Origin of the sequence: Aquibacillus saliphilus, from assembly GCF_020404745.1 — a bacterium.
Lineage (GTDB): Bacteria > Bacillota > Bacilli > Bacillales > Amphibacillaceae > Aquibacillus > Aquibacillus saliphilus.
This window is the reverse complement of record NZ_JAIZAP010000001.1, coordinates 346,029-403,699: the sequence shown is the minus strand read 5'-3', so window position 1 is coordinate 403,699 and position 57,671 is coordinate 346,029. Positions and strand designations below refer to the sequence as shown.

The following is a 57,671-nucleotide window of genomic DNA, read 5'->3' as shown; positions in this document are numbered from 1 at the left end:
ACGGGAGGACCTAGAGCGCTCCAGGGAGTGCTAACAAATCTACCTGAGAATTTTTCAGCACCAATTCTAGTTGTTCAGCATATGCCAGCTGGTTTTACAAAATCCTTAGCCAATAGACTCAATTCACTAGCTAAGATACATATAAAAGAAGCAGTTGACGGAGAATTTCTCTTAAAAGGAACTGCATACATAGCGCCTGGTGGTTATCATTTAAAAGCGAAGCAAGTCGGGAGATCATTAGTTGCACATGTTTCACAGGCCGAACCAGTAAATGGACACCAACCATCTGTAGATGTGCTTTTTGAGTCACTAGCAAATCAACAATTGTACCAAGTATGTGCAGTCATAATGACAGGTATGGGATCAGATGGTTCAAAAGCCTTAAAAACTTTAAAAAACATCAAACCTAATACCATGATTATCGCAGAAGCAGAGCAAACTGCCATTGTCTTTGGCATGCCAAATGCAGCTATTAAAACAAATTTAGTAGATTTTATAGAAGAACTAGAAAATATTGGGGACTTACTTGTTAGCAAAATAAAAACCCGGGAGAGATGAATCATGGAATTGAATGAATATCTTGAGGTATTTATCGAAGAAAGTAAAGAGCATATCCAATCCTTGAACGATCATCTGTTACTACTTGAAAAAAATCCATCCAATATGGATACAGTCAGTGAGATATTTAGGTCAGCACATACATTGAAGGGTATGTCTGCTACTATGGGATATCAAGATCTAGCTAATTTAACACATAAAATGGAAAATGTCCTGGATGAAGTTCGTAATAAAAACCTTGTAATTGATCCCAATATTTTAGATGTTGTTCTAGATGCTGTAGACCAATTAGAGGCAATGGTAATAGATATAGCAAATGGTGGGGATGGCACTCGGGATGTCCAATCGATAGTAAATAAACTAAATTCGATTGAAAAAAGAGAGGTAATTGTACAAGATGATTCTACAAAGAAAGTTGAATCTAATAACGGAGGTTCAACGGCTACTATTATAAATGGTCTAGATGAATTCGAAATTACATTACTTCAAGAATCAGAAGAAAAAAATCACTCCAACTTACAAATCGATATTAAACTCAGAGAGGATTGCTTATTAAAAGCGGCTCGAGTTTACATGGTATTCGACGTGTTAGAGAAAATTGGTGAAGTGATTAAGTCTTATCCACAAGTAACTGACCTTGAAGAAGAGAATTTTGAATTAGACTTTTCAGTTTTAGTGGTTACAACAGAACAATCTGACCAAATAAAGCAAAAGGTGATGAAAGTTTCAGAGATAGATAACGTTACAATTATTCCCTTCACTGTCGATGATATATTGCAACAGCAACCAATTAATTCAGAGGTAGAACAAACTGTGATTGAGGTGGCTTCTACTGTTGAAGAATCAAATAAAGTGAGTCAGAGTAATAGTAAAGCGGTAATCAGTAATAAAACAATACGAGTGAACATTGACCGTTTGGATGCCCTTATGAATCTATTTGAAGAACTCGTAATCGATCGAGGTAGGTTAGAACAAATCTCTGCAAACTTAAAAAATGCTGAATTAGTCGAAACAGTTGAACGCATGACCAGAATTTCTGGGGACTTACAGTCAATTATATTAAATATGCGAATGGTACCTATCGATCAAGTATTTAATAGATTCCCACGTATGGTCAGACAATTAGCTAGAGACTTAGGTAAACAGATACATTTAGAAGTAGATGGAGCTGATACAGAATTAGATCGAACCGTTATTGATGAGATTGGTGATCCGTTAGTTCATCTAATTAGAAATGCTATTGACCATGGTATTGAGTTACCGTCTGACAGGGTAGAGAAGGGTAAACCAGCAGAAGGTCTACTAAAGTTAAACGCTTATCATAGCGGTAATCATGTGTTTATAGAAATATCAGATAACGGCGCAGGTATTGACAGAGAAAAAGTAATTAGAAAAGCGATATCAAATCAGGTAATAACACACGAACAAGCGAAATCGCTAACTGATAGTCAAGTATATCAACTAGTTTTAGAAAGTGGGTTTTCTACTGCTGAAACTATTTCAGATGTTTCAGGACGTGGTGTGGGATTAGATGTAGTTAAAAATACAATTGAATCGTTGGGTGGAAATATATCGATAGAATCAGAACTAGGTAAGGGTTCCGTTTTTGCTATTCAATTGCCTTTAACACTATCGATAATTTCTGTTCTGTTAGTTGAAGTAGGAAAGGAAAAATATGCAATACCTTTATCGTCTATTATCGAAACAGCAATTGTCAGTAAGTCAGAGACCTTCAATGCCCATAATAAAACAGTTATTGATTTTAGAGGAAAAGTTGTACCTTTAGTCTCTCTAAAGGAAGTGTTTAATGTATCTAGTTCACTTGAAGAGGATGAATTACACTCAATTGTTATTATTAGAAAAGGCGAAAAAATGTCAGGGTTAATTGTTGATAGGTTTATTGGCCAACAAGAAGTCGTGCTTAAATCGCTTGGAGACTACCTATCAAATGTTTTTGCAATCTCGGGAGCAACTATTCTTGGCGATGGTCAAGTTGCACTAATTATCGATCCGAATTCTCTAATTAAATAATGGGGGGCATTACTATGTCAGAAGTGAATAAACAAGATATTAAGGCTATTGTTTTTGAATTGAATAATGAAGAATATGCTATTCCTGTACAACAAGTTGGTTCAATTGAACGAATGCAACACATTACTAGGGTTCCCCAAACAGAGGACTTTATAATAGGCGTAATTAATCTTAGGGGAGTGGTTACACCAATTATTGATCTGCGAAAACGATTCAGTATTGAAAAAACGGAATTTACAAATAGCACAAGGATTATTATTGTTTATATTAATAATATGGAAGTAGGCTTTGTCGTAGATGCCGCATATGATGTTATTGATATCCCTGAAAATGCGATTGAGCCTGCCCCAGAAGTTATCGGTACAGTAGATGTAGATTATATAGAGGGTGTTGCTAAAATTGATTCACGTCTACTAATGTTGTTGAATATCGAAAAAGTATTATCTAGTCAAGAAGTTGATCATTTACAGAGCGTAGAAGGGTAATCGTTATGTCTTTTATAGAAAAGCTAACTAGTTATCAATTAGATATATTAAAGGAAATTGGAAATATTGGGTCGGGTAATGCTGCAACATCCCTATCTAAACTATTAAAAAGAAAGATTGATATGAAAGTTCCGTCTGTCCGGGTGCTTAGCTTTGACGAAACGATGGAGATCGTTGGTGGGCCAGATGAAACAATCGTATCAGTATTTCTTAGAATTAACGGTGATGCACCAGGTAGTATGTTTTTTGTGTTATCGCCAGCTCAAGCTGAGCAATTCGTTCACCAAATTTCAGGAGATAAAGATTTCTCGTTTGATCAGCCTCTACTCACAGAAATGGGTTTGTCAATATTGCATGAAGTTGGAAATATATTAGCAGGAACCTACTTGTCATCATTATCTGACTTTACACAAATAAACATGCAGCCATCCGTACCAGAACTAAATATCGACATGGCAGGAGCAATCCTTTCCCAGGGTCTGATGGAGTTATCGCGTGAGAGTGATTACGCGATTATCATCGACACTACTTTTAACGATTATGAAGAGACGAGTAAGCAAATAGAAGGGCACTTTTTCCTATTACCTGATCCTGAATCATTTGATAAGATATTTGCATCCTTAGGTGCTTTTTGACTTATGAGCATAACAACTAAAATTGTAAAGGTAGGAATTGCTGACTTGAAGGTGGCCCGGTCTCCAGACACATTAAGAACTTCTGGTTTAGGTTCTTGTGTAGGTGTAGTTATTTATGATTTATCTCTAAAGGTTGCTGGGATGGCGCATGTAATGTTGCCGGATTCTACGTTATCGAAACGAGAAAATTTGAATGAATTGAAGTACGCAGATAGTGCAATTGAAATATTGGTAAAGACAATGATTGATAACGGTGCTAGAAAATTTGCTCTTAAAGCGAAAATTGCAGGAGGGGCACAAATGTTTTCATTTCCTTCCTCAACAAACATCCTAAGAGTAGGAAATAGAAATATTGAAGCGGTTGTTGAACACTTAGGTAACTATCATGTTCCAATTTTAGCCAGTGATGTTGGTGGTAATAATGGACGCACGATAGAATTTAACCCATCAACAGGTATGTTGAAAATTAAGAAGGTTAACCAGGGTGAAATAGAAATATAAACTTAAGATGATAAGGTAAGAGCAAGAATTACGAGGTGGTTAATATGTCCAAAAATAAAACTATTAATAATCAACACTTATGGGATAACTGGATAAAAAATAAAGATAATGAAACGGCAAACCAACTTATTACAAGCTATGTTCATTTGGTGACATACCATGTTCAACGTATTGCTATTCATTTACCTAGTAGCGTAAGTAAAGATGATATTACAAGTTTAGGTTTGTTTGGACTTTTCGATGCACTTAATAAATTTGATCAAAGTAGAGATTTAAAGTTTGATACTTATGCTTCATTTCGCATTCGTGGAGCTATTATGGATGGATTGCGTAAAGAGGATTGGCTTCCAAGGTCTGTACGTGATAAAGCGAAAACTATTGATCGTACTTCACAACATTTAGAACAAAAGTTGCAACGGCAACCTACTGCAGAGGAAATTGGGTTGGAAATTGGGTTAACTGCAAAAGATGTAGAAACAACTGTCAAAGATTCGCTATTTGTTAATGTATTGTCAATTGAAGAAAAAAACAAAAGTTCAAATGATGACTATAAAGAGGGAATTGGTTATATTATTCCGATGGAAGAAAAAAACAATCCTGAAAACAAAGTAGTTAATCAAGAGAACCTTCAAGACATGGAAATTGCAATCAAAGAATTAAATGAAAAAGAACAAATGGTAGTTAGTTTATTTTATAAAGAGGAGCTTACCTTAACGGAGATTGGACATGTACTAGATCTAACAACATCCAGAATCTCTCAAATACATAAACAAGCAATTTTTAAATTGAGAAAGTATTTATCTCATTCTAGGTAGTTCTCTTTTTAAGATGATACAAGTTAGGAGTCATTATTCTACTAGATAGACAGCCGAGAAACTACAATTCAGTCGCTTTAAAATCATAACTATTTTAAAAGGATGCGATTAACAGATGAGTTGGAAATCGGTCGAAATGCAAGTAGCATTACCAAGAATCCAAGATGCAGGGAAAATTCAAGAACAAATGCAACAAAGAGGACAGCATGTTCAAGATTCTATAACTAGTAGTCAGTTGTTGTCTGAACAAGAAAAACGAAAAAAAGTAAATGATTACAATCAAAAGGATAATGTTAAGAATAAGAAAAAAGAGGGTCAAGAGAGTGTTCTTAACCAAGATAAACAAAAAGACGATCTAGCTCAGGAGAAGGAAAATCGCTCCGATCATCCTTATTTAGGGAGTCAAATCGATTTCAATGGTTAAGGGGGATACTATGATTTATTTTTTACTATTAATAAGCTTTCTTCTCCATATAACTTTTTTTATTGTCTTAAAAAATTATAAAATGCGCTTAAACGACTATTTAGAATCTGAATCTGAAAAAAGACAACATGTAAAAGAAGTTGAAGACTTGCTAGCAGTTTATCTACTCGAAATAAAAGATGAAAATGATAAATTACTTTCTGCGATTAATCATTCTGATGAAGTGAAGTCAGAAGATAATGAGCCTATTAAAACGACAGAAGTAGTTAACAAAAAAAATAATACCAACAAACAAACAAATAGTAAGCTATATCAAGCTGAGGTACGTAATGAACCGGCGGAGTACACACCGCCATCAGTAGACGACGTGCAAGACACTGTTGAACAATCGATTACTGGAAAGGTTTATACTCTTTATGATCAAGGAGAGTCTGTCGAATCTATTGCAAGAAAACTTGACTGCGGGAAGACAGAGATTGAATTAATGTTAAAATTTCATCGTAAAAACTCATAAAAATGCTTGATTGCTCGAAATTGATATGGTATATTTACTTTTGGTGTTAATTACACACGCTTGTGGATTATGTAAGAGGTGCTATTCAATTAGTTCTTATGTAAAGATGAATCAGGCGGAGGATAAAAAAACCAAAAAAAGTAGGAGGAAATTATTCATGGCAGTTATTTCTATGAAACAATTACTTGAAGCTGGTGTACATTTCGGTCACCAGACTCGTCGTTGGAACCCAAAAATGAAGAAATATATCTTCACTGAGCGTAACGGCATTTACATCATTGACCTTCAAAAAACAGTTAAAAAGGTAGATGAGGCGTATAACTACGTAAAAGAGATTGCTTCAAATGGTGGTACTGTTCTTTTTGTTGGTACTAAGAAACAAGCTCAAGAATCAGTGAAAGATGAAGCAATTCGTTCTGGAATGTATTTTATTAACCAACGTTGGTTGGGTGGTACTTTAACAAACTTCGGAACAATCCGCAAACGTATCAATCGTTTGAAAGATATCGAGCGTATGGAAGAAGACGGTACATTTGAAGTACTTCCAAAGAAAGAAGTTGTAGGACTTCTTAAAGAAAAAGATCGTCTTGTTAAATTCTTAGGCGGAATTAAAGAAATGAAGAAATTGCCTGATGCATTATTCATTATTGATCCTCGCAAGGAACGTATCGCAGTAGCAGAAGCTCACAAATTAAACATTCCGATTGTAGGTATTGTAGACACTAACTGTGATCCTGATGAAATCGATTATGTTATCCCAGCTAATGATGATGCTATTCGTGCAGTCAAACTTCTTACTAGTAAAATGGCGGATGCTATTTTAGAAGCAAAGCAAGGGGAAGTTACCGAAGAAGCTGAAGTTCAAGCTGAAGAAGTAGCTGAAACTGCAAAAGATTAATCAAAAGGTTGAGGTGATAAGAGGGGAACCTTTTATCACCTTTTTTAAAGACAAATATAATGGATAGATCATCCATTCGCTTCATTTAGTATGTATGATTAGTTATGTAGTTGGTGAACATCTTAAGGTTAGCTACTCTTATATACTGTGACTTTTAAAATAATTAATAGTCAGCTTGTTTAAGCTTTATTCTAAAAAGGAATTATTTCTATAAGGAGGAATTTAAAATGGCTGTAACTGCTAAAATGGTTAAAGAATTACGTGAAAAAACTGGTGCTGGAATGATGGATTGTAAAAAGGCTCTACAAGAAACAGATGGTGATATTGATAAGGCTGCTGACTTTCTTCGTGAAAAAGGAATTTCTAAAGCTGCAAAAAAAGCTGATCGTATAGCTGCAGAAGGTTCTGCTCACGTTGAAGTGGCTGGTAACACTGCTGTATTACTAGAAGTTAATTGCGAAACGGATTTTGTTACTAAAAATGATCAATTTAAAAACTTACTTAGTGAAATTGGGAAACACCTGTTAAATCAAAAACCAGAGTCTGTAGAAGTTGCTCTACAGCAAAATCTTCATGGAGATGGAGAAAACTTGGAGCAATACATCAATTCAAATATCGCTAAAATTGGTGAAAAACTTTCATTACGCCGATTTACAATTTTTGAAAAAACAGATAGTGATTCATTTGGCGCATACATTCACATGGGTGGTAATATTGGCGCAATAACGCTTTTAGAGGGTTCTAATGATGAAGAAACAGCTAAGGATATTGCAATGCATGTTGCTGCTGTTAATCCTCGCTATGTGTCGCGTGATGCAGTATCAGAGGATGAGGTAGAAAAGGAACGCGAAATGTTAAAAACTCAAGCGTTAAATGAAGGAAAACCAGAAAAAATTGTTGAAAAAATGGTAGAAGGTCGACTTAGTAAATACTTTGAAGAAATTTGTTTGCTAGAACAAGGGTTTGTAAAAGATCCTGATCAAAAAGTTAAGCAAATACTTGAATCCAAGGGTGCAAGTCTAAAAGGATTTGTTCGTTACGAAGTAGGCGAAGGTATGGAAAAACGTGAAGATAACTTTGCAGAAGAAGTAATGAATCAAGTTAAAAAATAAGTATCATTGATAGGGGACACTTGGTGTTCCCTATTTTCAAGGAGAAAATAGAATACTAAAAAGTTATCAAAAAGCAATTTATTGGCGATATTATTACTACTTGTAAATTGAATAGACTAAAAAGAAAACAATTAAACGATAAACTTAAGTGCAAAGCAATGATAATTGTTGAAATTTAAGTTATTATAATAGAAAAAGTACATATCATGATGGAGGTAATTATGACAACTGCTCGCTATCGTAGAATTGTGTTAAAATTAAGTGGAGAAGCTTTAAGTGGTGAACAAGGGTATGGAATAGAACCAAAAGTGATCCAATCAATAGCCACCCAAGTAAAAGAAATTGCTGAGTTAGGTGTCGAAATTGCTGTAGTCGTCGGTGGAGGTAATATATGGCGAGGTAAGGTTGGAAGTGAAATGGGAATGGACCGTGCCAATGCAGACTATATGGGTATGTTGGCTACAGTTATGAATTCTTTAGCACTTCAAGATAGTCTTGAAAATTCCGGTATCCCAACACGGGTACAAACATCAATTGAGATGAGACAGGTAGCAGAGCCTTATATAAGAAGAAAGGCAATACGTCATCTAGAAAAAAAGCGTGTCGTTATTTTTGCTGCTGGTACAGGAAATCCTTACTTCTCAACTGATACAACAGCAGCTTTACGAGCGGCTGAGGTTGAGGCCGATGTAATTTTAATGGCGAAAAATAATGTTGATGGTGTCTATACTGCCGACCCTAAAACGAATAAAGACGCAAAAAAATATGAGGAATTATCATATTTAGAAGTGTTAAATGAAGGTTTGGGTGTAATGGATTCTACTGCATCTTCTTTGTGTATGGATAATCATATACCATTGCTCGTCTTCTCTATATCAGAAGAAGGAAATATTAAACGCGCCGTCTTAGGCGAAAAAATCGGAACAATTATAAGGGGGAAATAAAAATGTCCAAAGAAATAATTAGTGAAACAAAGTCAAAAATGTCCCAAGCTGTACAAGCATTTTCTAAACAATTAGCCACTGTAAGAGCTGGAAGAGCAAACCCTGCAATCCTAAATGGTATATTTGTAGATTATTATGGTGCGCCTACGCCCTTAAATCAATTATCTTCTATCTCTGTTCCAGAAGCACGACTTTTAGTAATTACACCGTTTGATAAATCTTCTACTGGTGATATCGAAAAAGCGATTCAGAAAGCTGATTTAGGTTTGTCTCCATCTAGTGATGGAAATGTAATTCGTCTTAACATTCCTGCTTTAACGGAAGAGAGGCGTAAAGAACTTGTGAAGGTCGTAGGGAAGTATGCTGAGGAAGCGAAAGTTCAGGTCAGAAATATCCGCAGAGAGTCTAACGATCAGCTAAAGAAGGCAGAAAAAAATGGTGATATAACAGAGGATGACCTACGTGGTTTTCAGGACGATGTTCAACAAGAAACAGATAAGCATATAATTGAAGTTGATAAACTTGTTGATGGAAAAGAAAAAGAAATAATGGAAGTTTAAGCTGATAACATGTATTATAAGATATGAATAACGACCCTCTTTAAAAAGGGGGTCTTTGCTTGTAATTAGGAATGTTTAAACAAAATTAAATAAAACGTTTTGAGCAACAGTCCAATCGCCGCGTTAAGGTTTCTTTAATTTATTTAAGAAAAGTTATATACTTGTATGATATTATATATGTTGCTAGGCATTTATGGAGGATTTATTATGCTACTAATTAAACTTCCGTTTCTTAATAAAAAAACAGCGGATCAAACAAACAAACAAAAACTAAAGCAAGATAATTTGCCAGAACATGTTGCTATTATAATGGATGGTAATGGTCGTTGGGCTAAAAGACGTGGACTACCTCGTTTTGCTGGTCATAAACAAGGTATGGATAACGTGAAAAATATAGTAAGGATTGCTAATAAAAATAAGGTCAAAATCCTTACACTGTATGCCTTCTCGACAGAAAATTGGAAACGTCCAAAGAGTGAAGTGGATTATTTAATGAAATTACCAATGGAGTTTCTAAATACATATTTACCAGAAATGATTAAAGAAAATGTAAGGATACAAACGATTGGTGATTGTAATGAATTACCAATACATACTCGAAAGTCAGTACAAGAAGCAAAAGAGAGAACTAGTTCAAATAATGGTTTGATTCTAAATATTGCATTAAATTATGGTAGTAGATATGAAATTATACAAGCAATTAAAGATGTCGCTACCGATATAAAATCCGATAATTTGTCAATTGATGAAATTGATGAAACTTTATTTAATGACTATCTTTATACAAAACATTTACGGGACCCTGATTTATTAATACGCACTAGTGGAGAGCAGCGTCTTAGTAATTTTCTGTTATGGCAATCTGCTTATACAGAATTTTGGTTTACCGATGCATATTGGCCTGATTTTGATGAAAGTTTATTTGAAAAAGCACTTAGCGATTATCAACAAAGAAAACGTCGCTATGGTGGGATATAAGGTGTGGATATAAATGAAAACAAGAATTATTACAGCGATAATCGCAATACTTTTATTTTTCCCTTTTGTATTTTATGGCGGTCTGCCATTTTATTTAATTATGTATCTTATTGGATCAATTGGCTTATTGGAACTGCTCAAAATGAGGAAAATGACAACTTATCCAATACCAACAATCATTACTTTGTTTTTATTATGGGGTCTCCTATTTCCTTATGAGGATTATACGCTAATTAAAGGTTTTCACTTGTCGAAATCCGAGATAACTTTATTCGTAGTTTTATTACTATTATCTTATACTGTTTTAGTGAAAAATAAATTCACGTTCGAAGATGCTGGTTTTCTAGTTTTATCCGCAATTTATGTAGGATTAGGTTTTTATTACTTTATGGAAACTCAGGCAGCAGGTTTAAGATATGTCTTTTATGCAATTGTTGTGATTTTAGCTACTGATACTGGTGCATACTTTTTTGGAAGAGCATTTGGCAAAAGAAAGTTATGGCCAGAAATCAGTCCTAACAAAACAATTGAAGGTGCGATAGGAGGTATAATTCTAGCGTGTCTAGTAGCTTTTATCTTCCATACATTTGTACCTGTTCATCCTTCTGCATTGATAGTTTTAGTTGTCACTGTCTTAGCATCTGCGTTTGGACAAGTAGGTGATCTTGTAGAATCGGCATTTAAAAGGCATTATAATGTGAAAGATTCAGGGAAAATTCTACCTGGTCATGGTGGGATTTTAGACCGGTTTGATAGTTGGATTTTTGTTTTTCCATTATTGCATTTTATCCATTTTATTTCATAGGATGAGACATAGGAGTGTGAAACATGAAAAAAATTGCACTATTAGGTGCTACTGGTTCAATTGGTATGCAAACATTGGATATATTACGTCAGCACCCAGATCAATTTGACCTATACGCCTTAGCATTTGGCAAAAATATAGACAAGGCTATTCCAATCATAAATGAATTTAAACCCAAAAAAATAGTTGTTCTTGATAATGATACAAAAAGAAAATTAGAAAATGTTGTTTATCATAATGATATCTTGGTAGGTAATCAGGGTATGATAGAGATAAGTGTCGATTCAAAAACAGATATTGTAATAAATGCGGTAATGGGAAGTGTTGGTCTTGAAGCAACCCTTAGTGCCATTAAAAATAAGAAACAAATTGCTATTGCGAACAAGGAAACACTAGTTACTGCTGGTCATTTAGTTATGGAAGAAGCGAAGAAAAATAATGTAAGCCTGCTTCCTGTCGATAGTGAGCACTCAGCAATCTTTCAATGCCTAAATGGAGAAAATCGTGGTGAAGTTAATAAGATTATACTGACAGCGTCTGGTGGCAGCTTCCGAGACAAGACAAGGGAAGAGATTGCTAAGGTAAATGTTCAAGATGCTTTAAATCATCCAAATTGGAGTATGGGTGCGAAGATTACAATAGATTCTGCAACGATGATGAATAAAGGCCTAGAAGTGATTGAAGCACATTGGTTGTTTGATATCCCTTATGACCAGATAGAAGTTATTCTTCATAAAGAGAGTGTTATCCACTCTATGGTTGAATTTAGTGATAATAGTGTTATTGCACAATTAGGTTCTCCTGATATGAGGGTGCCAATACAATATGCGTTAACATATCCCAAAAGGCTTGAATTACCTCAAGCTAAGAAGCTTGATTTAACTGAAATTAATCAACTTCATTTTAATAAGATGGATCTAAATCGATTTCCATGTCTTAGAATGGCTTTTGATGCAGGAAAAAAAGGTGGAACAATGCCTACAGTATTAAATGCAGCAAATGAAGTTGCAGTAGATTTATTTTTAAAAGGGAAAATTTCTTTCCTAACAATTGAGACTTTTATACAAAAAGCTTTGGATAATCACAGAGTTATTCAATCACCTGATTTACAAACGATATTGGAAGTTGACCAACAAACAAGAAGGCAAGTAACATCCTATTTAAATTAAAAGGAGAGTGCTACATTTGACCACCATCATCGCATTTGTGTTAATGTTCGGTCTACTTGTGTTCGTTCATGAGTTTGGCCATTTTATATTTGCAAAAAGAGCAGGAATGTTAGTTAGAGAATTTGCGATTGGATTCGGTCCAAAGGTTTTTTCTTTCAAAAACGATGAAACCCTTTATACAATTAGACTATTACCCCTTGGTGGTTATGTTCGTGTAGCAGGGGAAGATCCAGAAATAATTGACTTAAAAGCAGGTCAACACATCGGACTGGAATTTAACGACGATGGAAAAGTCAATAAGATTATAGTCAATAACAAATCAAAACATCCCAATGCACATGTCATCGAAATTGAAAAATCAGATCTTGATCATGCTTTAGTAATAGAAGGTTATGAAGTTGATGAAGAGGAAAAACTAACGTTTGAAGTGGATCCAAAAGCAGTGTTTATTATGGATGAAAGAGAAACGCAAATAGCTCCTTACGACCGACAATTCGCTTCCAAAACTGTTCCTCAACGAGCAATGCAACTATTTGCCGGACCAATGATGAATTTTCTATTAACAATTGTTATATTTATACTACTGGGATTCATGCAAGGTGTTCCTGCTGAGAATGCATTAATTGGTGAAGTTCAAGAGGATAGCCCAGCATCTGAAGCCGGTTTTACAGCTGGAGATGAAATCATCCAAATCGATGGTACTAATATCAGTACATGGACAGAATTTCAACAAATTGTACAAAATAATCCTGAGGAAGAATTAACGATGACCGTCAATCGAAACGATGAGATGGTAGAGTTAAACGTTGTTCCTAGAAGATTAGAAACACAAGACATGGTAGTTGGACAAATTGGAGTTCAAATATCATTAGAAAAATCAGTTATTAAAGCTGTACCATATAGTATAGAGCAAACATATATGTGGTCTAAACTAATTCTCGTTAACCTTGGTAAATTAGTAACTGGTCAATTTTCAATTGATATGTTATCAGGACCTGTAGGTATATATGATGCGACTGACCAAGTCGTTCAAACTGGTTTTATGAATTTCTTATCGTGGACTGCTGCACTAAGTGTTAACTTAGGAATTATTAATTTATTACCTCTACCTGCACTTGATGGAGGAAGACTACTATTTGTTGGACTAGAAGGAGTTCGTGGCAAGCCGATTGATCCGCAAAAAGAAGGTATTGTACATTTCATTGGTTTTGCATTATTAATGTTACTAATGCTTGTAGTGACATGGAATGATATACAACGATTGTTTCTGTAAAGTATAACTTAAAAATTAATAGGATACATGAGGTGAAATAGATGAAACAAAGTCAAACACTTATACCAACACTTAGAGAAATACCAACGGATGCAGATATAAAAAGTCATCAACTATTGCTTAGAGCAGGTTTCATCCGTCAGACCGCCTCTGGCGTTTATAGCTTTTTACCATTAGGTAAGAGAGTGCTTCGCAAAGTTGAAGAAATAGTCAGAGAAGAGATGGATAATGCTGGTGCCAATGAAATGTTGATGCCTGCACTGCAACCATCAGAACTTTGGATGGAAACTGGAAGGTGGAACACGTTTGGTCCAGAATTGATGCGTCTACATGATCGACATAATAGAGAATTTGCTCTTGGTGCAACACATGAAGAGGTAATAACTAGCTTGATTAGAGATGAAGTAAAAAGTTATAAAAAACTTCCTCTTATGTTATATCAAATACAAACAAAATTTAGAGATGAAAAGCGACCACGATTTGGGTTGTTGCGTGGCAGAGAATTTATTATGAAGGATGCTTATTCATTCCACGATTCATATGAAAGTCTTGACACAGGCTATAAGAAAATGTATCAGGCTTACACCAAAATTTTTAAGCGATGTGGTTTGAATTTCAGAGCTGTTATTGCAGACTCTGGTGCAATGGGTGGTAAGGATACCCATGAATTCATGGTTTTATCGGAAGTTGGCGAAGACACGATTGCATATTCTGATACATCGGATTATGCAGCAAACATTGAAATGGCACCTGTCGTATCAACTTATACAAAAGAGAATGAACCATTAAAAGAGTTAGAGAAAATAGCAACGCCTAACCAAAAAACAATGCAAGAAGTAGCTGATTATTTAAATCATTCCCTTTCAAAAGGATTAAAGGCACTAATGTTTAAAGTTGATGAACAGCTAGTTCTGGTTGTTACACGTGGAGATCATGAGGTAAACGATATTAAATTGAAGAATCTTTACGATGCTAGTGTAGTTGAACTAGCTACTGAGGAAGAAACGAGAACTGTAATCGGCGCTGGATTTGGATCACTTGGTCCAATCGGTGTAAATGAAGAAATAGAAGTTGTTGCTGATCATGCAGTCGAATTTGTGGCTAATGTATCTTGTGGTGCTAACGACAATGGATACCATTACGTGAATGTAAACCCGGAACGAGACTTTAAAATTAGCAAGTATGCTGATTTACGATTTATTCAAGAAGGTGATTCTTCTCCGGATGGTAATGGGACAATCCTGTTTGCTAAAGGTATTGAAGTCGGACATGTGTTTAAATTAGGAGATTTCTATGCAGATAAAATGGGTGCCAAATATTTAGATGATAATGGTAAAGCTAAAACGATGGTTATGGGTTCTTATGGAATAGGAGTCTCTAGAACTCTAGCAGCAATAGTGGAGCAATACCATGACGAAAATGGTATTACTTGGCCGTCAGATGTAGCACCTTTCCAGGTGCATCTTCTCGCTATCAATTCAAAAAAAGAGGAACAAAGACTATTAGCTGATGATATATATCAAACCTTAAAATCAGCTGGAATTGAAGTACTCTATGATGACAGAAAAGAACGAGCAGGAGTTAAGTTTACTGATAGTGATTTGATAGGAATTCCTTATCGAATAACAGTAGGTAAAAGAGCTGAAGAAGGCTATGTTGAATTTAAAACACGAGTAGGTGGAGAACAATCCGATCTTCATCAGTCGGATATATTGGAAAAAGTAAATAAGTTATTAGGAAAATAGCAACAAAAGCGCAGGCGCATTCGAAGCTGGACGTGGCAAAGCTTTGGAATTAATCATCCACAGTAGTCCATGGTATAATTTCCTAACTAGTTAAAAAAACCCTTGTCGAATTCTCTGATGACAAGGGTTTTAATTAGTAGTAGAATAATTAAGTGAATCATCCATATTAGATGTACGATTTTCAGGTCCTTCAGGTAGGATAAAAAACCTAAAGAAATGAAAAAAACGTCACTACTGGATAGGGGAGGAACAATAATGGACATATCCAGCAATGATAAAATGAGTCTTTTACTACAACAATTAGAAATGCCACAAGATTTAATAGATGAACACTTTGGCGGAAGTTCTTTGTCAAAATTAGAAGTATATACGAAGAATAAAGCGTGGCACTTTCATATAAACCTATCAAGTGTATTACCACCTTCAGTTTATAAATTATTCACATTGAAATTACAGGAAACTTTTTCCCGGTTAGCCCAAATCGAATGGACTCTTTATACAAATAAAAAGTCTCTAGTTGAACAAGATGTTTGTGATTACTGGCAAGATTTCGTCTCGTCACTAAAAGATTTATCACCTGCATATCGTGATCTAGTGTACGAACAAAAGCCTAGAATTAATGGGAATAAGATTATGTTAACTTCCAGGAATGATGCCGAAGCAAGTGCGTTAAGAAAACGCCTTGAACCAGAGTTCAAAAGTTATTGTTATCGAATTGGTTCGCTTAACTACACGCTCGATATTGATGTTAAAACAGAATTAGGCGACATCGAAAAATTCAGAGCGCAAAAAGCATTAGAGGATCAAAAGCTCGTCCAAAAAGCTGTCCGTGATCAAGAAGAAAGAGCAAAACAAAAAACCGATAATATCCCTCAAGGTCCTGTAATGATCGGATACAAGATTAAGGAAGAAGCCGATCCTATGGAAACGATTCTAGAGGAAGAAAGAAGTAAAGTGGTACAGGGCTATATTTTTGATGTTGATGTCAGAGAATTACGATCGGGTCGTCACTTGTTAATTATTAAAGCAACTGATTATACAGATTCATTCCAAATTAAAAAGTTCTCTAAAGGCGATGAAGATGCAGAAAAATTTCAGCAAATTCAAAAAGGAATTTGGATTAAAGCCCGTGGAACAGTCCAAACAGATACTTTTACAAACGAACTGACTATGATGGCGAATGATATTAATCAAATTGTATCAGAAGAAAGAATCGATAAGGAACCTGAAAACGAAAAACGTGTAGAATTACATGCACATACAACAATGAGCCAAATGGATGCTGTTGTTTCGGCTTCTAAATTAGTTGAACAGGCTGCAAAATGGGGGCACAAAGCAATTGCTATTACAGATCATGCTGTTGCCCAGTCATATCCTGAAGCATATGCCGCTAGCACGAAGCATGGTATAAAAGCTATTTATGGTTTAGAAGCGAACGTCGTAGATGATGGCGTCCCGATTGCTTACAATGAACATGATGTTGATTTGAGTGAGGCGACATATGCGGTTTTTGACGTTGAGACCACAGGACTATCAGCTGTTTATGACACAATTATAGAATTAGCAGCTGTGAAAATAAAAGACGGTCAAATTATTGACCGATTTGAATCGTTTGCTAATCCGCATCACCCGTTATCTCAAACGACAACTGATTTAACAGGCATTACTGATGACATGGTTAACGATGCACCGGAAATTGGTGATGTTATAAAAGATTTTCACCAGTGGATGGGTGATGATATTTTAGTTGCCCACAATGCTAGTTTTGATATGGGTTTTTTAAATGAAGGTCTGAGAAAAGTTGATTACGATAAAGCTAGTAATCCTGTTATAGACACATTAGAACTTGCAAGATTTTTATTCCCAGACAATAAAAATCACCGTCTTAATACATTGTGTAAGCTACTAGATATTGAATTAACACAACACCATAGAGCAATTTATGATGCAGAAGCAACAGGCTATCTGTTGTGGAAGCTTATAAAAAAAGTAAACGAAAAAGGGATCACAAATCACAATCAATTTAATCAACATATGGGTGAAGGGAATGCATACCAGCGTTCACGTCCATTTCACGTCACATTATTAGCTCAAAATGAAATAGGATTAAAAAATATTTACCGACTTGTATCAATGGCGCATATTGATTATTTTTACCGAGTCCCTCGAATTCCAAGGTCACAACTACAAAAGTATCGAGAAGGTATTTTAGTTGGTTCTGGTTGTGATAAAGGGGAAGTTTTTGAAACGATGATGCAAAAGTCGAAAGATGAAGCTGAAAAAGCCGCTGAATTTTATGATTATATTGAAATACAACCACCCTCAAATTATAACCATTTACTCGAAAGAGAGTTGGTACAAAACGAAGCTCAGATTTTTGATATTTTAAGAAATCTTGTTGAAATGGCAGAAAGACTGAATAAGAAGTGTGTCGCTACAGGAAATACTCATTATATTGAGCAACGTGATAAGTTATATCGTCAAATTTTAATTTCGTCTCAAAAGGGAAACCCGCTTAACAGACAAACACTTCCGGATGTGCATTTTAGAACAACAGATGAAATGCTAGAGTGTTTTAGTTTCCTAGGGGTAGATTTAGCCAAGGAAGTAGTAGTCACCAATACTCAATATATATCTGACTCAATTGAATCCATCAAGCCAATTAAAGAGGATTTATATACACCCAATATTGATGGTGCAGAAGATGAAATTAGGGAAATGAGCTATAATAGGGCGAAATCAATTTACGGAGAATCATTGCCAGAATTAGTTGAGAAAAGAATTGAAAAAGAATTGAAAAGTATAATTGGCCATGGCTTCGCTGTTATTTATTTAATATCCCATAAATTAGTTAAAAAGTCGCTAGAAGATGGCTATTTAGTTGGATCGCGTGGTTCTGTAGGTTCTTCTCTTATTGCTACGTTAACTGAAATCACAGAGGTAAATCCACTTCCACCACATTATGTGTGTACAGGTTGCCAGTACAATGAATTCTTTAATGATGGTTCCGTTGGTAGTGGATTCGATTTACCTGAGAAGCAGTGCCCTAATTGTGGTGAAAACTTAAAAAAAGATGGGCAGGATATTCCATTTGAGACATTCCTAGGATTTAAAGGAGATAAGGTTCCTGATATTGACTTAAACTTCTCTGGTGCTTACCAACCTCGTGCACATAATTATACGAAAGTATTATTTGGAGAGGACAAGGTGTTTAGGGCTGGTACAATTGGAACTGTTGCAGAAAAAACTGCCTATGGTTATGTAAAGGGGTATGCAGGGGATCAACAGCTACAGATTAAAAACGTTGAAGTAGACCGTCTTGTACAGGGATGTACTGGTGTAAAACGAACCTCAGGACAACACCCAGGAGGAATTATCGTTGTACCTGATGATAAAGAAATTTATGATTTCACGCCAATTCAGTTCCCAGCCGACGATAAAAACTCAGAATGGAAGACGACACATTTTGATTTTCACTCCATTCATGATAATTTATTGAAATTGGATATCCTTGGACATGATGATCCTACCGTAATTCGGATGCTGCAAGATTTAAGCGGAATTGATCCAATTACAATACCGACTGATGATAAAGAAGTAATGAAAATATTTTCTGGACCTGATGTGCTTGGTGTTACCTCAGATCAAATTATGTGTAAAACTGGAACATTAGGCGTTCCAGAATTTGGAACTAGATTTGTTCGTCAAATGCTAGAGGATACAAATCCGAAAACCTTTGCTGAGCTGGTCATGATTTCTGGTCTGTCCCATGGTACTGACGTATGGTTGGGTAATGCGCAAGAATTAATAAACAAAGGAATTTGTACGCTTCCTGATGTAATTGGCTGTCGTGATGATATTATGGTTTACTTAATGCATAAAGGTTTAGATGCATCACTTGCATTTAAGATTATGGAGTTTGTTCGTAAAGGTAAAGGGTTGCAAGACGAATGGATAGAGGAAATGAAGAAGAATAATGTACCAGATTGGTATATTGATTCATGTAAGAAAATTAAGTACATGTTCCCTAAAGCCCACGCTGCCGCTTATGTATTAATGGCCGTTAGAATTGCCTATTTTAAAGTTCATTATCCTATTTTCTTTTATGCTGCCTATTTCTCTGTACGTGCAGGTGATTTCGATCTGGATGTAATGGTCAAAGGTAGTGCAGCGATTAGAAAAAGAGTGGAAGAAATTATTGCAAAAGGTAATGACGCAACACCTAAAGAAAAGAACCTTTTGACTGTGTTAGAAATAGCCTTAGAAATGAATGAAAGAGGTTTTTCATTCCAAAAGGTGAATTTATATACCTCAAATGCTACTGATTTCATCGTTGATGGCAACACATTAATTCCGCCATTTAATGCAGTTGATGGATTAGGTACGAACGCTGCTTTAAATATAGTCAAAGTAAGAGAAGATGGAGAGTTTCTTTCGAAAGAAGATTTGCGAGAACGCAGTAGAATTTCTAAAACTGTATTAGAGTATTTAGATAATCACGGTTGCCTAGATGGTATGGCCGATGCTAATCAGTTATCATTATTTTAGAAGAATTTGAATATATGTGATTTTTCCTTTTTAAAATAAGAATGGGAAAATCCAAACGGATCAAATATTGTATTCAAATAAAGAGTTTAGAATGAAAGAATTGTAGTAGCCTAAGGTGTAATCAGTGATTTTCTTGCATTAAATTGTAAGATGTGGTATATTTTTTGTGGTAAGCATTGATACGTAGGAACGAAAGAGTGGGGAAACCCACTCTTTCTTCATACTTTTTTTGCATTTTGTCTGTCGCTGTCGCAGGAGGATGTAAAGGTAGGTCCCTAGAATAGGATGGAAACTGATAAGTTCCCCTTGCCGATAAGTAATGGCAAGGGTTTTGTATTTACTCTTTGTTATTGTTAAATACGGCGTCAATTAATGAAATTAAGTAAAAATTACCGATTCATTATTATACAAATAACTAAATGAAAGAACTAAACTTGAGTATACTAACAAAAATACTTTATCAGAACATTTATTCTTACGTGTATTGAAGGAGGGAAAACATTGAGCAATAATGTTACAGAAACGACAGGAGAATTAGTACAACCAATACTTAAAGAACTTAATTTAACCCTAGTTGACGTTGAGTTTGAAAAAGAAGGTCAAAATTGGTTTTTACGAGTTTATGTTGATAAAGATGGCGGCGTAGATATCGAAGAGTGTGGTCTGGTGTCAGAAAAACTTAGTGAAAAACTAGATGAAGAAGACCCAGTAACCTATCCTTACTTTTTAGAAGTTTCCTCACCGGGGGCAGAACGACCGTTAAAAAGAAAAGAAGACTTTGAAAAAAATATTAATAATACTATTTATATTAAACTTTATGAGCCTCTCGATGGTGAAAAAGAATATGAAGGTATTTTAAAATCATTTGAAAATGAAACTGTTACTTTAGAAATCAAAATAAAAACACGCAAAAAAGAGATGGAAATACCGTTACGTAAAATTGCAAAGGCACGATTAGCGGTAACTTTTAATTGAAGGGGGAATAGACGTTGAGCAGTGAGCTTTTTGATGCGATTCAGTATCTGGAGAAAGAAAAAGGAATTGATAAAGATATTCTTATGGAAGCCCTTGAGGCTGCACTTATCTCCGCTTATAAGAAAAATTTTAAATCTGCAACAAATGTCCGTGTTGATTTAAATGAAGACACAGGTAGTATGCATGTATTTGCTAGAAAAGATATTGTTGAAGAGGTAGAAGATACACAACAACAGATAGCTTTTGAAGAAGCAAAGCAATTAGATCCCAATTATGAACTTGGAGATGTTATCGAAATTGAAGTCACACCAAAAGACTTTGGAAGAATTGCAGCACAGGCAGCTAAACAAGTCGTTACCCAACGAGTACGAGAAGCTGAACGAGGTGTGATTTTTAATGAATACATAGATAGAGAAGAGGATGTAATGACAGGGATAATTCAACGAAAAGATCCTCGTTTTATTTATGTGAATCTTGGTAAAATTGAAGCGCGATTACCTGAAGGTGAACAAATGCCAACTGAACAATATAATGTTCATGATCGCCTAAAAGTTTTTGTGACTAAAGTTGAAAATACGAATAAAGGTCCACATATTTATGTTTCAAGAACACATCCAGGTTTACTAAAACGTCTATTTGAAATGGAAGTACCAGAAATCTATGATGGGACAGTTGAAATTAGATCTGTTGCTAGAGAAGCTGGAGACAGATCAAAAATATCTGTCTATGCTGCGAATCCTGAAGTAGATCCAGTTGGTTCTTGTGTGGGTCAAAGAGGACAACGAGTGCAGACTATCGTTAATGAATTGAAGGGTGAAAAGATAGATATTGTTGCTTGGTCTGAAGATCCAGTTGTTTATGTTTCTAATGCTCTAAGTCCATCAAAGGTCGTAGAAGTAATCGTTAATGAAGAAGATAAAGCAACTACTGTAATAGTTCCAGATTATCAGTTATCCTTAGCAATAGGTAAACGGGGTCAAAATGCCCGATTAGCTGCCAAACTAACTGGTTGGAAAATAGATATAAAAAGTGAATCTGAAGCTAAAGAACAAGGTCTTTTATCTGAATTTACCCAAGAAGAAGATTCTTATTCTGATATAGATGAAGATCTATTTGAATAGGAGGTTGTCAGGGTGCCACGTACCAATAAAAAGGTTCCTCTTAGAAAATGTGTCGTCACACAAGAAATGAAAGATAAAAAAGAATTAATTAGAATTGTAAAAAATAAAGAAGGTGACGTTTCTGTTGATCCAACGGGGAAGAAGAACGGTCGAGGTGCTTATATCTCAAAAAGCCTGGACGTAGTGGATTCAGCAAAAAGAAGCAAGATTTTAGAACGTCATTTGAAGACATCGATCGATGAATCGATTTATGAGCAGTTAAATAATGTTATAGAAGGTAATAAAATTGAGTAAAGATTATCTGAATTTGTTAGGACTAGCGTATCGTGCGAAAAAATGCACATTGGGTGAGGAGTCCATTATTCGCGATATTCAGAGACAAAAGGCTAAACTAGTTTTGTTAGCAAGTGATGCAGGTGAAAATTCCAGAAAGAAAATAACTGACAAGTGTAGTTATTATCAAATTCCGTTAATAGTAGTAGATGATCGTGATACGATCTCACATGCTATCGGAAAGTCTGGAAGAGTAGCAATTGCTATAATAGATTCTGGTTTTGCTGTTAAGATTACATCGTTACTCGATAAATCTACTCGGGGGTGAACGTATTGAGTAAAACGCGCGTTTATGAATATGCAAAAGAAAAGAACTTGTCTAGTAAATCTGTAATAGACAAATTGAAAGAGTTAAATATTGAAGTTTCGAATCATATGTCTACGATTTCTGACGATACAAAGAAAAAATTAGATAGCAGCATTGGTGGAAGTAATTCCAAACCAAATAATACGAATCAAAAGAAAACGAATGATGTTAAGAAAAATTCCCAACCTAAGGGTAAAAGTAAGAATGAGAATAGTTCAAACAAACTAAAAGGTAAGGGAAATAAAAATAATATGAAAAATAATCAGCAGCAACCTAACGAAAAGCCACAAACGATAATTGAAACACCATCTAAAATCACTTACACAGGCACTTTAACTGTAGGTGAATTAGCAGAGAAATTAAATAAAGACGCTAGTGAAATTATCAAGAAATTAATGGCTTTGGGAGTTATGGCAACAAAAAATCAAAATATTGATCATGAATCGATTGAGCTTATTTGTGAAGAATATGAAATTGAAGTTGAACAAGAAGTTGAAGTTGATGAGAACGCCTTAGAAAATTATATCGCTGAAGACAAGGAGAAAGATCTTGTTGAGCGTCCAGCAGTGGTAACTATTATGGGGCACGTTGACCATGGTAAAACAACTTTACTTGATTCGATCCGTCATACGAAGGTAACTGAAGGAGAAGCGGGTGGAATTACCCAACATATTGGTGCATACCAAATTGAAGAAAATGGGAAAAAAATAACGTTTCTTGATACCCCAGGTCACGCTGCTTTTACTAGCATGCGTTCTCGCGGCGCGCAGGTTACCGATATAGCTATCCTTGTCGTAGCAGCAGATGATGGCGTTATGCCGCAAACAGTAGAAGCGATAAATCACGCAAAAGCAGCCGAAGTTCCAATTATTATAGCTGTAAATAAAATGGATAAAGAAGGAGCAAATCCTGACCGAGTTATGCAAGAATTAACCGATTATGGGTTAGTGTCTGAAGACTGGGGCGGAGACACAATCTTTGTTCAATTGTCAGCGATAAAAAGAGAAGGCATCGACAGTTTAATTGAAATGATTTTACTTGTCACTGAAGTAGAAGAATTAAAAGCAAATCCAAACAGAAATGCAAGCGGAACAGTAATCGAAGCAGAATTAGATAAAGGTCGTGGTTCAGTTGCAACCTTACTAGTCCAAAATGGTACGCTTAAAGTTGGAGATCCTCTAGTAGTTGGAAATACCTTTGGCCGTGTTCGTGCAATGGTTAATGACCTTGGCCGTCGAGTTAAAGTAGCTGGTCCTTCAACCCCAGTAGAAATTACTGGTCTTAATGAAGTTCCACAAGCAGGCGACCAGTTCACTGTGTTTGACGATGAGAAAAAGGCTCGTCAAGTTGGTGAAGCACGTCAACAAAAACAAATCGAAGCCAATCGTGGCGACAGAGTGAGAGTTAGTTTAGACGACCTATTCGAGCAAATTAAACAAGGTGAGATTAAAGATATTAATTTAGTTCTAAAAGCAGATGTTCAAGGTTCTGCAGAGGCACTAGCATCTTCTCTTGAAAAGATTGAAGTTGAAGGCATTAAAGTACGTATCATTCATAAAGGCGTAGGTGCAATTAGTGAATCAGATATTATTTTAGCATCAGCTTCTAATGCTATCGTAATAGGGTTTAATGTTAGACCTGACGTAAATGCTAAGAAAACAGCAGAATCAGAAAACGTTGATGTGAGATCACACAGAATTATTTATAAGGTAATCGAAGAAATCGAACTAGCAATGAAAGGAATGCTTGATCCTGAATTTGAAGAAAAAGTAATCGGTCAAGCAGAAGTTCGTGAAATATTTAAGGTATCTAGAATTGGTACTATTGCTGGTAGCTATGTAACTGAAGGTAAAATCACTCGTGCTGCTAGCGTGCGTGTAATAAGAGATGGTATCGTCATTTATGAAGGTGAAATTGATACTTTAAAACGTTTTAAAGATGATGTGAAAGAAGTAGCTAAGAATTACGAATGTGGTATTACGGTTGAAAACTTTAATGATATTAAAGAAGGCGACATATTCGAAGCTTACGTTATGGAAGAAATTAAACGTACATGATCTTACTTGCTGAAATAGAGTGTTTTATTTATGAAGCACAATCATTGAAGCAAAAAAGATCTGTAATCAAAAAAGTAATAACTAGAATACAAAATGATTATAATATAGCTATCAGCGAAATGGAGTATCAAGACCTTTGGCAACGTACGAAATTTGGTCTGGTTACTATTTCTAGTGATAAAGTTCAAGCAGAAAGAGTTATCAATCAAGCGGTAGCTATGATTGATTCTTTTCCAGAGATTGAACGAACAATTACTAATTTTGATTGGCTTTGATAGTCATTAAAACTCAAGATTTAACTATTATATTCCCTCAAGAGCAGAAGAGGTGGTCATTTATGAGTGAAATACGCGCTAATCGTGTGGGTGAACAAATGAAAAAAGAATTAGGAGATATTTTAGGGAGAAAGATTAAAGATCCTCGGGTAGGATTTGTTACTGTTACTGATGTTGAGGTAACAGGTGATCTTCAACAAGCTAAAGTTTTTATCTCAGTTCTTGGAGAAAATAAACAAAAGCAGGATACCCTTATTGGTCTTGCTAAAGCTAAAGGTTTTATCCGTTCTGAAATTGGTAAAAGAATTCGATTAAGAAAAACTCCTGAGCTTTTCTTTGAATTTGATGAAGCAATTGAAAAAGGTAACAGAATTGAGCATATTTTAAAAGACTTAAACGATTCAACAGATTAAGTAAAGTCCCTTTGGTAAAACCCTTGTACTTATTAACAAGGGTTTTACTTTTGTGTTATATTTTAAGGGCATATTATTCTACAGGTATTGGAGGTTTGAAAATGGATGGTATTCTCCCATTATGGAAGCCTAAAGGGTTAACTTCTCATGATTGTGTTGTGAAAATCAGAAAATTATTTAAAACTAAAAAAGTTGGGCATACAGGAACACTCGATCCAGAAGTAGAAGGTGTTCTTCCTATATGTATCGGACAAGCAACCAAAATTGTACCGTACCTAACTGATACTAGAAAGACTTATATTGCAGAAGTAACTTTAGGTATTGCTACTGAGACTGAAGATAGCCATGGAAAAGTAATTGAAAGAAAAGATGTTCAAGAAGTTTTAAATATAGATAAGGTTTTATCAGTTCTTAATCAATTTGTCGGAGAGATAAAACAGGTACCTCCTATGTATTCTGCAGTGAAGGTGAATGGGAAAAAGTTGTATGAATATGCCAGAGAAGGTAAAATAATAGAGCGTCCTGATCGCTTGATTACTATTCATGACATTGAACTATTGACAGAAGTGAAAAAGACGGATGAGAAAATGCAACAATTCTCCTTTCGAGTAGAATGTTCAAAGGGAACCTACATAAGAACATTGTGTGTTGATATCGGGCATGCTTTGGGGTATCCAGCCCATATGTCAGAATTAATTCGAACAAAAACAGGAAGTTTTAGTACTGAAAATAGTTACTCTTTTGAGCAAATTGAACAAGCAATTTCTAATGGGAAAGGCATAGAGTTACTATCACCAATTCAACAAGGTGTCAAACATTTGGACACCTATTATGTCACTTCTGATTTTGTTACCAAAATACGTAACGGACAGAAATTACCTATCCCTGATAAGTTACCTAAAACCAATCCTTTTCGTGTACAATTAGATGATAAGCTTCTAGCCATATATCAGCTGCATCCAAGTAAACATGATCTTATAAAACCTGTTAGAGTGATAGAAACAATTTTGAAGTAGGTGAAGGAATTTGAAAGTAGTCGAACTAACTTATCCACATCAATTTAAAAAAATAGAACTTGATGAAACAGTCGCTGCTATTGGATTTTTTGATGGCATACATAAAGGTCATCAAAAATTAATAGATACAGCTATTAACAAATCGAAAGAACAAGGAAGAAAGAGTGCGGTAATCACATTTTATCCTCATCCATCAGTGGTTTTGGATAGAGAACCAAAGCATGTTAATTATATAACTCCATTGAAAGAAAAAGAACGACTGTTGCGTGATATGGGAGTGGATATACTATATGTTGTTACATTTAATCAAGAGTTATCTAAGGTATCTCCGGAAGATTTTATAGATCACTTTATCATTGGGTTGAATGTAAAGCATGTCATAGCAGGTTTTGATTTTAGTTATGGACACAAAGGAAACGGATCAATGGATACCATCTTGATACATTCAAAAGGTGAATTTAATGTTACTTCGATTGATAAAGTTAAGGATGATAATGGAAAAATAAGTTCAACATTAATTCGAAAATACTTAAATGAAGGTAAAGTTGATGAAGCAAATCAGTTATTAGTGAAATCACCATTTATTCGTGGAGTAGTAATTGATGGAGACAAACGAGGAAGATCTATCGGCTATCCAACCGCTAATTTGAAACTAACTGAGGACTTTTTGCTACCAAAGGTTGGAGTATATGCTGTAACAATAAAACATAAAGAAGAACAACTATTAGGTATGGCAAATGTTGGTTATAAACCTACTTTTAATGAAAAAGCGACAAAACCCTCAATTGAAGTTCATATTTTTGATTATAATAATAATTTATATGGGGAAGAATTATTAGTAGAGTGGAAGCTATACATTCGTGGTGAACAAAAATTTAATGGAATTGAAGAGCTGGTAGGCCAAATTCAAAAAGATGAGCAGAATATTCGTGCTTATCTTGAAACGATTTAGTACAAATACTTGCATTTTTAATTAAAAAGATGTAATCTAAAAGACGTAAACCATTGCTTGGCAACGCGAAACTCCGACGGTTGCTAGGGAATTGGGGATATATAAAATTTTAGGAGGATAACAAGATGGCAATTACACAAGAACGTAAAAATGAAATTATTAGTGAGCATAAAACTCATGACACCGATACTGGATCACCAGAGGTTCAAATCGCTGTTCTAACTGAGGAAATCACTACTTTAAATGAGCACTTACGTGTTCATAAGAAAGATCACCATTCACGCCGTGGTCTATTAAAAATGGTAGGTAAACGTCGTAATTTATTGAATTATCTACGTAACAAAGACGTAGCACGTTATCGTGATCTAATCCAAAAACTTGGATTACGTCGTTAAGTGTACTTTTAAAAGCGGGATAATTCCCGCTTTTTCTGTACGTAAAAAAACACTTACATAGGTTAATTTTACTAGGTACGTTTAAAAAACGGTTAATGAGTTACTATAATAGTATCCACAAGATATTTTTTATACATAATTATAAACACCTGTTTTTGAAACCAACCACTAAAATAAGAGTACCGATATATTATTTTTTGAGAGGAGTACGAACAAAATATGGCAGAAGACAAAAAAGTATTCTCCACCGAAATAGCTGGACAACCATTTTCAGTTGAAGTAGGAGAATTAGCAAAACAGGCCAACGGTGCTTGTATGGTGAAATATGGAGATACTTCTGTATTATCGACAGCAACTGGTTCTAAACAACCAAAGGATTTACCATTCTTTCCGTTAACAGTTAATTATGAGGAACGACTTTATGCGGTTGGTAAAATCCCTGGAGGATTTATTAAAAGAGAAGGTCGACCAAGTGAAAAAGCAGTTCTTACATCACGCCTAATTGACCGACCTATTCGTCCATTGTTCCCAGATGGTTATCGTAACGATGTTCAAGTAATAAGTATTGTAATGAGTTTGGATCAAGATTGTCCATCAGATATAGCAGCAATGATTGGATCTTCTATTTCACTCTCTATTTCAGACATCCCATTTGGCGGACCAATCGCTGGTGCGATAGTTGGTCGAGTTGACGGTGAGTTTGTTATTAATCCGACTATAGAGCAACGTGCCAAAAGTGACATTGATCTTATTGTTGCTGGTACAAAAGATGCAATAAACATGGTAGAAGCTGGTGCTGAGGAAGTACCTGAAGAAATTATGCTTGAAGCGATTATGTTTGGTCATGAAGAAATTAAGCGCTTGGTTGCTTTTCAGGAAAAGATTATTGCAGAAGTGGCAAAAGAAAAAATGGAAATTACTTTGTTCGAATTAGATAAAGAATTAACGACTGAAGTGGAAGATAAAGTTAAAACTACTTTAGTAACAGCAATTCAAATTCAAGAGAAGCATGCACGAGAAGATGCAATCGAACAAGTTAAAAAAGAACTAATTGCTGAGTACGAAGAAAAAGAAGCCGATGATGAAACAATGAAACATGTAAAAGGCATCCTTGACAAAATGGTTAAAGAAGAAGTGCGTCGTTTAATCACTAAGGAAAAAATCAGACCAGATGGTCGTAAAATTGACGAAATACGTTCATTGTCTTCTCGTATTGGGGTTCTTCCTAGAACACATGGTTCTGGATTATTTACTCGTGGACAAACCCAAGCATTAAGTATATGTACACTAGGTGCACTGGGAGATGTCCAAATTTTAGATGGTTTAGATTTGGAAGAATCTAAACGCTTTATGCACCATTATAATTTCCCTTTATTTAGTGTAGGTGAGACAGGACCAATTAGAGGACCTGGTCGTCGTGAAATTGGTCATGGTGCTTTAGGTGAGCGCGCTCTAGAAAAAGTGATACCGTCTGAGAATGATTTCCCTTATACAATTAGACTTGTTTCAGAAGTGTTGGAATCAAATGGTTCAACTTCGCAAGCTAGTATTTGTGCTAGTACTTTAGCAATGATGGATGCAGGTGTGCCGATTAAAGCACCAGTTGCCGGCATTGCCATGGGACTTATCAAATCTGGAGAAGATTATTCTATTTTAAGCGATATTCAAGGAATGGAAGACCACTTAGGTGATATGGACTTTAAGGTTGCTGGAACTGCTAAGGGTGTTACAGCATTACAAATGGACATCAAAATTGAAGGTCTTTCCCGTGCGATATTAGAAGAATCTTTGATGCAAGCTAAAAAAGGGCGCATGCACATTCTAGGTCATATGCTCGAAACAATTAATCAACCCAAAGAAGAATTATCGCAATATGCGCCGAAGATTTTGACAATGAAAATTAAACCTGATAAGATTCGTTCTGTTATTGGACCGAGTGGAAAACAAATTAATAAAATCATTGAAGAAACTGGTGTAAAGATTGATATCGATCAAGATGGAAGTGTATTTATTTCCTCTATTGATAATGAAATGAACCTTAAAGCGAAAAAAATCATTGAAGATTTAGTACGTGAAGTTGAATCAGGTGAAATGTATCTTGGTACAGTTAAACGTGTTGAGAAATTTGGTGCTTTTGTCGAGCTTTATAAAGGCAAAGAGGGTCTAGTTCACATTTCTGAATTAGCTGAGGAAAGAATCGGCAAAGTTGAAGATGTTGTATCAATAGGTGATAAAATTATGGTTAAGGTTAAAGAAGTCGATAACCAAGGAAGAGTCAACCTATCTAGAAAAGCAGTATTATTGGATGAAAAAGAAAAAGCTAAGAAAAATACGTAACTAAAAGTAAGAAGCTGGCATGCCAGTTTCTTTTTTTGTTTTTGTCTAGGAAATCATTAATTGTCTGCTGTGGATAATAAACTACTAAGTTAGCCATTTCCAGAACCAGCGCTGTTGTTGTTTAGAAAAAGTATTAATTGGACACTATTTATTGAGTAAATGAACATACTATTGATATAGAAAACCTCTATTTCATTGAAGAACTTGGTTTCACCAAATGATTCGTTCTACCTTGTCCTTTCTCTTCATAAATTATAAACGAGGAGGGATTGAATTGAATCGTGTGGTAATCCATTTTTTGGTTTTTTTATTTATAGTTGTTTTGTCATACCAACAAAACCCAAACCCTTATAGCCCATCTATGCTTGATAGTCTATCTAGACAATCCAAACAAGTGTCAGTAAATAAAGCTCAACTCATGAAAGAAATCGAGGAGAAAAGTAATGAATATGAAGAACCTCCTCAAAATGCAAAGATAGATAAAGTGTGGAAAAAAATACCAGGTCGAAATGGAGTTAAAGTAAATATTGAAAAATCCTTTGAAAAAATGCAGGATAAAGGTGAATTTAACCAATCATTATTAGTTTTCGAGCAAGTTAAACCTGAAGTAACAATAACTGATTTACCAAATTCACCTATATATAGAGGTCATCCTGAGAAACGGATGATTACATTAGTAATAAATGTTGCCTGGGGTAATGAAAACATTCCAAGTATTTTAAATACGCTTAAAAAGCATAAAGTAAAAGCTAATTTTTTTATTGAAGGAAAATGGGCAAGTAACAATACCAAATTGGTGAAGATGATTAACGAAGAAGGACACACAATAGGTAATCATGCATTTAACCATCCAGACATGAAACGATTGACGAATGAGCAAAATAAGGAACAACTTGTCAAAACAAATGAAATTTTAACAGCGATAACTGGAGAGAAACCGAAATGGTTTGCTCCCCCAAGCGGAAGTTATAATGAACAGGTAGTTCAGCTAGCTTCATCACTAGAAATGGAAACTATTTTGTGGTCAGTAGATACAGTAGATTGGCAAAAACCAACAACTTCAGTTATGTTAGATCGTGTTAACTCAAAACTTCATCCCGGGGCAATGATACTTATGCATCCAACAGAAGTAATGAAAAAAGGTTTAGATCAATTGATTTTGAATATTATTGAAAAAGAGTATAGAATTGGAACAGTTGGAAATTTATTAAATGAAAAAAGATAAGAAGTTGAGGTAAACACACAATAGGAGGACTAAAATTGTTGCAAAAATACGTATGTCAAAATGGACTACGAGTCGTTATGGAAGATATTCCAGCGGTAAGGTCTGTTACACTCGGAATTTGGATTCGAACAGGGTCAAGAAATGAAGGTAAGGCAAACAATGGGATTTCCCACTTTTTAGAACATATGTTTTTCAAAGGAACAAATACTCGTACTGCGAGAGATATTGCAGAAGCTTTTGACGCTATTGGCGGACAAGTCAATGCATTTACATCAAAAGAATATACCTGCTTTTATGCAAAAGTTCTTGATACTCATAAGGCTTACGCTTTAGAAATTTTAGCTGACATGTTTTTTAATTCATTATTTGATCAAGAGGAAATGGAAAAAGAAAAAAATGTTGTATTAGAAGAGATTAAAATGTCTGAAGATACTCCTGATGATATTGTTCATGATTTATTATCCCAAGCATCATATGGACAGCATCCCCTTGCTTTTCCAATCTTAGGATCAGAACAAACACTAGCATCGTTTAAACCTAAAGATTTAAGAGATTATATGGATACTAACTATTCACCTGAGAACATAGTGATTTCTGTTGCCGGTAATATAGATGAGACATTTTTCAACGAAATAGAAAAGTATTTCGGGAAATATAAAACAGGTAAAGTACCGTCTAGTTTTGAAAAGCCAGTATTTATTGCTGACCATGTTGAACGAAAAAAAGATACCGAACAAGCGCATTTATGTATGGGGTATAACGGTCTATCAATAGAGGATGATGATATCTATAGTTTGATTGTTATGAACAATGTTCTTGGAGGTAGCATGAGCTCACGTTTGTTTCAAGAAATTAGAGAGGAAAGAGGGTTGGCATATTCCGTTTTTTCATACCACAGCTCTTTTCTTGACAATGGCTTATTAACAATCTATGCAGGCACGGGTCAAAAACAACTTCCATTGCTAAAAGAAACAATTGCAAGCACGGTTGAGGATCTAATGAAGAATGGATTGACTGCTAAAGAATTAAAAAATAGTAAGGAACAGTTAAAAGGAAATATAATGTTAAGTTTAGAAAGCACAAATAGCCGAATGAGTAGAAATGGTAAAAATGAATTGCTGCTAAATAGGCATCGCTCAATGGATGAGATAATTCAAGAAATAGATGCAGTAAATTTTGAGTCAACAAATATGGTGATTCAGAAGCTATTTAATGGATCAAATTCGAGTGCCCTAATTTCTTCAAATGGATAAGCCTATGAGTTTTACTCATAGGCTTTTTCTTTTTGGCATATCTGTATAGTATGGACTAAGCAGTTCCTTAAATTCTAGTATAAAAAGGAGTGGGGGAAAATGCGTTACAAAGATTTAAGTGGGAAAGAAATTGTAAATGTGAGAAATGGTTCTCGTTTAGGTGTTTTAGGTCAAACAGATTTAGAACTAGATGAAAAAACCGGGCAAATTAAGTCGTTTATTATTCCAAATTATAGTTGGTTTGGAATGAAACGAGAAGGAGAAAACATAAGAATCAACTGGGAAGACATTAAGAAAATAGGTGAGGATATGATTATTATTGAATCATAAAAAAGCTATCATGGGCAATCTTAACGTTTAGTTTTAAAAAGAGCACGTTTACTATTTTTAATAACATAGATGGAAGCTCTGTTACTTTTGTAGCAGAGTTTTTTTATGTAAAAATTGCTTATCTATTTAGATTTATTCACTATCTAAAAAAAATCCCATAATATAAATACGAATAGTCATTAAGCCAGGCGAGGTGAAACAATGGATAAAACTATAAATATTGCTGTATTGGGCGGTGATGCGAGGTATTTAGAGATGATTAAAAATCTTTCGAAATCATCGATCACAGAAATACAGCTAGTAGGCTTTGACCAATTAAACCAAGGATTTACAGGGGTTAAACAAGTGAATTTAGACGATTTAAAGTTAGAAACCCTCGATGCAATTATCTTACCTATACCAGGCACTAATAATGAAGGCGTCATTGAAACAGTATTTTCAAACAGAAAAATACAACTGACTGAAGGCTGGTTTAAACAACTTTCAACAAATTGCTTAGTTTTTAGTGGAATTACAAATAGTTACTTATCAAACTGTGTTAATGAAGCGGGGTTAAAACTTTTTCCGCTTATGAATCGCAACGACGTGGCTATTTACAATTCTATTCCTACAGTTGAAGGAACAATTATGATAGCAATTCAAAATACAGATTTTACAATCCATTCTGCTAAGGTTGTCGTATTAGGATTAGGAAGGGTTGGATTAAGTACAGCTAGTAAGTTCTCTGCTTTAGGTGCAAAAGTAAGTGTGGGATCAAAAAAGAAAGAAGATTTTGCTAGATCTAAGGAAATGGGGCTCGAAGCTTTTCACATTGATAAACTATCCTCCTATTCTTTTGATTGTGACATTTTAATAAATACTGTTCCGGCATTGGTGGTGACAGATGAATCCATTAAACCAATGAAATCTCACGCGTTAATTATCGATCTTGCCTCAAATCCTGGTGGAGTAGATTTTGCTTATGCAAAGAAGCGTGGAATAAAAGCTTTGCATTCTTTAGGATTACCAGGAATAGTAGCTCCGAAAACGGCTGGCGAAATTCTTGGAATTGTAATTGAACAGATTTTAAATGAAGAGTTTCAGGGGAGGAGTATATAACATGTCCTTAAAAGGGAAAAAAATAGGGTTTGGAATTACAGGATCTCATTGTACGTATGAAGCCGTTTTTCCAGAAATACAAAAATTAGTTGATGCAGGAGCAGAAGTTGTACCCGTGGTATCTTATACTGTTCAAACAACGGACACTAAGTTTGGGAAAGCTGATGATCACATGGACAGAATCAGGAGCATAACAGGAAGAGAGCCAATAAAAACGATTGTTGATGCAGAACCTCTAGGACCTATTGAACCGTTAGACTGTATGGTGCTAGCTCCACTTACAGGTAATTCTATGAGTCGATTAGCGAATGCTATTTCTGATAGTCCTGTACTGATGGCAACCAAAGCTACGATTAGAAATGGAAAACCAGTTGTTTTAGCGATATCTACAAATGATGCACTTGGATTAAATGGAGTCAACCTGATGCGACTAATGTCAACCAAGTTAATGTATTTTGTACCTTATGGTCAAGATGCTCCGTTTAAAAAACCTAATTCTCTTGTTTCAGATATGACTTTAATCCAAGAAACCATAGAGCATGCGTTAGAATTCACACAAATTCAACCAGTTATTATTGAAAGAAAATAAATAAGCGAAATGGTCCTTACTGTACCTGATACGTCGAGAATATGTTAAAATTAATTTTATTAACGTTTTTTATGTTAGTGAAATAAGAGAGGAGACATATTTTTATGGTAAATGAACAAGGATACAATGTAGCAGTAGTTGGTGCAACAGGTGCAGTAGGACAAAAAATGTTGGAAACATTAGAGAAAAAGAATTTTCCTATTAAAAACTTAAAATTATTATCATCTAGTCGTTCGGCTGGAAAAAAAATTAATTATAAAGGTGAAGAGCTTGTTGTAGAAGAAGCAACACCTGAGAGTTTTGCAGGTGTCCAAATTGCATTATTTTCTGCAGGTGGTTCTGTTTCAAAGAGTCTTGCGCATGAAGCAGTTACTAGAGGGGCAATTGTTATAGATAACACTAGTGCTTTTCGTATGGATGAGAACGTTCCTTTGGTTGTTCCAGAGGTGAACGAAGAAGATATAGCTACACATAATGGTATTATCGCAAACCCAAATTGTTCTACTATTCAAATGGTGGCTGCTTTAAAACCAATTCAAGCCGCATTTGGAATATCTCGTGTAATTGTATCAACTTATCAAGCGGTTTCTGGAGCAGGAAATTCAGCTGCAGATGAATTAAGAGAACAATCACAAGCATTTCTTAATGGTGAAGAGTTAAAACCAGAACTTCTGCCTGTTAAAGGTGAGAAAAAACACTATCCAATTGCATTCAATGCATTACCTCAAATTGATGTTTTTCAAGAAAATGGTTATACCTTTGAAGAAATGAAAATGATTAACGAAACAAAAAAAATATTGCATACAAAGGAACTCCATGTTGCTGCAACATGTGTAAGGCTACCTTTTTTCACTTCTCATGCAGAGAGCATTTATGTGGAAGTGGAAGATGAAAACTTACAAGTATCTGATATTCAAAAAATACTTTCGAATGCTGAAGGAATTATATTGGAAGACGATCCGTCCAACCAATCTTATCCAACACCTCTCAGTGCTGCCGGAAAAAGTGAAGTTTTTGTTGGTAGAGTGAGAAAAGACCTTGATAACCCCAAAGGTTTTCATTTATGGGTAGTTTCAGATAACTTACTTAAAGGTGCAGCATGGAATTCTGTTCAGATTGCTGAATCACTAGTCAAAAAAAACTTGGTATAATTTAGAGGTGTATAAATGAAAATTCTAATACAAAAATTTGGTGGCACCTCTGTTAGTGACAAAGAATCTAGACAGAGTGCTATAGAGCATATAACCGATGCGATTGGTGAAGGATATAAAGTAGTTGTTGTCGTGTCAGCCATAGGAAGACATCCTGATCCATATGCTACTGACTCTTTATTAGGTTTAATCGATTTTCCGAACACAAATGTAAGTAAAAGAGAACAAGATTTACTGCTATCATGTGGAGAAACAATATCTTCTGTTGTATTTTCTAATGAATTAAAAGCAAACAATATTTCATCGATTGCAATGACTGGTGCTCAAGCAGGTTTTCTAACCAATGACGATTTTACATCTGCAAAAATAAAAGAAATGCATGTTGATCGAGTTGTTGAAGAACTTAGAAGATGTGATGTAGTTGTAGTCGCAGGCTTCCAAGGGCAAACAGACAGTGGTGAGATTACAACTATTGGTAGAGGTGGAAGCGATACTTCAGCGGCATCGCTTGGTGCAGCGCTAGATGCTGAGTACATTGATATTTTTACTGATGTTGAAGGAATTATGACTGCTGATCCTAGGGTAGTCCAATCAGCAAGAATGTTAAACGTAGTTACCTACACAGAAATTTGTAATCTAGCTTACCAAGGGGCCAAAGTTATTCATCCTAGAGCAGTTGAAATTGCCATGCAGGCAAAGGTACCAATAAGAGTAAGATCGACTGCATCAAAAGATAAGGGAACTTTAGTTACTACCTCTAGAGATTCAGTTAAAGGTAAAGACATACCTGATCGATTAGTAACAGGAATTGCTCATATGTCTGAAATAACACAGATAAAAGTTAATACAGATACCGAACCATATCAACTGCATTCCCAAGTGTTCAAAGTTATGGCTGAAGCAGGTATATCTGTGGACTTTATTAATATTTCTCCTACGGGTGTTGTTTACACAATTCCGGAGATATTCACTGATAAAGCAATAGATTTATTAAAAGAATTAGGTTACCATCCAGAAATAACTAAAAACTGCGCTAAAGTCTCTTTAGTTGGAGCAGGTATGACAGGTGTTCCAGGTGTTACAGCTAAAATTGTTCAAGCTTTGACGGGTGCAGGAATACAAATTCTTCAATCTGCCGACAGTCACACAACAATATGGGTACTCATTTACCATGATGATCTGGTAACAGCAGTGAATGCGCTCCATGAAACATTTGAGCTAAATCTTAAGGACTAACAAACTGCGACATGTAGATTGTAGTGTTAATTTTAATTACTGGAATACTCATCTTTAGTTGTTAGTAGTCGAAGACGAAAGGAGAATAGGAGTATCATGAATTTCGGAAAAGTACTTACAGCAATGGTCACTCCATTCGATGATAAAAATAATTTAGATTTAGTGAAAACAACCGAATTGGTCAATTATCTTCTTGATAATGGGACTGACGGATTAGTCGTTGCCGGAACAACAGGTGAATCTCCGACTCTTAGTAATGAAGAAAAGATAAAATTGTTTGAACATGTTGTTAAGGTTGTTAACAAACGTGTACCAGTAATAGCTGGAACTGGTACAAATAACACTGCTGCTACTATAACCTTGACAAAAAAAGCTGAAGAAATAGGTGTGGATGCTATTTTACTTGTTACACCCTATTATAATAAGCCAAGTCAACAGGGTTTGTATGCACATTTTTCCACGATAGCACAAGAAACAAATCTTCCTGTAATGTTATATAACATACCAGGAAGAACTGTTGTACAAATTTCTGCGGATACGGTTGTTGAATTGTCAAAAATAACTAATATTGTTTCCGTAAAAGAATCAAGTGGTGATCTTGATTCGATTTCACGAATAATTGACAATACTAGTGATGATTTTACTGTTTATAGTGGTGATGACAGTCTGACATTACCAATAAAGTCAATAGGTGGCAATGGTATAGTTTCAGTCGCTTCCCACGTAATAGGTAATGAAATGCAAGAGATGGTTCAAGCCTTCGATGAGGGTAATGTGATAAAGGCTGCAAAAATCCATCGGCAGTTGTTACCTATTATGAAGGGGTTATTTATGGCTCCATCTCCAACCCCTGTTAAGTTCGCATTAGAAATAAAAGGGATAGATGTTGGTGGTGTTCGTTTACCACTCGTTCCTCTTTCAGCTAATGAAAGCAATCAACTAAAAATGCTCATAAACTAATAAAAGGCGATTACTCCAAGGGAGTAATCGCCTTTATTAATAATACAATAGACTCTTTTCTTTTTCCTTGTATGTAACGTATTTCAACTGTTCATACTAAAGCTATGAAAGAAAGGAGCGTTTTTTGATGGCAGATAAGGATCCGGGTAAACAAGATCAGAATGATGATCAAAAAACCCAATCATCGTTAGTTCAAAAAATACAACAGTTAGGACAATCTTCAGTTCCAACTGCACCTGACTCAAATATCCATGTTTTATCAATTATTGGCCAGGTGGAGGGGCATGTACAATTACCACCGCAGAATAAAACAACCAAATATGAGCATTTAATTCCTCAAATTGTAGCAGTAGAACAAAATCCGAAAATAGAGGGATTAATAATTATACTTAATACTGTTGGCGGAGATGTAGAAGCAGGGTTAGCACTCTCAGAAATGCTAGCTTCTTTATCTAAACCTACAGTCTCGATTGTGCTTGGAGGAGGACACTCGATTGGAGTTCCCATAGCAGTATCTGCTAGTTATTCCTATATTGCTCCTTCAGCGACGATGACTATTCATCCTATTCGTTTGACGGGATTAGTAATCGGCGTTCCGCAGACATTTGAGTATTTAGATAAGATGCAAGAAAGAGTTATCCAATTTGTTACTAGCCATTCAAACATTGAGGAAAAAAAATTTAAAGAGTTAATGTTCGAAAAAGGTAATTTAACAAGAGACATAGGAACGAACGTAATTGGTACAGATGCCGTTAAATATGGGTTAATCGATGGAGTAGGTGGAGTTAAAGAAGCAATTAAGAAATTGAATGAGCTCATTGATAATAACAAACAAGAAGGGAAGATGATTCAATGATTTTATACACACCTTTATCGGAATCAGATATCTATCCTACCGAACAAAAAGATTATGACAAGTGCCAGACGGTAAACTATCAAGGGAGAATGGTACAAGTTGAAAAACAAGATGATGGATCATTCCGGATTTTGCAGTTACTTTCTACAGATCCCAACGATTATCTAGACAACTCATTTACCCCTGGTGAAATAATTTAAAATAAATATAATCGATGAATAGTTAATAATCGTAAATCTGTATGGTATAATAAAATAAGTAGAGTGGTTAGTTTTGCCAACAAAGCTAATATATTTAACCCTTGTCAATTACTGACAAGGGTTTCTCTAATCAATAAGTAACTTATTTTGTTTAGTTGGATTAAGTTGTTATAACCCTTAACTTAGAAGGGTATGGTACATCTTCTGATAAATAACAGAGGTGATAATATGGCAAAAAAAAGAAAAAGAAAAAGTAAAAAAAAGCAGAATCAGCTTAAAAAACAGGTGAAATATGAGTTGTTTGGCATATTGTTTATTTTTCTAGCTGTCTTTGGTAGTGGTGCTAGTGCAATAAGTGATGGGGCAATACCAGCAGGTCTAGAAAACATTTTTAGGTTTACCTTTGGAATATGGTACTTCATTGCTTCATTATTCTTGTTAGGAATCGGTTTATACCTTATGATAAAGCGAAAAATACCTTTCTTGCTACATAAAAAATTAATAGGTTTATATTTAATCTTTTTAGGTATTTTATTATTTACTCATATTCAATCCTTTGAAAGTATTATAACTAATTCACTGAATCCATCTATAATAAAGACATCAGCAAGTTTCTTTTTTGACTACGTAAATGGAACTGTTCCGTCTACTAATCTAGGCGGCGGCATGGTTGGTGCTCTTTTATTTGCATTTTGCTATTATTTGTTTTCATCAGCAGGTGCTCATATAGTATCGATATTCTCGATTATTATTGGGGGGTTATTTTTAACTGAGTTCTCAATCGGTGATTTTATCGAAAAGGTATGGAAAAAAATCCATTTTTTTACAGAAGAACAATTAAACCAATGGCAAGAAAGAAAAGATATTAAAAAACAAGAGAAAAAAGAAGGATTAACATCAGATGTAATGAATGAACCAGAAACGCAGCAAGCAAATGATGAATCTAACAATGAACCTATTATTCAGGAATTTCCTGATATTGCATATTCAACAGAAAATACAACAGAAGAAGATGATCAACATCAACTTAAACAAGACAAACAAAAACAAGATCAAGATAAGGTTATTTCTAAAGATGAGGAGATAGCTGAGTCTCTACCGATGACTGAGACAGAGAATTTCGAATATAAACTGCCACCAATGGAACTGTTAATTGAACCAAAGCCAAATACACAGCAACAAGAAAAGTCACAAATTCAAGCAATCGTTAGAAAGTTAGAAAGAACGTTTAATAGTTTTGGAGTAAAGGCAAAAGTCACCAAGGTTCACGTTGGTCCAGCTGTAACAAAATATGAAGTCTATCCAGATGTTGGGGTTAAAGTGAGTAAAATTGTAAGTTTACATGATGATCTTGCATTAGCTCTAGCTGCCAAAGATATTCGTATTGAAGCTCCTATCCCGGGGAAATCTGCTGTAGGTATCGAAGTTCCAAATCAGGAAGTTGCGACTGTTTCACTCAGAGAGGTATTAGAAACAAAGCAAGCAAAGCAAGGCTCTAAGCTATCATTCGTTTTAGGAAGAGATATTTCAGGAGAAGCTGTTATGGCAGAGTTAAACCGAATGCCTCATTTACTAGTAGCAGGGGCAACGGGTAGTGGTAAAAGTGTTTGTATAAATGGAATTATTACTAGTATTTTGATGAGGGCGAAACCTCATGAAGTGAAAATGATGATGATCGATCCTAAAAAAGTAGAACTAAACATTTACAATGGTATCCCGCATTTACTAACACCGGTAGTAACTGATCCTAAAAAGGCGTCTAGAGCATTAAAGAAAGTTGTTTCCGAAATGGAACGTCGTTATGAACTCTTTTCTGATACTGGTGCTAGAAACATCGAGGGGTACAACGAATATATAAAAAAATATAATTCAGCTGAAAACGAAAACGAGCCGTTATTACCATATATTGTTGTTTTGGTTGACGAACTAGCAGATCTGATGATGGTTGCTTCTAGTGATGTCGAAGACGCAATTACTAGATTAGCTCAAATGGCGAGAGCAGCAGGAATTCATTTAATTATTGCAACACAACGTCCGTCTGTTGATGTAATTACTGGTGTTATTAAAGCTAACATACCATCTCGTATTGCTTTTAGTGTTTCATCGCAAACTGATTCACGGACTATACTGGACTCTGGTGGGGCTGAAAAGCTGTTAGGTCGAGGTGACATGCTATTTATCCCAGTTGGATCATCTAAACCAACCCGAATTCAAGGAGCGTTTTTGTCCGATGAAGAGGTGGAGCGAATAGTAGATCATTGTATTGAACAGCAAAAAGCTCAGTACCAAGAGGAAATGATACCGGAGGAAGAAACAGAAATTAAAAATGATGTTGATGATGAATTATTCGATGATGCTGTCCAATTAATCGTCGAAATACAAAGTGCTAGTGTGTCAATGTTACAAAGAAGATTTCGAATTGGTTATACTAGGGCAGCAAGATTAATTGATGCAATGGAAGCCAGAGGAATTGTTGGTCCTTACGAGGGGAGTAAACCCCGTACCGTTTTAATAACTCAAACTACCGAAGAAAAACTTTCTTAATTAAAAGGGAAAGTTGTTTAAGAATTTCCCGATTATTATTTTATAGTTGGGAAATTTTTACTGTAATAATACATATTTATGACAAAATGTTACAATTATTAAAGGTTTATCATATTTCTTTAATATTTCTATTTATTTATAGGTGTAAAAGTGTTATATTAATGTCGGACAAGGTTAGATGTCATACCTCTTGATAGCGCATCCATTTCAATATAGTTACATACTTGTTTTTTTGATAAGTTTTAGCGAGTTATACTCTGATTTTTATTCATAAGTAATCACTAGTGTTAAAAAATTGGTGTCTTTAGTTTCTATGTTTTGATTAATAAATGTAGAAACTATGCATATATAATTTCTATCCATTAACTTACAGGGGGTGATCACTCTTCACACCAGCAACAAAAAAAGTAAGACATGAGTTAAAATTATATAATGGGGGTTTTATCGTTGAAAAAGAGTCGTTTATTACTATTATTATCTTTACTTTTAGCATTTGGTTTAATTTTAGGAGCATGTGGAGCTTCTGATGAAGAGGATACAGCTAATAACACAGAAGATACAACAAGCACAGAAGAAACAGAAAGCGCTGAAGGCACTGATGAAGATGCAACTGAAGAGTCAGAAGCAACAGACTTTAGTGTATCAATGGTTACTGATATTGGTGGTGTTGATGATAAGTCATTTAACCAATCCGCATGGGAAGGTTTAGAAGCTTTTGGTAATGAACATGGTATGTCCAAAGGTGAGGGATATGATTATGCACAGTCATCAAGTGATTCCGATTATATGCCTAACATTAACCGTCTAGTTCGTGGTGGGTATGATTTAGTATTTGGTATTGGTTTTATGTTAACGGATGCAATAACAGAAGTTGCAGGTCAAAATCCTGATACAAACTTTGCTCTAGTTGATGCAGTAGCTGAAGGAGACAATGTAGTAAATATTACATTTAAAGAACAACAGGGGTCATTCCTTGTAGGTGTAGCTGCTGCTCTTAAATCTGAGTCTGGCAAAGTTGGTTTTGTTGGTGGAGAAGAAAGTGAATTAATTAAGAAATTTGAAGTAGGATTTGTTGCAGGTGTGAAATCAGTAGATTCTAGTATTGACGTAGATGTTCAATATGCCGATTCTTTTGGTGCACCTGATAAAGGTAAGGCAATCGCTGCTAATATGTATAACAGTGGTGTTGATGTTATTTACCATGCTTCTGGAGCAACTGGTAATGGTGTGTTTGCACAAGCTAAAGACATTAAAAATAGTGATTCAGATGCTAACGCTTGGGTAATTGGTGTTGACCGTGATCAGTATGAAGAAGGAACAATTGGTGATACAAACGTAACTCTTACTTCAATGGTAAAACGTGTTGATATTGCAGTTCAAGAAGTAGCAAAGTCTGCTATGGACGGTGAATTCCCAGGTGGAGAGATTCTTGAATTTGGTTTAGAAGATAATGGTATTGCTGTAGCTAAAACAAACGAAGAAGCTTATACAGCTGATATCGATACTGCAGTTGAAGAATGGAAGCAAAAAATTCTTGATGGTGAAATTGAAGTTCCATCTACCGATGAGGAACTTGAATCTTATCAAGATTCACTTTAATTAACTACTTGGAAAGGCTAGGTTAAACTAGCCTTTTCCCTTAATTAGTTTTAAGAATAGTTTTTAATATTTAATAATGTCTTAAGGATAAAAAATCTTCAAATGAAGAGACGTATTTCCTCCCTTTTCATTTGGCGATTTTCAGTAGTAATTACTGAACGTCATAAAAAAATGAAAAATTTATTGTCCAGATAAGGAGTTGGGGAATTTGGAGGATTCTGTAATTGAAATGCTTAATATCCGCAAAGAGTTTCCAGGTATTGTAGCAAATAATAATATTACTTTACAGGTGAAACAGGGTGAAATTCACGCATTACTAGGTGAAAATGGTGCAGGGAAATCTACTTTAATGAATGTATTATTTGGTTTATACCAGCCAGAAAAAGGTGAAATTCGTGTTAATGGTAAAAAAGTAAATATTACTGACCCAAACGTTGCGAATGATCTTGGTATTGGTATGGTCCATCAGCACTTTATGTTAGTAGATACTTTTACAGTTACACAAAACATTATTCTTGGTAAAGAACCTAAAAAATATGGCATGATAGATATAAAAAAAGCAGAAAAAAAAGTTGCTGAACTATCAGAGCGATATGGTTTAAAGGTAGATCCATCTGCCAAAATAAGGGATATTTCTGTTGGAATGCAACAGCGAGTAGAGATATTGAAAACGCTGTACCGTGGCGCAGAGGTGCTTATTTTAGATGAGCCAACTGCAGTATTAACACCTCAAGAAATAAAGGAATTAGTCGAGATTTTAAAGTCTTTAATTAAAGAGGGAATTTCAATTATTCTTATCACTCATAAACTAAAAGAGATTATGGAAGTTTGTGATCGTTGCACCGTTATCCGTAAAGGTGAGGGAATTGGAACCGTTAACGTTTCAGAGACATCTACGGATCAACTAGCTGAACTAATGGTTGGCAGAGAAATAAATTTTACAACTGAAAAATCAGAAGCTAATCCGAAAGAAAAAGTATTATCAATTACAGATCTTAGAGTTAAAGATAATAGAAATATAGAGATGGTTAAAGGATTAAACCTTGACGTTAAAGCTGGAGAAATTGTAGGGATTGCAGGTGTTGATGGTAACGGTCAGTCCGAACTAATAGAAGCAATAACAGGATTGACTAAAACTGAATCAGGTTCTGTGTTATTAAATGATAAAGATATAACTAATTTCTCTCCACGTAAAGTTACTGAATCTGGTGTTTCTCATATACCTCAAGATCGACATAAATTTGGACTAGTGCTCGATTTTCCTATTGGGGAAAATATGGTTCTGCAGACTTATTATAAGCAGCCATATTCTAAAAATGGGATACTTTCTTATAAGAACATTTATCAAAAAGCAAACGAATTAATAAACGAATACGATGTCCGCGTAGCTAGCGAATTTACACACGCACGCTCACTTTCTGGCGGTAATCAGCAAAAGGCAATTATCGGCCGGGAAGTCGATAGGTCACCTGACTTATTAATTGCCGCGCAACCAACTCGAGGCTTAGATGTCGGAGCAATTGAATTTATTCATCAAAAGTTAATAGAGGAACGTGACAAAGGAAGAGCTGTTTTGCTTATATCTTTTGAACTAGATGAAATAATGAATGTTAGCGATCGAATCGCTGTTATGTTCGATGGTCAAATTGTTGCCAATTTAAAACCTACTGAAACAAATGAACGAGAATTAGGTCTATTAATGGCTGGTAGTAAAAAAGAGAAAGTAGGTGAGCAGTAATGTTTACCAATCGAATGTTTAACATATTGGTTCCAGTTATTTCAGTACTGTTAGGTTTATTAGCAGGTGCAATCATTATGCTCTCTTTTGGGTATAATCCTATATCAGGTTATATAGCATTATGGAATGGTGCATTTGGTGATTGGTATTTCTTTGGAGAAACGATTAGACAAGTTACTCCATATATCTTTACTGGTCTTGCAGTTGCATTTGCATTTAGGAGTGGACTATTTAATATCGGAGCTGAAGGTCAAGTACTTGTTGGCTGGTTAGCTGCTGTATGGATAGGTACAACAGTAGATGCGCCAATGTTCATTCATTTACCTTTAGCTATTCTAGCAGCATTCTTAGCTGGAGCGTTTTGGGGATTTATCCCTGGAATATTAAAAGCAAAACTAGGTGTACATGAAGTTATCGTAACAATTATGTTGAATTATATAGCACTTTATAGTACGAATGCAATAATTAGAAGTGTATTAACAGATAGAGAGGATACTACGGATAAAATATCTGAATCTGCCTCGCTGTCTGCCGATTGGATTATGCAATTAACTGCTTATTCCAGGATGCATTATGGTATATTGCTCGCACTATTGGTCGCTGTCCTTATATGGTTTTTAATTGACAAAACTACCCTAGGATATGAAATAAGATCTGTTGGTTATAACCAACACGCATCGCGCTATGCGGGGATGAATGTTGGGAAAAATATCATATTCGCAATGGTGATTTCCGGCGGTATTGCAGGACTTGGCGGAGCAATGGAAGGTTTAGGTACGTTTGGTTATATGCCAGCCCATTCTGGATTCACCAATATTGGATTTGATGGAATCGCAGTAGCCTTGTTAGGAGGGAATACCGCTTTAGGAGTAGTAATAGCTGCATTCTTATTTGGTACTCTTAAAATTGGGGCTTTGAATATGCCTACTGGTGCCGGAGTTCCTTCAGAGTTGGTTGAAATTGTAATTGCCTTAATTATTTTCTTTGTTGCTTCTAGTTTCGTTATTCGTTGGATGTTATTACGTCTTAAAAAGGAGGGGAAATAAATGAGCTTTCTTGATATCTTGCAATCTATCGTACCTATAGCTTTATTTTATTCAGCCCCTCTAATATTTACTGCTCTTGGTGGTGTGTTTAGTGAACGATCGGGCGTAGTTAATATTGGATTAGAAGGTTTAATGGTAATGGGTGCCTTTGTTGGTATCGTATTTAATCTAACCTTTGCTGATACGTTTGGAGCTGCTACTCCCTGGATATCTGTTTTAGTTGCAATGGTTGTGTCTGCAGTTTTTTCATTGCTTCACGCTGTAGCATCTGTTTCATTCCGTGCAGACCAGGTTGTGAGTGGTGTAGCAATTAACTTTCTTGCATTAGGTCTTGGAGTCTTTTTAACTAAGCAATGGTATGGCAAAGGGCAAACAGATATGGTTAGCCAACCGTTTTATTCTCAAAACATACCTTTACTTTCAGATATTCCTATATTAGGGTCAATATTTTTTGAAGGTGTTTACCTAACTTCATACATCGCTATAATATTTGCAATAATTGCATGGTTTATTTTGTATAAAACTTCTTTTGGAATGCGTCTAACATCAGTTGGCCAACATCCAATGGCTGCTGATACTAATGGTATAAATGTATATGCAATGCGATATGTTGCAGTTATGATTTCAGGTGCACTTGGTGGTATTGGTGGTTCAGTGTTCGCTTTAACAATCGCTTTGAACTTCTCTCAATCAACAATCGTTGGTCAAGGATTTATGTCACTTGCTGCTGTAATCTTCGGTAAATGGCATCCACTTGGAGCGATGGGAGCTGCATTATTCTTTGGCTTTGCTCAAAGTTTAAGTGTAATAAGTTCTGGAGTACCACTTCTAGAAGACATACCAAAGGTCTATCTAACAATTGCACCGTATGTGTTAACTATTCTTGCTTTAGCAGGATTTATTGGTAGATCCGAAGCACCAAAAGCTAATAATCAACCTTATATAAAAGGAACTAGATAAAACCTTTCAGACGGCTTCTGAGTCATTTAGTTAGCTTTAGTCTGTTCGCTATTATCACTTAAATCTCTTTGAACCATCTAAGTTCTAAGTGATGGATATAGCAACGGTTAATCGATTCTCTAAAAAAAATACGAAAAAAGAAACCTGGTAATTGTTACCTGGTTTCTTTTTCGTTACAATTACATTTAGGAGATGAAAAAAGGATAGATATGCTTAGATTTTGAAATGCTATACATATACTTAGTTTAGGGAGGATCTTTGATGCAGGCGATAGAAGAAAAATTGTATAAAGAGAATGGGTATAATTTACACCTTATTCAAAGCAAGAAGTACAAAACAATAAATATAGTTGTGAAGTTCAAAACACCCTTAGAAAAAGAAACAATTACAAAGAGAGCACTACTGAATTATGTTTTACAACAAGGGACAAAGACTCACACTAATGCTAGAGAGTTACGGACAGCTTTAGATGATTTATATGGAGCAGTTCTAAGTATTGACGGTGGGAAAAAAGGCGAAAGTCATATTATGACTGTTCGTATGGAAATAGCGAATGAAAAATACTTATCATCAAATGATGACATTATTGAGCAGGCAATGAATTTGATGAATGAGATTATTTTCCATCCTAAAACGGAAAATGACCAGTTTGATTCAAAAATAGTTGCAAGAGAAAAGCAAACATTGAAGCAGAAGATGGAATCAATCGTTGATGATAAAATGAGCTATGCTAATATGCGCCTTATCGATGAAATGTGTAACGACGAACCATATCACCTTCATGTTCATGGTTATCCTGAAGACTTGGATTCGATTACTGCAGCCAACCTTTTTGAGTACTACCAAAGTCTGTTAGTTAATGATCAAATGGATATTTATGTTCTAGGTGATATTGAAGGGAAAAGTATAAATAAGCTAGCACAATCGAAATTCTCTCGTGAGCAATCAGTAAATAAAGTTCCACAACAGATTAAAACAAAGAAAATTGCGAAGATAAAAGAGGTTAAAGATGAACAAGTTGTTCAGCAAGCTAAATTGCATTTAGGATACCGTACTAACATTCTCTTCAAAGACCCAGAGTATTTTGCTTTGCAAGTATTTAATGGAATGTTCGGTGGGTTTCCGAGTTCTAAACTTTTTATGAATGTTAGGGAAAAACACAGTCTTGCATATTACGCTGCCTCACGCATTGAAAGCCATAAAGGATTATTATTTGTATTTAGTGGAATTGATCCTAATGATTATCACAAAGCCAAAGATATTATCCTTGAGCAAATGGAGTTAATGAAACAAGGTGACTTTACTGAGGAGCAAGTAGAGGAAATAAAAAATATGGTTGTTAATCAAATGCTAGAAACAATGGACCACCCACAGGGATTAATCGAGTTACTATACCATCAAATTCTAGCAGATACTCAAATAAAACCAGACCAAATGATTGAAAAAATAAAACAAGTAAAAAAAGACGACCTTCTTAAAATAGGAGAAAAAATAGAGTTAGATACTGTCTATTTTCTAACTAATAAAGGAGGAAATGAAAATGAAAAAAACTAACTATGAACAATTAAAAGAAGTTGTGTACTCCGAGAAATTGGACAATGGATTGAGTGTATTTCTTTTACCAAAAAAAGAAATGGCTAAAACATTCGGTATTTTTTCTACTGATTATGGTTCAATTGATCAGACATTTGTTCCGATAGGACAGGAAGAACCTATTACTGTACCTGACGGGATTGCTCATTTTCTCGAGCATAAACTATTTGAAAAAGAAGATCGAGACGTGTTCCAAGATTTTACCAAGCGAGGCGCATCAGCGAATGCTTTTACGTCTTTCACAAAAACAGCCTATCTATTCTCTGCAACGAGTAGTATTGAGGAAAATATGCAAACTTTACTTGATTTCGTTCAAGATCCTTATTTTTCGGAGCAATCCGTAGAAAAAGAAAAGGGGATTATTGGTCAAGAAATTACAATGTATGATGACCAACCAGATTGGCGTTCATTTTTTGGTACGATTCAAAGTTTATATCAAAATCATCCAGTTCAAATTGATATAGCAGGAACAATTGATTCGATAGCTGAAATTACAAAGGATGACTTGTACACTTGTTACAATACCTTTTACCACCCATCTAATATGAGTGTATTTGTCGCTGGAAATTTCGAACCCGAATCAATGATGAAATTAATAAAAGACAATCAAAGTAAAAAAGAGTTTCCAGTTATGAGTGATATTGATAGAAGCTTTCCAGATGAGCCGGTTGAAGTAGCTAAAAAGAAACATGTCATAGAGATGCCGGTTTCAGTGTCTAAATGCTTGGTAGGAATTAAAGAGAACGTAAAGGATGACAGTACAGAAGCATTTTTGAAAAAGGATCTTCTTGTCGATATGCTTTTGGATCACTTTTTCTCAAAAAGTGGTGAATTTTATCAAGAATTGTATGATAAAGACTTAATTGATAATAGCTTTAGCTTTGAATCAAATTTAGAAAGGAATTTCGGTTTTTCTATACTAGGTGGAAATACGCAAAAGCCTGATCAACTTGCGGAAGAGATTAAAGGGATGCTATTAAAATTGAAAGACTTTTCTTTGAATGAGGAACAATTCGAAAGAATAAAACGAAAAAAAATTGGTCACTTATTAAGAGCAATGAATTCTTTAGAATTCATCTCTACACAATTTGTTCATTATAATCTTTTAGGAATTGACTTATTTGAAGTAGTACCGGCAATTGAAAAGCTGAGTGTTGAAGAGGCCAACAATTTTCTCCATCAGTGGATTGATGAAGAAAGAATTGCTGTCTGCCAAGTAATTCCTTCAAAAGGGTGATCCTATGGGAGGAAATTGTCTTATAACAGGAGCAAGCGGCGAAATTGGTGGTGCAATTGCAGAAAAACTCGCATCTGAAGGTTATACGCTTATTCTCCATTATCATCAAAATAGACAACAAATCGAACGATTATTGGACAAATTACCAAAAGAGTCTGTTATTGATGTTATTCATGGTGATCTGACTACTAATAATGGAATTAATTCTTTTTTAAGTAATATTCACTATTCTGTTGATCATTTAATATTTGCAAGTGGTAGAAGTGAATATGGTTTATTTCAGGATATTTCGGAAGCTTCTATGGATGAAATGCTATCTTTACATGTGAAATCTACGTGGTTAATAGCTAAACAATTAATACCTGGTATGGTTCGCAATAATAAAGGAAGTATCATTGTCATTTCCTCCATATGGGGGGATATAGGAGCAAGCTGCGAGGTTGTCTATTCTTCAGTTAAGGGAGCACAAAATAGTTTCATCAAAGCATTAGCTAAAGAGCTTGCTTCATCAGGTATCTCTGTAAATGGTGTAAGCCCAGGATATATTGAAACAAAAATGAACCAGTTTCTGAGCGAAATAGAAAAAAAAGAAATCATTGATGAAATTCCCATGAACCGAGCTGGTCAACCTAGTGAAGTTGCTCACGCTGTATCCTTTTTACTTGATGAGAAATCAAGTTATATTCAAGGGGAAATAATTAATATTAACGGTGCATGGTAGGATAAAACCCTTCTTCATTCATGTATAAAGTTCTATAAATTTCAAATGCTATTAGTGTAAGTTGAATGAAGGAGGAATATAAAATGTCTGTTCTCGATAATTTTGAATCATGGAAAGATTTCCTTGGCGATCGTTTGCATCAGGCACAAGGTCAAGGAATGAGTCAGCAAGCTATTACTGAAATAGCTTATGATATTGGTGGTTATCTATCCAACCAAGTAGATGCTAAAAATGAGCAAGAGGCAGTGTTGCGCGAATTGTGGAGTGTTGCAAACAAAGATGAGCAACACACAATTGCAAACATGATGGTAAAACTTGTGCAAGACGAAGGCACAGGTAAATAAGTTTACTCCTTAATATTATTAATACAAAACCCTTGTTTCTTACTTAAAAACAAGGGTTTTGTATTGTATTTCTAATTAATTTTATAATTAATTTATTAAGCGATTGTCATCCACATATAGTTTGAGTCGGGCTATTCCGGCTATATGTGGATAAATTTTAAAAAACAGTATTATAAATTTGAATAATTCAATAAAAAATGTTGAATTTGTTCTATATATTACGAATATTGTCTTTTCTAAAACCATAAAATCATTTATGATAATATATAAGTGGGCTACATTGGAAATATTACGTTTAAAGGGGTTTTTGTTGTGGAAAAGACAGAATGGTACCTTGAATATGAAATTCAGCATAATAGACCAGGCCTACTAGGTGATATTTCTTCTTTATTAGGAATGCTTTCAATAAACATTATAACGATAAATGGAGTAGAAAATTCTAGAAGAGGAATGTTGTTACTCTCGAGGAAAGACGAACAAATTCTCCGCTTAAAATCAATCTTAAATACAATGGATACGATTAATGTCACAAAATTAAGGAAACCTAAACTAAGAGATCGTATGGCGGTAAGACACGGTCGATACATACACAGTGACATTGATGATAAAAAGACATTTCGATTTGTGCGTAGCGAATTAGGATTGTTAGTTGATTTTATGGCGGAATTATATAAAAAAGATGGTCATAAACTAATTGGTATAAGAGGGATGCCTCGCGTAGGTAAGACTGAATCAATTGTTGCCGCTAGCGTTTGTGCCAATAAACGTTGGTTATTTGTATCAAGCACTTTACTAAAACAAACAATTCGTAATCAACTAATTAAAGATGAATACAATGTCGATAATCTGTATATTATAGATGGAATTGTTTCTACGAGGCGGGCTAGTGAAAAGCACTGGGAACTTGTTAGAGAAATCATGCGCCTACCAGCTACGAAAGTAGTTGAACATCCAGATATTTTTGTTCAACAAACAGAATACAAAATGGATGATTTTGACTATATCATTGAACTTAGAACTGAGAGTGACGAAGAGATTAGATATGATCCAATTGATAAACCTGAACTTAACCAACAAGATGGATTTTCTATGTTTGATTTTTGAAAAATGGATGGTGTTATAAATGGAAATAGGAGAAAGACTAAAAGAAGCCAGGGAGTTAAAACAATTATCTTTAGATGATATACAAAAAGTAACTAAAATCCAAAAAAGATATTTACAAGCAATTGAAAAAAGTAACTTTAGTGTAATGCCCGGGAATTTTTATGTTAGAGCATTTATTAAAGAATATGCAACAGCTGTAGAGTTAGATCCAGAACAGCTGATTGAAGAACATCAGGATGAACTACCATCTACCAGTGATGAAAGTTCGATACAATACACTCGGGTACAGCGAAGTAGAAAAGATACAACACCGGCAAAAAGCCCAGCCATTTTTTCATTTTTACCGACTGCTATTGTAGTACTATTAATTGTAGGTATAGTATTTGCGGTATGGTATTTTAATAAAGAATCCCAAGCAGATGACTCCAATGAACCTGTACAAACTGAAGATATTGGTAATGATGAAGTCAGGTTACCTCCTGATGAAGCAGAAAACGACGATTCTGGGTCTAATGGAGATGAAGAGACCTCAACTAACGATAATGAAGAATCTGAGGAAGAGACAACCCAGGATGAACCTGAACCAACATTAACACTAGTTGATCAAGGAAATGGTGAACAAACATATGACCTTGAGAATGCAACCGATGAATTATTGCTAACACTTAAATCGGATAGTGAGCATTGGCTAGAAATTAAGAATGGAGAGGGAGCAAGCTTTTATGAAGACATGTTTTATGCCGATCAGACACCTTATGAATTAGATTTGACAGGAGAAGAGCGAATTTATTTAAGATTTGGTAATCCCAGAGAACTAGATATCACAATTAATGGTGTATCGCTGGAATTACCTGATGACATAGAACCTACTACACCACAAAATGTTTGGATAAATGTACAAAATAGTGCAGAATAGTATGAAGTACTTTTTTTCTAAAACCCTTCTCATCCTAGGATGGGAAGGGTTTGAATTGCGTTAGACTGTTATATAAAGACATGGAGGGACTATAAATGAATATACCAAACAGAATTACAATCTCGAGAATATTATTAATACCAATTTTCATAATTTTATTAGCTGTTCCTTTTAACTGGGGCGTGTGGAATATTGGTGAACAAGACTTACCCGTATCCCACTTCGTTGCTGCATTATTATTTATCATTGCTTCAGCTACAGATTGGGTTGACGGATACTATGCTAGGAAACATAACCTTGTTACAAATTTAGGTAAGTTTTTGGATCCAATGGCCGATAAGTTACTAGTGTCAGCAGCTTTTATACTCTTAGTTGAAATGGGCCTTGCTCCAGCCTGGGTAGTCATCGTAATTATTAGTAGAGAATTTGCTGTTACTGGATTACGTCTTGTCGCTGCAGGTGAAGGAATTGTTTTAGCTGCAGGTCAAATGGGTAAGTTGAAAACAGTATTGCAGATTGTGTCCATTGCTGCTCTATTATTACATAATTATCCTTTCTCCTATTTCGGAATTCCCTTTGCAATTATTGCACTTTATAGTGCATTAATTATTACTGTGATTTCAGGATATGATTACTTTGTGAAAAATTGGCACGTAATGAGGGATTCAAAATGAGTGATTATAAAACAGAAATTATTGCAGTTGGAACAGAGTTGTTACTCGGACAAATAGCTAATACAAACGCCCAATGGCTTTCAGAACAGTTAGCTGATAATGGAATGAATGTGTTTTATCATGCTGTAGTTGGAGATAATTTGGAACGAGTTAAGGATACCTTTCAATTAGCTAGTGAGCGTTCAGATATTATATTTGTAACTGGAGGTTTAGGTCCTACAGATGACGATTTAACACGTGAAGCATTTCAAGCTTTAACAAATAAAACATTGAAAGAGGACAAATCGTCGCTCAATAAAATCACAAGCTATTTCGAAAAATCTAAACGTCAAATGACGCCAAATAACCGGAAGCAGGCATTAGTTTTTAGTGAAGCAAAGGTATTAGCAAATAGCGCTGGTATGGCTCCAGGTATGATTATAAAACATAACCAATCGATATGGGTATTTATGCCAGGTGTTCCTAGAGAAATGAAAGCAATAACTACCGAACAGGTGATACCATACTTGAAGGAAACATTACAATTGAATACAGTAATTCAATCACGGATGCTTCGTTTTATAGGCATTGGTGAATCACAAATCGAACATGAATTGAAATCATTAATAGATTCTCAAAAAAATCCTACGATCGCACCCTTAGCTTCAGAAGGTGAAGTTGCTATACGGGTAACTTCTAAAGCCGCAAACAAGCAACAAGCAGATGAGTTAATTAATAAAACAGAAAGCAAAATTTTGAAGAAGGTCGGCAAGTATTTCTATGGCTATGATCAAGATTCAATTAAAGAAAAGGTTTATCAACTACTAAAATCTAAAAAACTGACAATAGCTACAGCTGAAAGCTTAACAGGTGGTAGCTTTTCTGAATCTATTGTTTCAATTAATGGAGCGTCTGAAGTGTTTATGGGTGGAATTGTTTGTTATTCTAAGGAAGCCAAAGAAAACATGTTAAATGTATCCTCTGAGACAATAAAAACGTATGGAACTGTTAGTCAAAAATGCGCTTCAGAAATGGCGTTAAATGTAAAACAGAAATTAAATGCAAATATTGGTATAAGTTTTACAGGAGTTGCTGGACCTAACTCCTTAGAGGGAAAACCTGTTGGAACAGTAATTATAGCTATTTGTGATTCTTTTAATAAATCAACGATCCAAGAATATCACTTTCAAGGCAATCGAGAAATGATTAGGAATAGAAGTGTGAAAAAAGGATTTGAACTACTCCGAGATATATTGTTTGAGTCATAATCATACATTGAAGCTTTAGAAATTTGTGTGATTTGGTAAATATCTTATTAACATATTAAAATTGCGAAAGTTAACTATATTTTTTATCTAAATATATAAATTGTCTATAAGAAAAATCAATTTTCACTACAAAAGATGGTATAATTACAAGGGAACATTTATTCGCTTTTCGCTTGTTAAATCTCAAAAAACAAGTTATGATAGAAATAGTTTAATATACGAGGGGGAAATATAAATTGAGCGATCGTAAACAAGCCTTAGATATGGCGTTGAAACAAATAGAAAAACAATTTGGTAAAGGTTCAATTATGAAACTAGGAGACCGAGCAGAGCAACGGATTGCAACAGTATCAAGCGGATCGTTGGCATTAGATGTAGCTTTAGGTGTTGGTGGATATCCAAGAGGACGTGTAGTTGAAATATATGGTCCAGAATCATCCGGTAAAACAACTGTTGCACTTCACGCAATTGCGGAAGCACAAAGACAAGGTGGACAAGCGGCCTTCATCGATGCTGAACACGCACTTGATCCTATTTACGCTAGAAATTTAGGTGTAAACGTTGATGAACTACTTTTATCTCAACCTGATACTGGAGAACAAGCGTTAGAAATTGCTGAAGCACTTGTACGTAGTGGTGCAGTTGATATAGTAGTTGTTGACTCTGTTGCAGCTTTAGTGCCAAAAGCAGAGATTGAAGGCGAAATGGGAGATGCTCACGTTGGCTTACAAGCTCGTTTGATGTCACAGGCACTTAGAAAACTATCTGGTGCAATATATAAATCAAGTACTACTGCTGTCTTTATTAACCAAATTCGTGAGAAAGTGGGAGTTATGTTTGGTAGTCCCGAAACAACTCCTGGTGGACGAGCTCTTAAGTTTTATGCATCTGTTAGACTCGATATTCGTCGCGCAGAAACATTAAAACAAGGAAATGACATGATTGGGAATAGAACAAGAATAAAAGTAGTCAAAAATAAAGTGGCACCACCTTTTAAACAAGCTGAAGTTGATATCATGTATGGAGAAGGTATTTCTAGAGAAGGTGAAATTCTTGATATTGCCTCAGACTTGGATATTGTTCTAAAAAGTGGTGCTTGGTATTCTTATAATGAAGAGCGTTTGGGTCAAGGAAGAGAAAATTCAAAACAATTTTTGAAAGAAAATAAGGAAGTTATGGAAACAATTTATAATGCGGTTAGAGCTCATTATAATATGGACGTAGTAGAAGATACTAAAGAAAAAGAGAAATCAAAAAATGGCAAAGGTAAATCTAAAACTGAAAAAGAAACACAAGAAACATTGGATATGAAATAAAAAGTAACGGCATGGAAAATCTCCCATGCCGTTACTTTTTATTTAATGAATTTTTCTTAACTAGTATTAGATTATTAATGTAGTAGTGTGAAGTTATAGGATATCTATGCTTAAGTATCATAATTAAAATTGACAGCTTTTCGACAACTAATTAGTTAATTATTAATTCTTTTCCAATAAATATCAGAAAAATTTACATAATTACTACATAAAATTGACGTTTCCTTGACATTATATACCCTCGAGATTAAAATTAATGTGTATAATATTATTATTCATTATACATTCTTTGTTAAAACCTAGATTAATTTAAAGTAAGAATGTAGATGCCGACTTAAATTGATTGTACAAGTTTATAGCAAGAGGAGGTGAAACCATGGAAATAGTTACCTTAATCATCTCCATTTTGCTTACCCTTATCGTCGGTATTGTTGTTGGTTATCTAATTCGTAAATCTATTGCAGAAAAGAAAATTTCTAGTGCAGAGGACTTGGCAAAACAAATAGTAGAAGAAGGGCATCGTAATGCAGAAGTTTCTAAAAAAGAGGCTCTTCTAGAAGCTAAAGATGAAAATCACAAACTTCGACAACAGGCAGATCAAGAACTTCGAGAGAGAAGAACAGAGATTCAGAAGCAAGAAGGCCGTCTGATGCAAAAAGAAGAAAATCTGGACCGTAAGGATGAAACGCTCGATAAGCGTGAGCTCGTGTTAGAGAAAAAAGAAAGTTCGCTAACAGAAAAACAACAACAAATTGAAGAAACGGAAAGCAAAGTGGGAGTTATGTTAAGCGAGCAGCAAGTTGAACTAGAGCGCATTTCAGGTTACACTTCTGACCAAGCAAAACAAATAATTTTAGAACGAGTTGAAAAAGAAGTAAGCCACGAATCTGCACTTATGATAAAAGAAGCAGAAAATCGTGCGAAAGAAGAAGCGGATAAGAAAGCAAAAAGTATCCTATCTCTTGCTTTACAGCGTTGTGCCGCCGATCATGTTGCTGAAACAACCGTGTCTGTTGTAAATCTTCCAAATGATGAAATGAAAGGCCGGATTATAGGTCGTGAGGGTCGTAATATCCGAACACTTGAGACATTAACTGGCATTGATTTAATCATAGATGATACACCAGAGGCTGTAATCTTATCAGGATTTGATCCTATAAGAAGAGAAACAGCTCGCATCGCCTTAGAAAAGTTGGTTCAAGATGGACGAATTCACCCTGCGCGGATTGAAGAAATGGTAGACAAATCAAGACGCGAAGTTGATGAGTATATTCGTGAAGTTGGAGAGGAAACAACGTTTGAAGTGGGTGTACATGGTCTACATCCAGACTTGGTGAAGATACTAGGTCGCTTAAAATATCGTACAAGCTATGGTCAGAATGTATTGAAACATTCAACTGAAGTTGCGTATCTTTCCGGTCTACTTGCTGCTGAACTGGGTGAAGATCAAACCCTCGCAAAAAGAGCCGGCTTGCTGCACGATATCGGAAAGGCTATTGATCATGAAGTGGAAGGTAGTCACGTGGAAATAGGTAAGGAATTGGCAACAAAATACAAA

54 protein-coding genes (2 of these 54 cut by a window edge) are annotated in these 57,671 nt (G+C 35.1%); all 54 read left to right on the top strand.

Annotation, left to right across the window (positions count from 1 at the left end; all coding sequences use genetic code 11):
• On the top strand, positions 1-558 hold the 3' portion of the coding sequence (locus LD272_RS02125) for a protein-glutamate methylesterase/protein-glutamine glutaminase (protein WP_226034928.1). It extends 525 nt beyond the left edge of the window; 558 of the gene's 1,083 nt are visible here — the last part of the coding sequence; its start codon lies off the left edge, out of view; it ends in the stop codon at positions 556-558.
• 3 nt (positions 559-561) lie between these two features.
• Positions 562-2,589, top strand: a complete 2,028-nt coding sequence (locus LD272_RS02120) for a chemotaxis protein CheA (RefSeq protein ID WP_226034927.1) — start codon at positions 562-564, stop codon at positions 2,587-2,589.
• Between the two features lie 14 nt (positions 2,590-2,603).
• On the top strand, positions 2,604-3,074 hold the full coding sequence (locus LD272_RS02115) for a chemotaxis protein CheW (protein WP_226034926.1): 471 nt from the start codon (positions 2,604-2,606) through the stop codon (positions 3,072-3,074).
• Positions 3,075-3,079: 5 nt separating this feature from the next.
• The gene (locus tag LD272_RS02110; RefSeq protein WP_226034925.1) at positions 3,080-3,709 is read left to right on the top strand and encodes a chemotaxis protein CheC; all 630 of its coding nucleotides are present in this window, start codon (positions 3,080-3,082) and stop codon (positions 3,707-3,709) included.
• 3 nt (positions 3,710-3,712) lie between these two features.
• Complete coding sequence (locus tag LD272_RS02105; protein ID WP_226034924.1) at positions 3,713-4,210, top strand: chemotaxis protein CheD; 498 nt, start codon at positions 3,713-3,715, stop codon at positions 4,208-4,210.
• A 44-nt stretch (positions 4,211-4,254) separates the two neighbouring features.
• Entirely contained in the window at positions 4,255-5,025 is a 771-nt protein-coding gene (locus LD272_RS02100; protein WP_226034923.1) for a FliA/WhiG family RNA polymerase sigma factor, read from the top strand.
• Between the two features lie 115 nt (positions 5,026-5,140).
• Positions 5,141-5,449 carry a hypothetical protein gene (locus LD272_RS02095; RefSeq protein ID WP_226034922.1) on the top strand — a complete coding sequence of 103 codons (309 nt, stop codon included), beginning with the start codon at positions 5,141-5,143 and terminating at the stop codon, positions 5,447-5,449.
• A gap of 10 nt (positions 5,450-5,459) precedes the next feature.
• A complete protein-coding gene (locus LD272_RS02090) occupies positions 5,460-5,963 on the top strand; it encodes a DUF6115 domain-containing protein (protein ID WP_226034921.1) in 504 nt (167 codons plus the stop codon).
• A 157-nt stretch (positions 5,964-6,120) separates the two neighbouring features.
• Entirely contained in the window at positions 6,121-6,861 is a 741-nt protein-coding gene (gene rpsB, locus LD272_RS02085) for a 30S ribosomal protein S2 (RefSeq protein ID WP_226034920.1), read from the top strand.
• Positions 6,862-7,088: 227 nt separating this feature from the next.
• Positions 7,089-7,973, top strand: coding sequence for a translation elongation factor Ts (gene tsf, locus LD272_RS02080; RefSeq protein WP_226034919.1), 885 nt, complete (start codon positions 7,089-7,091; stop codon positions 7,971-7,973).
• Positions 7,974-8,194: 221 nt separating this feature from the next.
• Entirely contained in the window at positions 8,195-8,917 is a 723-nt protein-coding gene (gene pyrH, locus LD272_RS02075) for a UMP kinase (protein WP_226034918.1), read from the top strand.
• A 2-nt stretch (positions 8,918-8,919) separates the two neighbouring features.
• Positions 8,920-9,477, top strand: coding sequence for a ribosome recycling factor (gene frr / locus LD272_RS02070; protein ID WP_226034917.1), 558 nt, complete (start codon positions 8,920-8,922; stop codon positions 9,475-9,477).
• Between the two features lie 207 nt (positions 9,478-9,684).
• A complete protein-coding gene (uppS, locus tag LD272_RS02065; RefSeq protein WP_226034916.1) occupies positions 9,685-10,455 on the top strand; it encodes an undecaprenyl pyrophosphate synthase in 771 nt (256 codons plus the stop codon).
• Between the two features lie 13 nt (positions 10,456-10,468).
• Entirely contained in the window at positions 10,469-11,260 is a 792-nt protein-coding gene (locus LD272_RS02060) for a phosphatidate cytidylyltransferase (RefSeq protein ID WP_226034915.1), read from the top strand.
• Positions 11,261-11,283: 23 nt separating this feature from the next.
• Positions 11,284-12,429 (top strand): 1-deoxy-D-xylulose-5-phosphate reductoisomerase, encoded by a 1,146-nt coding sequence (dxr, locus tag LD272_RS02055; protein WP_226034914.1) that lies wholly within the window; start codon positions 11,284-11,286, stop codon positions 12,427-12,429.
• 16 nt (positions 12,430-12,445) lie between these two features.
• Positions 12,446-13,702 carry an RIP metalloprotease RseP gene (gene rseP, locus LD272_RS02050; protein ID WP_226034913.1) on the top strand — a complete coding sequence of 419 codons (1,257 nt, stop codon included), beginning with the start codon at positions 12,446-12,448 and terminating at the stop codon, positions 13,700-13,702.
• Between the two features lie 41 nt (positions 13,703-13,743).
• Complete coding sequence (locus LD272_RS02045; protein ID WP_226034912.1) at positions 13,744-15,447, top strand: proline--tRNA ligase; 1,704 nt, start codon at positions 13,744-13,746, stop codon at positions 15,445-15,447.
• 255 nt (positions 15,448-15,702) lie between these two features.
• On the top strand, positions 15,703-19,995 hold the full coding sequence (locus LD272_RS02040; protein ID WP_226034911.1) for a PolC-type DNA polymerase III: 4,293 nt from the start codon (positions 15,703-15,705) through the stop codon (positions 19,993-19,995).
• A 501-nt stretch (positions 19,996-20,496) separates the two neighbouring features.
• Positions 20,497-20,970, top strand: a complete 474-nt coding sequence (gene rimP, locus LD272_RS02035) for a ribosome maturation factor RimP (protein WP_226034910.1) — start codon at positions 20,497-20,499, stop codon at positions 20,968-20,970.
• A gap of 14 nt (positions 20,971-20,984) precedes the next feature.
• Entirely contained in the window at positions 20,985-22,091 is a 1,107-nt protein-coding gene (gene nusA, locus LD272_RS02030) for a transcription termination factor NusA (RefSeq protein ID WP_226034909.1), read from the top strand.
• 12 nt (positions 22,092-22,103) lie between these two features.
• The gene (gene rnpM, locus LD272_RS02025) at positions 22,104-22,385 is read left to right on the top strand and encodes an RNase P modulator RnpM (RefSeq protein WP_226034908.1); all 282 of its coding nucleotides are present in this window, start codon (positions 22,104-22,106) and stop codon (positions 22,383-22,385) included.
• Positions 22,378-22,692, top strand: coding sequence for a YlxQ family RNA-binding protein (locus tag LD272_RS02020; RefSeq protein WP_226034907.1), 315 nt, complete (start codon positions 22,378-22,380; stop codon positions 22,690-22,692). The genes rnpM and LD272_RS02020 overlap by 8 nt, the downstream gene beginning before the upstream one ends.
• Positions 22,693-22,697: 5 nt before the next feature.
• A complete protein-coding gene (infB, locus tag LD272_RS02015) occupies positions 22,698-24,788 on the top strand; it encodes a translation initiation factor IF-2 (RefSeq protein WP_226034906.1) in 2,091 nt (696 codons plus the stop codon).
• Entirely contained in the window at positions 24,785-25,063 is a 279-nt protein-coding gene (locus LD272_RS02010) for a DUF503 domain-containing protein (protein WP_226034905.1), read from the top strand. Before infB ends, LD272_RS02010 begins: the two co-directional genes overlap by 4 nt.
• Positions 25,064-25,125: 62 nt before the next feature.
• Positions 25,126-25,476, top strand: coding sequence for a 30S ribosome-binding factor RbfA (gene rbfA, locus LD272_RS02005; RefSeq protein WP_226034904.1), 351 nt, complete (start codon positions 25,126-25,128; stop codon positions 25,474-25,476).
• A 101-nt stretch (positions 25,477-25,577) separates the two neighbouring features.
• Complete coding sequence (gene truB / locus LD272_RS02000; RefSeq protein WP_226034903.1) at positions 25,578-26,492, top strand: tRNA pseudouridine(55) synthase TruB; 915 nt, start codon at positions 25,578-25,580, stop codon at positions 26,490-26,492.
• A gap of 10 nt (positions 26,493-26,502) precedes the next feature.
• Positions 26,503-27,444, top strand: a complete 942-nt coding sequence (locus tag LD272_RS01995) for a bifunctional riboflavin kinase/FAD synthetase (RefSeq protein WP_226034902.1) — start codon at positions 26,503-26,505, stop codon at positions 27,442-27,444.
• 125 nt (positions 27,445-27,569) lie between these two features.
• Complete coding sequence (rpsO, locus tag LD272_RS01990) at positions 27,570-27,839, top strand: 30S ribosomal protein S15 (protein ID WP_226034901.1); 270 nt, start codon at positions 27,570-27,572, stop codon at positions 27,837-27,839.
• Positions 27,840-28,058: 219 nt separating this feature from the next.
• Positions 28,059-30,176: a polyribonucleotide nucleotidyltransferase gene (gene pnp, locus LD272_RS01985; protein WP_226034900.1), complete on the top strand. Its 2,118-nt coding sequence runs from the start codon at positions 28,059-28,061 to the stop codon at positions 30,174-30,176.
• A gap of 283 nt (positions 30,177-30,459) precedes the next feature.
• On the top strand, positions 30,460-31,401 hold the full coding sequence (locus tag LD272_RS01980) for a polysaccharide deacetylase family protein (RefSeq protein ID WP_369413912.1): 942 nt from the start codon (positions 30,460-30,462) through the stop codon (positions 31,399-31,401).
• Between the two features lie 35 nt (positions 31,402-31,436).
• Positions 31,437-32,654, top strand: a complete 1,218-nt coding sequence (locus LD272_RS01975) for a M16 family metallopeptidase (protein WP_226034898.1) — start codon at positions 31,437-31,439, stop codon at positions 32,652-32,654.
• Between the two features lie 99 nt (positions 32,655-32,753).
• Positions 32,754-32,984, top strand: coding sequence for a YlmC/YmxH family sporulation protein (locus LD272_RS01970; RefSeq protein WP_226034897.1), 231 nt, complete (start codon positions 32,754-32,756; stop codon positions 32,982-32,984).
• Positions 32,985-33,185: 201 nt separating this feature from the next.
• Complete coding sequence (gene dpaA, locus LD272_RS01965; protein ID WP_226034896.1) at positions 33,186-34,082, top strand: dipicolinic acid synthetase subunit A; 897 nt, start codon at positions 33,186-33,188, stop codon at positions 34,080-34,082.
• A gap of 1 nt (position 34,083) precedes the next feature.
• Positions 34,084-34,671: a dipicolinate synthase subunit B gene (locus LD272_RS01960; RefSeq protein ID WP_226034895.1), complete on the top strand. Its 588-nt coding sequence runs from the start codon at positions 34,084-34,086 to the stop codon at positions 34,669-34,671.
• 104 nt (positions 34,672-34,775) lie between these two features.
• The gene (gene asd / locus LD272_RS01955) at positions 34,776-35,822 is read left to right on the top strand and encodes an aspartate-semialdehyde dehydrogenase (RefSeq protein ID WP_226034894.1); all 1,047 of its coding nucleotides are present in this window, start codon (positions 34,776-34,778) and stop codon (positions 35,820-35,822) included.
• A gap of 15 nt (positions 35,823-35,837) precedes the next feature.
• The gene (gene dapG, locus LD272_RS01950; protein ID WP_226034893.1) at positions 35,838-37,058 is read left to right on the top strand and encodes an aspartate kinase; all 1,221 of its coding nucleotides are present in this window, start codon (positions 35,838-35,840) and stop codon (positions 37,056-37,058) included.
• A 93-nt stretch (positions 37,059-37,151) separates the two neighbouring features.
• The gene (gene dapA / locus LD272_RS01945) at positions 37,152-38,018 is read left to right on the top strand and encodes a 4-hydroxy-tetrahydrodipicolinate synthase (protein ID WP_226035016.1); all 867 of its coding nucleotides are present in this window, start codon (positions 37,152-37,154) and stop codon (positions 38,016-38,018) included.
• A 127-nt stretch (positions 38,019-38,145) separates the two neighbouring features.
• On the top strand, positions 38,146-38,874 hold the full coding sequence (locus LD272_RS01940; protein ID WP_226034892.1) for a ClpP family protease: 729 nt from the start codon (positions 38,146-38,148) through the stop codon (positions 38,872-38,874).
• Positions 38,871-39,074 (top strand): YlzJ-like family protein, encoded by a 204-nt coding sequence (locus LD272_RS01935; protein WP_226034891.1) that lies wholly within the window; start codon positions 38,871-38,873, stop codon positions 39,072-39,074. The genes LD272_RS01940 and LD272_RS01935 overlap by 4 nt, the downstream gene beginning before the upstream one ends.
• Positions 39,075-39,302: 228 nt before the next feature.
• Positions 39,303-41,618 (top strand): FtsK/SpoIIIE family DNA translocase, encoded by a 2,316-nt coding sequence (locus LD272_RS01930; protein ID WP_226034890.1) that lies wholly within the window; start codon positions 39,303-39,305, stop codon positions 41,616-41,618.
• A gap of 447 nt (positions 41,619-42,065) precedes the next feature.
• Positions 42,066-43,217 carry a BMP family lipoprotein gene (locus LD272_RS01925; protein WP_226034889.1) on the top strand — a complete coding sequence of 384 codons (1,152 nt, stop codon included), beginning with the start codon at positions 42,066-42,068 and terminating at the stop codon, positions 43,215-43,217.
• A gap of 229 nt (positions 43,218-43,446) precedes the next feature.
• Positions 43,447-44,955 carry an ABC transporter ATP-binding protein gene (locus LD272_RS01920; RefSeq protein ID WP_226035015.1) on the top strand — a complete coding sequence of 503 codons (1,509 nt, stop codon included), beginning with the start codon at positions 43,447-43,449 and terminating at the stop codon, positions 44,953-44,955.
• Entirely contained in the window at positions 44,955-46,001 is a 1,047-nt protein-coding gene (locus tag LD272_RS01915; RefSeq protein WP_226034888.1) for an ABC transporter permease, read from the top strand. The genes LD272_RS01920 and LD272_RS01915 overlap by 1 nt, the downstream gene beginning before the upstream one ends.
• Complete coding sequence (locus tag LD272_RS01910) at positions 46,002-46,961, top strand: ABC transporter permease (RefSeq protein WP_226034887.1); 960 nt, start codon at positions 46,002-46,004, stop codon at positions 46,959-46,961. It abuts the gene before it with no gap.
• Between the two features lie 261 nt (positions 46,962-47,222).
• Positions 47,223-48,515, top strand: coding sequence for an EF-P 5-aminopentanol modification-associated protein YfmF (gene yfmF / locus LD272_RS01905; RefSeq protein WP_226034886.1), 1,293 nt, complete (start codon positions 47,223-47,225; stop codon positions 48,513-48,515).
• Positions 48,502-49,791, top strand: a complete 1,290-nt coding sequence (gene yfmH, locus LD272_RS01900; RefSeq protein ID WP_226034885.1) for an EF-P 5-aminopentanol modification-associated protein YfmH — start codon at positions 48,502-48,504, stop codon at positions 49,789-49,791. Before yfmF ends, yfmH begins: the two co-directional genes overlap by 14 nt.
• A 4-nt stretch (positions 49,792-49,795) precedes the next feature.
• Positions 49,796-50,512, top strand: coding sequence for an elongation factor P 5-aminopentanone reductase (gene ymfI, locus LD272_RS01895; RefSeq protein WP_226034884.1), 717 nt, complete (start codon positions 49,796-49,798; stop codon positions 50,510-50,512).
• 83 nt (positions 50,513-50,595) lie between these two features.
• Entirely contained in the window at positions 50,596-50,856 is a 261-nt protein-coding gene (locus tag LD272_RS01890; RefSeq protein ID WP_226034883.1) for a DUF3243 domain-containing protein, read from the top strand.
• Between the two features lie 312 nt (positions 50,857-51,168).
• Positions 51,169-51,960, top strand: coding sequence for a DUF3388 domain-containing protein (locus tag LD272_RS01885; RefSeq protein ID WP_226034882.1), 792 nt, complete (start codon positions 51,169-51,171; stop codon positions 51,958-51,960).
• A 19-nt stretch (positions 51,961-51,979) separates the two neighbouring features.
• Positions 51,980-52,876 carry a helix-turn-helix domain-containing protein gene (locus LD272_RS01880; RefSeq protein ID WP_226034881.1) on the top strand — a complete coding sequence of 299 codons (897 nt, stop codon included), beginning with the start codon at positions 51,980-51,982 and terminating at the stop codon, positions 52,874-52,876.
• Between the two features lie 95 nt (positions 52,877-52,971).
• Positions 52,972-53,550: a CDP-diacylglycerol--glycerol-3-phosphate 3-phosphatidyltransferase gene (pgsA, locus tag LD272_RS01875; protein ID WP_226034880.1), complete on the top strand. Its 579-nt coding sequence runs from the start codon at positions 52,972-52,974 to the stop codon at positions 53,548-53,550.
• Positions 53,547-54,797 (top strand): competence/damage-inducible protein A, encoded by a 1,251-nt coding sequence (locus LD272_RS01870; RefSeq protein WP_226034879.1) that lies wholly within the window; start codon positions 53,547-53,549, stop codon positions 54,795-54,797. The genes pgsA and LD272_RS01870 overlap by 4 nt, the downstream gene beginning before the upstream one ends.
• Before the next feature lie 236 nt (positions 54,798-55,033).
• Positions 55,034-56,113: a recombinase RecA gene (recA, locus tag LD272_RS01865; RefSeq protein ID WP_226034878.1), complete on the top strand. Its 1,080-nt coding sequence runs from the start codon at positions 55,034-55,036 to the stop codon at positions 56,111-56,113.
• 376 nt (positions 56,114-56,489) lie between these two features.
• Positions 56,490-57,671, top strand: partial view of a ribonuclease Y gene (gene rny, locus LD272_RS01860; protein WP_226034877.1) — the 5' portion only. Its footprint extends 381 nt past the window's final position; only the first 1,182 of its 1,563 coding nucleotides appear in the window; its start codon is at positions 56,490-56,492; the stop codon falls past the right edge of the window.

Excerpts from the sequence above, each read along its gene's own strand:
- dapG (WP_226034893.1), top strand. The coding sequence starts at position 35,838 with ATGAAAATTCTAATACAAAAATTTGGTGGCACCTCTGTTAGTGACAAA.
- LD272_RS02120 (WP_226034927.1), top strand. The coding sequence starts at position 562 with ATGGAATTGAATGAATATCTTGAGGTATTTATCGAAGAAAGTAAAGAG.
- LD272_RS01940 (WP_226034892.1), top strand. The coding sequence starts at position 38,146 with ATGGCAGATAAGGATCCGGGTAAACAAGATCAGAATGATGATCAAAAA.
- yfmF (WP_226034886.1), top strand. The coding sequence starts at position 47,223 with ATGCAGGCGATAGAAGAAAAATTGTATAAAGAGAATGGGTATAATTTA.
- LD272_RS02040 (WP_226034911.1), top strand. The coding sequence starts at position 15,703 with ATGGACATATCCAGCAATGATAAAATGAGTCTTTTACTACAACAATTA.
- dxr (WP_226034914.1), top strand. The coding sequence starts at position 11,284 with ATGAAAAAAATTGCACTATTAGGTGCTACTGGTTCAATTGGTATGCAA.
- rpsB (WP_226034920.1), top strand. The coding sequence starts at position 6,121 with ATGGCAGTTATTTCTATGAAACAATTACTTGAAGCTGGTGTACATTTC.
- dpaA (WP_226034896.1), top strand. The coding sequence starts at position 33,186 with ATGGATAAAACTATAAATATTGCTGTATTGGGCGGTGATGCGAGGTAT.
- pgsA (WP_226034880.1), top strand. The coding sequence starts at position 52,972 with ATGAATATACCAAACAGAATTACAATCTCGAGAATATTATTAATACCA.
- LD272_RS02095 (WP_226034922.1), top strand. The coding sequence starts at position 5,141 with ATGAGTTGGAAATCGGTCGAAATGCAAGTAGCATTACCAAGAATCCAA.
- LD272_RS01915 (WP_226034888.1), top strand. The coding sequence starts at position 44,955 with ATGTTTACCAATCGAATGTTTAACATATTGGTTCCAGTTATTTCAGTA.
- tsf (WP_226034919.1), top strand. The coding sequence starts at position 7,089 with ATGGCTGTAACTGCTAAAATGGTTAAAGAATTACGTGAAAAAACTGGT.
- LD272_RS02045 (WP_226034912.1), top strand. The coding sequence starts at position 13,744 with ATGAAACAAAGTCAAACACTTATACCAACACTTAGAGAAATACCAACG.
- LD272_RS01920 (WP_226035015.1), top strand. The coding sequence starts at position 43,447 with ATGCTTAATATCCGCAAAGAGTTTCCAGGTATTGTAGCAAATAATAAT.
- LD272_RS01890 (WP_226034883.1), top strand. The coding sequence starts at position 50,596 with ATGTCTGTTCTCGATAATTTTGAATCATGGAAAGATTTCCTTGGCGAT.
- rbfA (WP_226034904.1), top strand. The coding sequence starts at position 25,126 with ATGAGTGAAATACGCGCTAATCGTGTGGGTGAACAAATGAAAAAAGAA.
- rpsO (WP_226034901.1), top strand. The coding sequence starts at position 27,570 with ATGGCAATTACACAAGAACGTAAAAATGAAATTATTAGTGAGCATAAA.
- pnp (WP_226034900.1), top strand. The coding sequence starts at position 28,059 with ATGGCAGAAGACAAAAAAGTATTCTCCACCGAAATAGCTGGACAACCA.
- LD272_RS02115 (WP_226034926.1), top strand. The coding sequence starts at position 2,604 with ATGTCAGAAGTGAATAAACAAGATATTAAGGCTATTGTTTTTGAATTG.
- LD272_RS01880 (WP_226034881.1), top strand. The coding sequence starts at position 51,980 with ATGGAAATAGGAGAAAGACTAAAAGAAGCCAGGGAGTTAAAACAATTA.
- LD272_RS01930 (WP_226034890.1), top strand. The coding sequence starts at position 39,303 with ATGGCAAAAAAAAGAAAAAGAAAAAGTAAAAAAAAGCAGAATCAGCTT.
- LD272_RS02010 (WP_226034905.1), top strand. The coding sequence starts at position 24,785 with ATGATCTTACTTGCTGAAATAGAGTGTTTTATTTATGAAGCACAATCA.
- LD272_RS01935 (WP_226034891.1), top strand. The coding sequence starts at position 38,871 with ATGATTTTATACACACCTTTATCGGAATCAGATATCTATCCTACCGAA.
- frr (WP_226034917.1), top strand. The coding sequence starts at position 8,920 with ATGTCCAAAGAAATAATTAGTGAAACAAAGTCAAAAATGTCCCAAGCT.
- truB (WP_226034903.1), top strand. The coding sequence starts at position 25,578 with ATGGATGGTATTCTCCCATTATGGAAGCCTAAAGGGTTAACTTCTCAT.
- ymfI (WP_226034884.1), top strand. The coding sequence starts at position 49,796 with ATGGGAGGAAATTGTCTTATAACAGGAGCAAGCGGCGAAATTGGTGGT.
- LD272_RS01970 (WP_226034897.1), top strand. The coding sequence starts at position 32,754 with ATGCGTTACAAAGATTTAAGTGGGAAAGAAATTGTAAATGTGAGAAAT.
- pyrH (WP_226034918.1), top strand. The coding sequence starts at position 8,195 with ATGACAACTGCTCGCTATCGTAGAATTGTGTTAAAATTAAGTGGAGAA.
- LD272_RS02100 (WP_226034923.1), top strand. The coding sequence starts at position 4,255 with ATGTCCAAAAATAAAACTATTAATAATCAACACTTATGGGATAACTGG.
- LD272_RS01960 (WP_226034895.1), top strand. The coding sequence starts at position 34,084 with ATGTCCTTAAAAGGGAAAAAAATAGGGTTTGGAATTACAGGATCTCAT.
- LD272_RS02105 (WP_226034924.1), top strand. The coding sequence starts at position 3,713 with ATGAGCATAACAACTAAAATTGTAAAGGTAGGAATTGCTGACTTGAAG.
- asd (WP_226034894.1), top strand. The coding sequence starts at position 34,776 with ATGGTAAATGAACAAGGATACAATGTAGCAGTAGTTGGTGCAACAGGT.
- LD272_RS02060 (WP_226034915.1), top strand. The coding sequence starts at position 10,469 with ATGAAAACAAGAATTATTACAGCGATAATCGCAATACTTTTATTTTTC.
- LD272_RS01910 (WP_226034887.1), top strand. The coding sequence starts at position 46,002 with ATGAGCTTTCTTGATATCTTGCAATCTATCGTACCTATAGCTTTATTT.
- uppS (WP_226034916.1), top strand. The coding sequence starts at position 9,685 with ATGCTACTAATTAAACTTCCGTTTCTTAATAAAAAAACAGCGGATCAA.
- yfmH (WP_226034885.1), top strand. The coding sequence starts at position 48,502 with ATGAAAAAAACTAACTATGAACAATTAAAAGAAGTTGTGTACTCCGAG.
- LD272_RS02090 (WP_226034921.1), top strand. The coding sequence starts at position 5,460 with ATGATTTATTTTTTACTATTAATAAGCTTTCTTCTCCATATAACTTTT.
- LD272_RS02110 (WP_226034925.1), top strand. The coding sequence starts at position 3,080 with ATGTCTTTTATAGAAAAGCTAACTAGTTATCAATTAGATATATTAAAG.
- LD272_RS01870 (WP_226034879.1), top strand. The coding sequence starts at position 53,547 with ATGAGTGATTATAAAACAGAAATTATTGCAGTTGGAACAGAGTTGTTA.